The sequence below is a fragment of the Coprococcus hominis (ex Arizal et al. 2022) genome (genome assembly GCF_040094675.1).
Classification (GTDB): domain Bacteria; phylum Bacillota; class Clostridia; order Lachnospirales; family Lachnospiraceae; genus Coprococcus_C; species Coprococcus_C hominis.
Genome location: NZ_JBBNHG010000022.1, coordinates 1 through 53,900, shown reverse-complemented (window position 1 = coordinate 53,900; position 53,900 = coordinate 1). Strand labels below are relative to the sequence as shown.

The window sequence follows — 53,900 nt, the reverse complement described above, 5'->3', positions numbered from 1 at the left end:
CGGAGAAATCGTGATTATTATATGTAATGTATAATGATAATCACGAGTTCGAAGAACGGAGAAATCGTGATTATTATGAATAAGACGGAATCGTGTTCAATGATGCATCGGCATAAAAAAATTATATATGGAATATTGATCATCTGTATGGTGTTTTTCGGTATTTTCGGTTCGGGAAATCTTCTCCGGGATGGAGAACGTACTTCATCGGAACCGGGGGATACGGAAGAAACAGCTACGACACAAGTCCCTGTGACCACAGAGCAGACGGCAGGCGAAGAGACACACACGACTTCAGATGCACAAATGACGGTGCTTGATGTGCGGATACAGGACAAGATCCAGACGATGAGTCTGGAAGAAAAGGTCGGACAGATGTTCTTTGTAAAAAATGATGGACGCTTCGGACCGGATGAGCTAACGCAATATCCGGTTGGGGGCATTATTTTGTTTGCGGGAGATTTGGCTGGGGAGACGGCAGATTCCCTGACGGAGAAGATCCAGTCCTTTCAGGAGGCTTCTGATATTCCTTTGCTAATTGGAACGGACGAAGAAGGCGGTACGGTGACGCGTGTCAGCCGTTACAGTGCACTGGCAGATCACACCTTTGCATCACCGAGATCCATCTATGCGTCGGGCGGTATGGATGCAATCAGAAAGGATACGGAAGAAAAAACAAAGCTGCTTCTATCGTATGGCATCAATGTGAACTTCGCACCGGTCTGTGATCTGTCCGGAGATGCGAGTGATTTTATCTATCCCCGTGCGTTTGGAGATGATCCGCAGGAGACGGCAGAGTACGTCGATACCGTTGTCACGACGATGCGGAAGGCACAGATTGGAACGGTGTTGAAGCATTTCCCGGGGTACGGTAGTAATGGAGACACGCATGTGAACCAGATCGAGGATACGCGAACGTATGAGCAGTTTGTGACGCGGGATTATATACCGTTTGAGGCGGGCGTAAATGCTGGCGCGGACTGTATTTTAGTTAGCCACAATGTAGTTGCAGCAATCGATGATGAATATCCGGCATCGCTATCGGAGAAGGTGCACGAGGAGATACGGAACGTGCTGCAGTTTGATGGTGTGGTAATCACCGATGATCTGATGATGAGTGGCGTATCTGCGGGATATGATCTGGACGAGGCGGCGGTGCAGGCGGTCAAAGCCGGAAATGATATGCTGCTTTCCACGAATTATCAGGAGCAGATCAAAGCCGTCATACAGGCAGTCAAAGATGGAGAAATTGACGAGGCACAGATTGATGCGGCAGTTGCGCGCGTGCTGAAATGGAAGAATCAGTTAGGATTTGAGATATTTTAGGAAATGACAGAAAGGGGTAACGGATGAAGTTAATACATTGTGCGGATATTCATTTGAATTCCTCTCTGTCTACACATCTGGATGGAGATAAGCAGAAGCAGCGGAGAACCGAGATTCTGCATACGTTTCTGCGTATGGTGGACTACGCCGCAGAACAATCGGTCGATGGGATTCTCATCGTCGGAGATCTGTTTGATACGAAGAAGGTTGACCGGGCAACTGGAAACGCGGTGCTGTCTGCAATTACCGGACACCCGGAGATCTTGTTTTTCTATCTGCGTGGAAATCACGATGCAGATGGGTTCCTGCAGTCGTTGGATGAAATCCCGGATAATCTGAAGTTGTTTGGTGATACATGGCGTTACTATGCGTGGGAAGAAGATGGTGCGACAATCGTGATTACCGGTGCGGAAAGCTCTGCACGGAATGCACAGACGTTATATACATCATTAAGGCTTAATCCAAAGCATATTAACCTTGTGATGCTGCATGGGCAGGAGACGCCATACGCAAGTGGGGCAGGACAGGATGCGGAACAGATTCCACTTGCTTTATTACAAAATAAAGGAATCGATTATCTGGCACTCGGACACATCCATACATATAAGCGTGAGCAGCTCGATGCAAGGGGCATCTACGTGTATCCGGGTTGTTTGGAGGGCAGAGGCTTTGATGAATGTGGCATACATGGATTCTGCCTGCTCGAGGTTGATGTGGCACATCATAAGATTCAGGATACATTTGTGCCATTTGCAAGCCGCAGACTGTGGGAGGCATCTGTCGATGTAAGCGTGTGTGCATCCGGAGTGGATATTTTAGATGCTATTAAAGAGACATTACAGGAAATGCAGGTGCAGACTGCCGATCTGGTGAAGGTCTGTCTGACCGGCAGCCTGCCTGTGGGCGTGGAAGTAGATACAGACCTGCTTGCGATGCAGTTGTCACAAATCTATTTCTATGCGAAGGTCGTAGATCATACTGTGCCGGAGATCGACTATGCCGCATATACGTATGATGCGTCATTAAAGGGTGAATTCGTGCGTCTGGTTCAGGCACAGACTGACCTTTCGGATGAGAAGAAAGCGAAAATCATTCAAACGGGAATATTGGCGCTTGCCGGGGAGGCGTTCATATGAGACTACTGACATGTCATATTGAAAACTTTGGAAAGCTTTCGGATTTCTCCTATGATTTTGCAGATGGCTACAATGCTTTTGTGCTGCCGAATGGCGCAGGAAAAAGTACATTTGCAGCATTTATCCGCGTGATGTTCTATGGCTTTGCCGGGGAGACGAAGCGGACGGAACTGGAGAAGGAACGGAAGCGTTATCAGCCGTGGCAGGTCGGTACCTATGGCGGACAGCTTACTTTTACAGCGGATGGGAAATATTATCTGCTGTCGCGTGTCTTCGGGAAGACGGCAAAGGGAGATTCCTTCCGGTTACAGGATGCGAATACGCTGCTTGACAGTACAGATTTCACCGAACAGATCGGACAGGAGTTATTCGGAATCGATGCGGAGTCTTTTATGCGGACCATCTATATCGGACAGGCGGAATGTGCGGCATTTGCAGCGACAGACAGCGTGAGTGCGAAGCTCGGCGATCAGATGGAAGAGACCGAAGATATGGCAAGTTATGACGTGGCAAATAAAAAGCTTGCCGATGCGATCAACCAGATGTCGGATAAACGGAGCACCGGAAAACTTGCGAAGCTTGAACGGGAAGCACACGTGCTTGCACAGGAATTACGGGCAAAAACGGTAGTGCAGGAAGCGTTAGATACGGTTTCAAGCCAGTTGACGGCGGTCAAAGTGCGTTGGAATGCGTGCTTGGCGGGGAAGCTACCGGAGGAAACCGAAGAGAAAGAAGCTGCAAGCCCATCCGGGCAGGAACTGGCAGATACCTTGCAGCAAAGAAGAAATGAAAAAAACGAACAGCGGAAATATAAAGGAATCACAGGTATCGTCTTAGGATTGCTTGTGATTATATATGCGCTGCTTGCGGCAGGCAAAGGGTATCGTATGTTAATCCTTATCTGTGGTGGATTCAGTATGATTGCAGGCGCATGTATGCTGCTTGGGTATGCAATCGGCAGGAAGAAACGCCAGCCAGAGTCAAAACCTGTACAGCCAAAGCCGCTTTCGGAGGAACAGCAGAAACAGCGGGCATCGGAGATGGAGACGCTGTCGAGACAGATCCTGCAATACAGCCGGAGACTTGATGAGTTGGAGAGCGAGTCTGACACACTGACGGAAAAGGAAAGAAAATTGCAATCTCTTAATGAAGAATTGATTACGCTTCGGGAAAAATGTGATATAATACAAAAGACTAAGGCTTTTTTGACACAGGCAAAGGAAAATTACGGTGCACGTTATCAGAAACCGGTTATGGATGCATTCCGGAGGTATTACCGGATGTTATCAGGTGAAGACGGAACAGCGTATGGACTTACGGCGACGTTCGAGATGGAGAGGCAGGAGCAGGGAATGTACCGGGATATGGGATATTTCAGCCGGGGATATCAGGATATGACCGGTTTGTGTATGCGTCTTGCATTTGCGGATGCCATGTACCGGGAGGAAAAGCCGTTTCTGATTCTGGATGATCCGTTTGTGAATCTCGATGAGGAAAAAATAGAGCATGGAAAAGCATTTATAAGAGAAATCGCAAAGGAATATCAGGTGATTTATTTCACCTGTCACGAAAGCCGCGCGTGATAAAGGGGTATACTATGTACACATATAATAAAAAAGTTCTTTTTTCAGATGTTGATGCAACAAGAAGAATGTCGTTTGGGAGTCTGATGGATGCCATGCAGGATTGTGTCAACATCAATTCCGAGTCGGTAGGCAGAGGCATTGACTATATGCTTGAGCATAAGCGGACCTGGTTCGCAATCGGTTGGAATATTGAGATCCGCCGTATTCCGAAGATGTTCGAGGAGATAAGCGTGAAGACCTGGGCGTATGAATTTGCGACATCCATCGGCTATCGTAATGTCATTGTGACAGATGAGAATGGCGAGGATATTGTCTGTGCCGATTCGATGTGGACACTCATGGATATGGAGACGAAGCATCCGGTTCGGATTGAAGAAGAGGATGCAAAGGGATATGAGATCAGACCGCGGTATCCGATGGAAAGATGCGGTAGAAAGATCCGTCTGCCGAAGGAATTCGAGGTTGTTGACACAGTAGTTGTGCCAAAAGCCGACATCGATTACAACGGACATATGAGTAACGCAAAATATATCCTGCTTGCCAATGAATATCTCGAGGATATCACGCGTGTCAGCCGGATCCGCGTGGAATATAAGAGTCAGGCGAGGTACAGGGAGACGCTTGTGATCGAGCGGGCAATACAGGAGATCGAAGCGGAAGCCGGAACGGAAACACATGTGATCATCAAGATGAGCGGCAAAGAAGCGGGTGACGTGAAGGCGGTTGTTGATTACCGGCTGACAGAAGCGTAGGAGTGGCGTACCGCGAATCATAATTTACAAAATACAGGATAAGGCAGTATATGAAATTAGAAAAGAAAAAGATACAAAATCTGATCCGGATTGCAGCGGATGCACGGAAGTTTTCGTATGCACCGTATTCGCACTTTGCGGTCGGGGCGGCATTGCTTGGGGCAGATGCGAAGATATACACCGGATGCAATATTGAGAACGCAGCATTTACACCGGGAAACTGTGCAGAGCGGACAGCCATCTTCAAGGCTGTGAGTGAAGGCTGCAGGGAATTTTCGGCAATCGCGATCGTAGGCGGGAAACTTGACGAAGATGCGCTTGCGCAGACCGGATACACTGCACCATGCGGTGTGTGCAGACAGGTGCTGCGGGAGTTCGTTAATCCGTCCGCATTTGCCGTGATTTTAGCACGTACAATAGAGGCGTATAAGGTATATACATTGGAAGAACTGCTTCCGGAAAGCTTTGGACCGGAGAATTTGAAATAGATGATGGAGGATGAATCGTTTGAGTAAATTAGAGAATCTGACCGCATATACGGTAGTGGAAAAGAAGGAATTGAAGGAAGTTAATGGATACGGATATATCCTGTCCCACAATAAGACAAAGGCACGTGTGGCTGTGATTGAGAATGATGATACGAACAAAGTATTTACAATCGGTTTCCGGACACCGCCAGCCGACGATACAGGTGTGCCACATATCACAGAACATTCGGTGCTTTGCGGTTCCAGAAAATTTCCGGTCAAGGATCCGTTCGTGGAGCTTTGCAAAGGAAGTCTGAATACATTCTTAAATGCAATGACTTATTCGGACAAGACAGTATATCCGCTTGCAAGTCTGAATGAGAAGGATTTTCATAATCTGATGCATGTCTATATGGATGCCGTTTTTTATCCGAATATGTATGAGAAGAAAGAGATCATGATGCAGGAGGGCTGGCATTATGAGATCGATGAGGAGACCGGGGAGCTCACGTATAACGGTGTTGTATTTAACGAGATGAAGGGCGTGTATTCCTCATCGGAACAGCAGCTTTACCGAATTATTGAGAAATCACTGCTTCCACATACTGCATATGGTTTTGAATCGGGTGGAGATCCGGAGGCAATTCCGAACCTGACACAGGAGGATTTTATTGCGTTTCATAAGCGGTATTATCATCCGAGCAACAGTTATATCTATCTGTATGGCGATATGGATGCAGAGGCGGAACTTCGGTTTATCGACGAGGAGTATTTACAGAACTTTGATTATTTAGAGATTGATTCTGCATTGACCGATGAGCCAGCGTTTGAGAAGCCGGTAGAGGTACGGGAATATTATTCCATCGCAGAGAATGAATCCGAGCAGGACAACACTTATCTGACATACAACACAGTTGTTGGAACAAGTGCGGATAAAAAGTTATGTACTGCATTTTCGATTCTTGAATATGCCTTGCTGTCGGCACCGGGCGCACCGCTCAAAAAGGCATTGATTGATGCCGGGCTTGGCAAGGATATTCTGTCATCCTTTGATGACGGTATCAAACAGCCGAACTTCTCAATCATTGCAAAGAATGCGAATGCAGAAGATTTAGAACGATTTATACAGGTGCTTGAGGATACGCTTGCTTCCATTGTGGAGCAGGGTATGGATAAGAAATCGCTGCTTGCGGCAATCAATTATTTTGAATTTAAGCATAAGGAAGGAAACTTTGGACGATTCCCGAAGGGATTGATGCTCGGATTAAATGCATTTTCTACATGGCTTTATGATGATGCGGCAGCGCTTGATCTGTTCAGCCTGAACGATGTGTATGATGCGTTGAAGCAGGATGTGGAGACCGGATATTTTGAAGCTCTGATCAAGCAGTATATTTTACAGAATACGCACAAGTCATATTGTCTGCTGATGCCAAAGAAGGGGCTTAATAATGAGATTGCAGAGCGTGAGAAGGCACGGCTTGCGGCATATAAGGAGACACTTTCTGCAGCGGATATCGAGGAGATTCGTGCGAACATGATGCATCTGAAGGAGTACCAGAGCTCCGGTGATGCAGAGGAAGACTTGAAGAAGATTCCGATGCTTGCGATCGATGATATCGAGAAGCATGCCAAGAAAATAAATAACCGTATTCTGGAGATTGAACATGTCAAGGTACTAAGCCATGATATTTTTACAAACGGAATCACGTATCTCAGCCTGAACTTCTGTATGGATGATATCGACTATGATAAGTTTCCGGTAATTGCACTTTTGACGGAGATTTTTAAGTATGTGGATACAGAGCATTTCAGTTACAGTGAGTTATCGAACGAGATCAATCTGTATACTGGTGGCATTGGATTCAGTACAACGGTCACCAATAAGAAAGAATATGGCGGTTATGTTACACATTTTGTCGTCAGTGCAAAGATGTTGGATGCACAGCTCGATAAGGCAATGGAATTGATTGAGGAGATTTTGTTCACCTCGAAGCTTTCGGATAAGAAGCGATTGAAGGAGATTATTGCAGAGACGCGTGCGGCAATGAAAGACGATCTGCTTGCGAACGGACATACAACAGCGGCGGGACGCGCAACGGCATATATTTCTAAAATAGGTGTTGTGAAAGAACTGACAGAGGGTGTAGATTATTATATGTATCTGTCAGATCTGGATGATCATTTTGAAGAACGCTATGAGGGACTGGCTGCTGATCTTCAGGAGACGCTCGGTCAGCTTCTGCGCAGAGATTCCCTGCTCGTGAACTTTACTTCCGATAAGAAGCCGGAGGATACGCTGACTGAGAGTCTGACGAGATTTTCCTGCAAGCTTTCGACAAGACTGGCGTTTGAGAATGTGAAGGAAATTCCGGTAGTAAAAAAGAACGAGGGCTTTAAGACGGCAAGTCAGGTACAGTATGTAGCGACGGCCGGTAATTTCTGTGAACGTGGATATGAGTATACCGGCGCTTTGAATGTATTGCAGTGTATCTTCTCATACGATTATCTGTGGATCAATGTGCGTGTGAAGGGTGGTGCTTATGGCTGTATGTGCAGCTTCAATCGAAGCGGTAACGCATATTTTACATCCTACCGTGATCCAAATCTGTTGGAGACATACGAGATCTATAAGGAGGCACCGGACTATGTGAGAAGCTTTGAAGCAGACGAAAGAGACATGATGAAATATATCATCGGTGCGATCAGTAGGATGGATTCACCGCTTACACCATCCGCAGATGGCAATTTCAGTCTGATCTGTTATCTGATGGGAATCGACGATGCAGACTTGCAGCGGACAAGAGATGAAGTGCTTGGCGCAACCCCGGAAGTAATCCGTGGACTTGCCGGATATGTGGAAGCAGCTGTCGATGGAGATGTGATCTGTGCAATCGGTGATGAAGCGCGGATCGAAGATGCGAAGGATGCATTTACAGAAGTAAAGAGCGTATTTTAGGTAGAACATACAGGGAGAAACATATGGATAACTTATCGACATACAAATCCGGTTTTGTTGCAATCATCGGACGTCCGAATGTGGGAAAGTCCACATTGATGAATCATCTGATTGGACAGAAGATTGCGATTACAAGCAGCAAAGCGCAGACGACGAGGAACCGGATCCAGACAGTATATACGGATGACGAAGGACAGATTGTGTTCCTGGATACACCGGGTATCAACAAGGCGAAAAATAAGCTTGGCGAGTATATGATGAATGTTGCGTACTCCACATTGAATGAGGTGGATATCGTCATGTGGATCGTGGAGCCGACGACATTTATCGGCGCGGGCGAGCGTCATATCATTGATGTGCTAAGTAAGGTAAATACGCCGGTGGTGCTTGTTATCAATAAGACGGATACTGTGGATAAACAGGCAGTTGCAGATGCTATAAACACATACAAAGAGGTACATGATTTTGATGCGATTGTTCCTGTTTCTGCACTGCGCGGACACAATCAGGCGGAGCTTATTAAGACGTTAAAACGGCTGCTTCCGTTTGGACCACAGTTTTACGATGAGGATACGATTACCGATCAGCCGGAACGCCAGATTGTAGCGGAGATGATCCGTGAACAGGCACTCAGGCAGTTGGACAAGGAGATTCCGCATGGCATCGCCGTTGTAATTGACCGGATGAAGGAACGTCCGGATGGCAGCTGCATGGATATTGAGGCAACGATCATCTGTGAGCGGGATTCCCACAAGGGGATTATTATCGGAAAGCAGGGTGCAATGCTAAAAAAGATTGGTACGAAAGCACGGATCAGTATGGAAAATCTGCTGGATATGAAAGTAAATTTAAAGCTATGGGTAAAGGTAAAAAAGGACTGGAGAGACAGCGATACCTTACTTCGTAATTACGGTTATCGGGAGGAAAATTAAGATGAAGATCGGTTTTGACAACCAAAAGTACTTAGAGATGCAGTCACAGCATATACGTGACCGGATCGCACAGTTTGATAATAAATTATATCTGGAGTTTGGCGGCAAGCTGTTTGATGACTATCATGCGTCACGTGTGCTTCCGGGATTTCAGCCGGATTCGAAGCTGCAGATGTTATTACAGTTAAAAGACCAGGCTGAAATCGTGATCGTGATCAGTGCAGAGGATATCGAGAATAACAAGGTACGTGATGATTATGGAATTACATATGATATGGATGTGCTGCGCCTGATCGACGAATTCCAGGCAGTAGGACTGTATGTTGGCAGTGTGTGTCTGACAAAGTATGCCGGGCAGGCATCGGCAGAGCTTTTCCGCAAGAAGCTTGCAGAGCTTGGAATCAAGTCTTACCGTCACTATAAGATTGTTGGATACCCAAGTGATATTGCCCATATCGTGAGTGATGAGGGGTATGGAAAGAATGAATATATCGAGACAGAGCGCCCGCTTGTTGTCATCACGGCACCGGGACCGGGTAGTGGAAAGATGGCGACCTGCCTGTCTCAGCTTTACCATGAATATAAGCGTGGCGTGAAGGCCGGGTATGCAAAGTTTGAGACATTCCCGATCTGGAATCTGCCACTCAAGCATCCGGTCAATCTTGCTTATGAGGCAGCAACAGCGGACTTAAACGATGTCAATATGATCGATCCGTTTCATCTGGAAGCATATGGTGAGACAACCGTTAATTACAACCGCGATATCGAGATATTCCCGGTTGTTGCGACAATGTTTGAACTGATTGCCGGAAGCAGCCCATATAAGTCTCCAACGGATATGGGTGTCAATATGGCTGGAAATTGTATCATTGACGATCAGGTATGCCGCGATGCATCGGCACAGGAGATCATCCGCCGGTATTATCGGTGCCTGTGTGACAGAAAGCGTTACGGACAGTCGAAGGATGACAAGAATAAGTTAGAGCTTTTACTGCGGCAGGCGGGTGTCTCTATGGAGGACCGCCTGGTGGCAAAGAAAGCATTGGCAAGGGAAGAGGAGACCGGGCATCCGGCGATGGCAATCGAGCTTGCAGACGGCACGATCGTAACCGGAAAAACCGGAGATCTGCTCGGTGCATCGGCAGCTGCGATCTTGAATGCGCTTAAAGTACTTGCCGGAATTCCGCATGAAGTACAGTTAGTATCCAAGGAAGCCATCGAGCCGATCCAGCGACTCAAAATCCAATATCTTGGAAGCCACAATCCAAGATTGCATACCGATGAGATTCTGATTGCGCTTTCCACGACGGCGGCACAGGATGAAAAAGCAAAGCTTGCAATTGAGCAGCTCTCAAAATTGAAGAATTGTCAGGCACATTCGACGGTATTGCTTTCATCGGTGGATGAGCAGCTTCTGAAGAAAATAGGTGTCCAGCTTACGTGCTCCCCGAAGTATGAAGAGGAAGACAGAAAATATCACAGACGTTAAAAAATTGATTGTAAATAGAATATGAATCTGATAAAATATGCTTGTTTTTGTAAGAAAAAACAGGCATATTTTTATGCATTTTCGTAGAGAATACGAAAGAAAAATCTGGCCTGCATCCGCCAATGCCATGGATAAGGATGTCAGGAACACAAGGAGGATGAGAGTTTATTGGAAAACAACACTAGTTCAACAAACATTATTGAGCTAAAGCACATCACAAAAACATTTGAGGATGGGTTTGTCGCTGTAGAGGATTTTAACCTTACGGTAAAAAGGGGCGAATTCGTAACGTTTTTAGGGCCTTCGGGCTGTGGTAAAACCACAACACTCCGCATGATTGCGGGCTTTGAAATTCCTACAGAGGGAGAAATACTGCTAGATGGTAAAGAGATTGGAAATCTACCACCAAACAAACGCCCGATCAACACAGTATTTCAACGGTATGCATTGTTTCCACATTTAAACATTTTTGACAATATTGCCTTTGGATTAAAGCTTAAGAAGCTGTCGAAGGACGAGATTAAGCGGAAGGTAAAGAAAGTTCTGGAGATGGTAGACTTAGAAGGGTTTGAGACGCGGAAGGTAGCAACCTTGTCCGGTGGACAGCAGCAGCGAATCGCAATCGCGCGTGCACTGGTCAATGAGCCGCAGATCCTGCTTCTCGATGAGCCGCTCGGTGCGCTCGACTTAAAGATGCGCAAGGAGATGCAGCTTGAACTGAAAAGTATGCATGAAAGACTTGGAATTACCTTTATCTATGTAACACATGACCAGGAGGAGGCACTTACGATGTCGGACAAGATCGTTGTCATGTCCGAAGGACGTATGCAGCAGATCGGAACTCCTGAGGATATATATAATGAGCCGAAAAATGCATTCGTTGCAGACTTTATCGGCGAGAGTAATATTTTTACTGGCATCATGACAGACAAGCTCAAGGTGCGTTTCTGCGGGGCGGAATTTGCCTGTGTGGATGATGTCGAGCATGGACGGCTGGTGGAAGTCGTTGTGCGTCCGGAAGATGTGGAGATCACAACGCCTGAGAATGGTGCAATCACAGGAACGGTTACATCAGTTGTATTCAAGGGTGTCCACTATGAGATCACAGTGGAATCCGGCAAGAATGAGATCGTGATCCAGTCGACAAAGACCGCAGCGGTTGGAAGCCAGGTTGGACTGAATGTGGAACCGGATGGTATTCACATCATGATTCCGGAACACACACTGAATAAGATCGAGAGTGATGTAGACAAGAATTATGAGCTTACAATCTTTGATGGAAAGATCCAGTGTGATCTGACGAAGATCATACCGGGTTCTAAGTTTAACGACGCGCATGAGCTTTTAGATGCACATGGTGACGTGATTGATTATGAGAAACTGAAGGTCGTGCTTGCAATCAAGCCACGGCATATTTCCATGAGCGATAATGAGGAAGAGGGTATCGTCTGCGGACATATCATCAACCTGATCTACAAGGGTGATCATTACAGCTACGTGGTCCGTACGGATATGGATGAAGATTTCATCGTTAACGATGAATACCTGTGGAATATGGATGACTATGTAAGTCTGGTTATTCCGGAGGAGCATATCCAGTTTTCCATCAAGAAATAGAAAAGGAGTGATATTGTATGCGTTCTTCACGTTTTGCAAAGAGCGGACTGGGTATACCTTATGCACTTTTTCTATTGCTGTTTGTAGTAGCCCCATTGTTTGTTCTTTTATATTATGCGTTTACAAACGGACAAGGTCAGTTTACCGTGCAGAATCTGGCGGCATTTTTTACGAGCCCGAATACGATCGGTACACTTGCGTACAGCTTTGCGCTGGCGGTTGTGACGACCTGCGTCTGTGTACTGCTTGCATATCCGATTGCGTATATCTTAGCGCGCAGCAATATGCGGCATAAGAGTGTGATCTTAGTTGCATTTGTGATGCCGATGTGGATCAATTTCACATTGCGTATCACTGCATTAAAAGAGATACTTACGGTGTTAGAGGGAAATCTTGCCCTGCATCCGTTTTTAAATTCTGTCATCGGTATGACGTATGATTTTCTTCCATTCATGATTCTGCCGATGTACACGACGCTGATGAAGTTAGACACGAGTCTGATAGAGGCGGCAGGTGACCTTGGCGCGAATCCGGTACAGACATTTCTGAAGGTGACACTGCCACTTTCCGTGCCTGGCATTATCAGCGGAATCACGATGGTATTTCTGCCATCTATGACAAACTATGTTGTGCTGGATATGCTTTATAACAGCACGTATATTATGGGTAGTCTGATCGGAAGCTATTTTGCATCCTACGACTGGCACAATGGATCCATGATCGCACTGATCCTGCTTTTGATCATATTGATCTTCACCCTCTTTACGAACAAATACTCGGATGAGGACGAGGGAAGAGGAGGTGCACTGATCTGATGAGAAAGACGATTGGAAAACTATTTTTGATTCTTATGCTGCTCGTTATCTATGCACCGATTCTGATTCTGGCGGTATACAGCTTTACGGATTCCGGGAATATCGGTTCGATCCACGGATTTTCTATGCAGAATTATGTGACACTGTTCACAAAGGGCGAGCTTCGGGATATGATCGTCGGGACGGTTCTTCTGGCACTTGTTTCATCTCTGCTTGCTACAATCCTTGGAACGATGGGTGCGATTGGTGCGTTTTATTCGAAGAAACTTGCGAAGAACTTTATTAACACAGCCAACCAGATTCCGGTTGTCAATGCAGATGTTGTAACCGGTTTTTCCATCTGCGTGCTGCTGATCGTTGCATTTGGCATGAATAAGGAAAGCTATGTGCCGCTGCTGATCGGTCATGTAGTGTTATCTGCTCCATTTGTGTATCTGTCTGTGGTTCCGAAATTAAAGCAGATGGATGCAAGTCTGTATGAGGCGGCAATGGATCTTGGTGCGTCTCCGTCGATGGCACTCCGTAAGGTTGTGATCCCGCAGATCATGCCGGGTATCGTATCCGGATTTGCGCTGGCAATCACACTTTCGCTTGATGATTATTTCATCGCAAGCTATACAAAACCGGCAACGTTTAACACGATCAGTACGTATGTTGTCAATGCAACCAAGGGTTCACAGACAGAGATTAAAACTGCACTCTGGGCTCTTTCGACAGTGATCTTCCTGATCGTTATTCTGGCAGTGGTTGTCATGAATGTGGCTGGCAGAAAGACAACCTCTGAAAAAGGAGGTGTCCGCAATGAGAAATAAGATGTTAAAACGTGTGACAGCCGTTGCGGCGGCAACTATGATGACATTTCTGGCGATGGTGCCGGGAACAAAGATCACACACGCACAGGGAAATGACGACGTGATCAAGCTGCGTGTCTGCAACTGGGAGGAATATATCGATCTTGGTGACTGGGACGAAGAAGAACGCATGGAGCTTGAAAATGGTGCGGAGATCTTCGGTGAGAATTCGATGGTCGATGATTTCACCGAGTGGTATTACGAGACGTACGGCAAGCGCGTGGAGGTTGAGTATTCGTGCTTCGGTACGAACGAGGATCTGTATAACCAGCTGACACTCGGCGATGTGTATGACCTTGTCTGTCCGTCTGATTATATGATCATGAAGCTGATGGCAGAGAAGAAGCTGGTGCCGTTTTCAGAAGATTTTTATGATACGGACAATCCGGATAATTACTATGTGCGCGGGGTATCCGATTATATTAAGGATACGTTTGATGAAAATGAGATCGGCGGTGAGTCGTGGAGTAAATATGCGGCAGGCTATATGTGGGGCGTCACCGGTGTTCTCTACAATCCGGAGAAGATGACAGAAGAGGAAGCATCTACCTGGGATGTGTTTCTAAATGACAAGTTTAAGCGCCAGGTTACAATCAAGGATAATGTCCGGGATTCTTATTTTGCGGCACTTGGTTCTTACAGAAAAGACGAACTAATGGATGAATCGCTCCGCAATGCACCGGATTATCAGGAACGATTGATGCAGATCATGAATGATGTGGATTCCGATACGATTGAGAATGTGGAGGACATCCTGCAGGATATGCAGGGCAATGTTTATTCGTTTGAGACCGACAGCGGTAAAGCAGACATGATCAGCGGAAAGGTCGTTGCAAACTACCAGTGGTCCGGAGATGCTGTCTATGCGATGGATCAGGCAGAAGAGGATGATTTCTATCTGGATTTTGCGGTGCCGGAGGAGTCGACGAACTTGTGGTTTGACGGCTGGGTTATGCTGCAAAGCGGAATCGGACAGGATGCGGAAAAACAGCAGGCCGCTGAGGCATTTGTAAACTTTGTGTCTCGTCCGGATAATGCGGTGCGTAACATGTATTACATTGGTTATACATCGGTGATCAGTGGCGGTGACGATGATACAGTCTATGATTATCTGAAATGGAATTATGAGGCAGAGGATGATGAAGAGGATACAACAGAGTATCCGGTTGGTTTCTTCTTCTGTGGGGATGATTCCAATGAAGATTATATTATGACTGTGCCGGAAGAACAGACGCGCAGACAGTTGTTTGCACAGTATCCGACGCAGGAGGTACTGCAACGGAGTGCAGTCATGCAGTATTTTGATGATACGGCGAATAAGGAAATCAATCAGATGTGGATCAATGTCCGGTGTTATAATATTGAGGATGTGCCGGTACAGATATGGATTTTCGTTGGTGTGGCCATCGTACTTGTGATTTATATTACCATACGTATCCGGATGAGTCATTACCGGGAAAAGAAATAGAGAGATAACAAAAAATGCGTGAGGAAATACAGGTAACGGGTATAATTTTATATGCAACACTTGTGAAGGAGTACGATAAACGGTTGGTCATACTGACCAAGGAACGCGGAAAGATCACAGTGTTTGCAAATGGTGCCAGAAAGGCGGTAAGCCAGCTCCGGGCGGCGAGCCAGAGCTTCGTGATGGGTACTTTTACCGTATTTCCGGGAAGAGATTCCTATACGTTAGTCAAAGCGGAGGTCCGGGAATATTTTTCCGGACTTCCTTTGGATATGGAGAAGTTGTGCTATGCATCGTATGTGTGTGAATTTATGTCATATTATACGAGAGAGGGCTGCTATTGTGTGAATGAGCTCAATCTGCTCTATGTGACACTCAAGGCACTTGAACAGGGAACCGTGGACAATCAGCTGATCCGATATGCGTTCGAAGTACGGCTGATGGATATCGAAGGACAGGGGATTCATGCATATACATGCGTACGCTGCAATAAGAAGGAACTGAAATATTTCAATGCGAAGACAGGCGGGCTTCTGTGTGAGGCATGCGGAAAAGAGCTGAAGCTTACACGGACGGTATCCGAGACCCTTATTTATACTCTGCAATATATCCAGTCGGCAGATCTTACGAAGCTGTATGCGTTTCAGTTAAGTGAAGAGGCGATGGCAGAATTAAAGTACGTGGCAGACCGTTTTCGGGAAGCGTATGTTGACCGCGAATTCAAATCACTGGAAATACTATCATCCCTGTAAAAGCCCGACGCATAAAAATGCATGGTGTATGATGAATTTCAAAAATATGGTTGCAATCTGAACCATTAGCCTGTAAAATGTTGTATGTTTCATATGGTGAAGAAAGTCACACCGAAAAATAATAAGAATCCGCACACTCCGGTGCGAGAGGAAGGAAGGTTTACAAAATATGGAAAAGACTTTAGACAAAATCGTAGCACTTGCAAAGAACAGAGGATTTGTATATCCGGGTTCTGAAATCTATGGCGGACTTGCCAATACATGGGATTACGGAAACCTTGGAGTTGAGCTCAAAAACAATGTGAAGAAGGCATGGTGGAAGAAGTTCATTCAGGAGAATCCTTACAACGTAGGTGTGGATTGTGCCATTCTTATGAATCCACAGACATGGGTGGCATCCGGTCACCTGGGTGGATTTGCAGATCCTCTGATGGACTGTAAAGAGTGTCACGAGCGTTTTCGTGCAGATAAATTGATTGAAGATTATATGACTGACAACGGAATCGAGATCGAGGGTTCCATTGACGGCTGGACAAATGAGCAGATGGAACAGTATGTGGAAGAGAAGCATATCTGCTGTCCAAGCTGCGGCAAGCATAACTTTACCGGTATCCGTCAGTTTAACCTGATGTTCAAGACATTCCAGGGTGTAACCGAGGATGCAAAGAATACAGTTTACTTAAGACCGGAGACCGCACAGGGTATCTTTGTAAACTTCAAGAATGTACAGCGTACATCCCGTAAGAAGATTCCTTTTGGTATCGGTCAGATCGGAAAGTCCTTCCGTAACGAGATCACACCGGGTAACTTCACATTCCGTACAAGAGAGTTTGAGCAGATGGAGCTGGAGTTCTTCTGCGAGCCTGGTACAGATATGGAATGGTTCCGTTACTGGAGAGAATTCTGTATTAACTGGCTGAAGGATCTTGGCATCAAGGATGATGAGATGCGTGCACGTGACCATTCTCCGGAGGAGCTTTGCTTCTACAGCAAGGGTACAACGGATATTGAGTTCCTGTTCCCATTTGGCTGGGGCGAGCTGTGGGGAATTGCAGACCGTACCGATTACGATCTGAAACAGCATCAGAATACATCCGGTGAGCCAATGGAATATTTCGATGATGAGAAGAAGGAAAAGTATATTCCATATGTTGTTGAGCCATCATTAGGTGCAGACCGTGTGACACTTGCATTCCTCTGTGCCGCTTATGACGAGGAGAATATCGGAACCGAGGAGAAGCCGGATATGAGAACCGTACTTCATTTCCATCCGGCATTAGCACCGGTTAAGATCGGTGTGCTTCCGCTTTCTAAGAAGCTGAACGAAGGTGCAGAGAAGATCTATGCAGAGCTTGCAAAGACATATAACTGTGAGTTCGATGACAGAGGAAACATCGGTAAGCGTTACAGAAGACAGGATGAGATTGGTACTCCGTTCTGTGTGACTTATGATTTTGAGTCTGAGACAGACGGCGCTGTAACTGTCCGTGATCGTGATACGATGGAGCAGGAGCGTGTGAAGATCGAAGATCTGAAGGCTTACTTCGAGAAGAAATTTGAATACTAAAAGAAGATAAGAGACAGGGATGCTTGTCGGCATCCCTTTTCTTTTAATCAGATTACTTTAATACAGTAAAGCGTTACGCAATAACGCAATGGAGAAACGAAGGGATAAATCGAGCGGGATTTACAATCACCAGACAGAAGAAAAAGGAGAGAGAAAATGGCGATTAAAATTATCATGTTAGTAATATTTTTTGGAGTGATGATCGGTGTCGGCGTCTACTGCCGGAAGCATGCGACCGATGTCAATGGATTTGTATTAGGTGGAAGAAATGTTGGACCATGGCTGACTGCATTTGCATACGGAACTTCATACTTTTCGGCGGTTATCTTCATCGGATATGCTGGACAGTTCGGATGGAAGTTCGGTCTTGCTTCCACATGGATCGGTCTTGGAAATGCATTTATCGGTTCCCTGCTTGCATGGAATGTACTTGGCAGACGGACGAGAACAATGAGCCAGCATTTAGAGAGTAAGACAATGCCGGAATTCTTCGGTGTCCGGTTTGATTCGAAGATGCTTAAGATCTTAGCATCCTTGATTGTATTTGTATTCCTGATTCCGTATACAGCATCGCTTTATAACGGACTTTCAAGATTGTTTGGGATGGCGTTTCATCTGGATTATACGGTCTGCATCGTCGTGATGGCAGTGCTTACCGGAATCTATGTGATCGCAGGCGGTTACATGGCAACAGCCATCAATGATTTTATTCAGGGATGTATCATGATCATCGGAATCATCGCGGTCATTGCATCAGTATTAAAATCAAATGGTGGATTCATGCAGGCAATCGATGCATTGGCACGAGTAGAGGACGCGCAGGCAACATCCACACCGGGTGCATTTGCATCGTTCTTCGGACCGGATCCTTTTGGACTTCTGTGTGTTGTGATCCTGACATCACTTGGCACATGGGGACTTCCTCAGATGGTACAGAAGTTCTATGCGATCAAGGATGAGAAGTCAATCGGAAAAGGAACCTTAATATCCACAATCTTCGCAATCATTGTAGCTGGTGGCTGTTATTTCCTCGGTGGTTTCGGCAGACTGTATGATATCGACATCGCGGCACAGGGCTATGATGCGATTATCCCGGCGATGATCGAGAAGCTGTCTCCGTTTTTGATCGCGGTTGTTGTAATCCTGGTACTTTCTGCATCCATGTCGACATTATCGTCACTGGTGCTCGCATCTTCTTCGACACTGACGCTGGATATGATCCGTGGCACGATCGTGAAGGAGATGACAGAGAAGAAACAGGTATTTATCATGCGTATCTTCATCGTTGTATTTATCGCAATCTCCGCAGTGATCGCGGTTGTACAGTATAAGAGCGGCGTGACATTTATCGCACAGCTTATGGGTATTTCATGGGGCGCGCTTGCAGGCGCATTCCTTGCACCATTTATCTACAGCCTGTACTGGAAGGGCGTGACGAAGGCCGCCGTGCTTGTGAACTTCCTGTTCGGCAGTGGCATCATGGTAGCGAATATGCTTGCAAGAGCATCATTCCCAACCGTGTTGCAGTCGCCGATCAACTGTGGTGCATTTGCAATGCTTGCCGGACTTATCATCGTTCCGGTTGTGAGCCTTATCACACCAAAGCTTTCCGATGAGAAGAAACAGGCGGTATTTTCCTGCTATGAAAAATAAGTTCTAAACAGAGGATTTGCGCATAGGCTATATAGAAACCAAGTTGTACGAGAGGACGGCAACATGAGAACACGACAAACGGCGCTTCGCATGATCGTACTTTCATTTTTACTTGTGGGATGCATGTGTATCTTCGCGGCCTGTGCAAAATCAGAGAAGAAGGCTTCGGCTGCGGGGGTATACCATCTGTATTCCATGGAGTCGGACGGGGACAGCTATTCTCACGACGATATCGTGTCATATGGGCTGGATTCCATGGCACTTACGTTGTATGCGGATGGCACGGCAAGCCTTGGCTTCGGGGAGGAGACAGAGCAGTTTCAATGGAAGGAAGGCATGCTTTATTCGGATGATGAGGAAATTGCTTTTACCGTGGAAAATGGAATGCTCACCGTATCAATGGATACAGAAAGCATGGTTTTCGAGAGGGTGAAAGATGCACCGGAGAAGATGGAAGTCCAGAACCCGGAAGAAACAACCGGCACCCCGACAGACGATACGGAAGTGTCCGGAACAGATTTGCCGCAGCAGTAGATATGAGCAGCCCGGACTGAAAAGAAAATAAAAAAGGCAGTTGATTTCCGCGTAAAATACGTCCGGAAAACCAATTGCCTTTCTTTTTATGTTTTTTTATGGCGATTTTACTAAATATTTATAAAAATGCCTTTATCAATTGTGAAAATTATGTTATAATTTCTTGCAGTGTGATGGGGACGTGCCATAGTCTGCTATCGCAGAAATTTGATTACTTAGGAGGTATATGACAAATGGCAAACAAGTGGGTTTATATGTTTAGCGAAGGCGACATGACCATGCGTAATCTTCTTGGTGGTAAGGGTGCCAACCTTGCAGAGATGACAACAATTGGTCTTCCGGTACCACAGGGATTCACAATTACAACAGAAGCTTGTACACAGTACTATGAGGATGGTCGTAAGATTAATGATGAGATCATGGCTCAGGCTATGGAAGGTGTTAAGAAGATGGAGGAGATCAACGGCAAGAAGTTTGGCGATCTCAAGAATCCATTGCTTGTTTCTGTACGTTCAGGTGCCAGAGCTTCTATGCCTGGTATGATGGATACAATCTTGAACCTCGGTTTGAACGACGAGGTAGTTGCAGCTATGATCGCTGGTAACCCAGATCCAGCATTTGAGCGTTTCGTATATGATTCTTACAGACGTTTCATCCAGATGTTCTCAGACGTTGTTATGGAAGTTGGTAAGAAGTACTTCGAGCAGCTGATCGACAAGATGAAGGAAGAGAAGGGTGTTAAGTTCGACGTTGAGCTTACAGCAGCAGATCTTAAGACTCTTGCAGAGCAGTTCAAGGCTGAGTACAAGAATCAGCTTGGTACAGACTTCCCTTCAGATCCTGTAGAGCAGTTGAAGCTTGCTATCGAGGCAGTATTCCGTTCATGGGATAACCCTCGTGCAAACGTATACAGAAGAGATAACGATATCCCTTATTCATGGGGTACAGCCGTTAACGTAATGCCTATGGTATTCGGTAACCTGAACAACGAGTCTGGTACAGGTGTTGCATTTACTCGTGACCCTGCAACAGGTGAGAAGAAGCTTATGGGTGAGTTCCTTATCAACGCACAGGGCGAGGACGTAGTTGCCGGTGTTCGTACACCAATGCCAATCGCTCAGATGGAGCAGGAATTCCCAGAAGCATATGCAGAGTTCATTCAGGTATGTGAGACACTTGAGAATCACTACCATGATATGCAGGATATGGAGTTCACAGTTGAGAATAAGAAGCTTTACATGCTTCAGTGTAGAAATGGTAAGAGAACAGCTCAGGCAGCTCTTCAGATCGCTTGTGACCTTGTAGATGAGGGACATAAGACAGAGGAAGAAGCAGTTGCTATGATCGATCCTCGTAACCTTGATACACTTCTTCACCCACAGTTTGATGCAGCAGCTCTTAAGGCAGCTACACCTATGGGTAAGGGTCTTGGTGCTTCTCCTGGTGCTGCATGTGGTAAGGTTGTATTTACAGCTGACGATGCAGAGGCATGGGCAGCAAGAGGCGAGAAGGTAGTTCTTGTTCGTCTTGAGACATCTCCAGAAGATATCACAGGTATGAAGTCTGCTCAGGGTATCCTGACAGTTCGTGGTGGTATGACATCTCACGCAGCCGTAGTTGCTCGTGGTATGGGTACATGTTGTGTATCTGGTTGTGGCGACATCATCATGGATGAGGAAAACAAGCAGTTCACACTTGCAGGTAAGACATTTAAGGAAGGTGACTTCATTTCAATCGATGGTACAACAGGTAACATCTATGATGGAGTTATCAAGACAGTTGATGCTTCTATCGCTGGTACATTCGGTAGAGTTATGGCATGGGCTGATAAGTATAGAACATTGAAGGTTAGAACAAATGCTGATACACCGGCAGATGCTAAGAAGGCTCGTGAGCTTGGTGCAGAAGGTATCGGTCTTTGCCGTACAGAGCATATGTTCTTCGATCCAGAGAGAATCGCAGCATTCCGTGAGATGATCTGCTCTGATACAGTAGAAGAGAGAGAAGAAGCTCTGGACAAGATCCTTCCATATCAGCAGAATGACTTCAAGGCACTCTATGAGGCACTTGAAGGAAATCCTGTTACAATCAGATTCTTGGATCCACCTCTTCATGAGTTCGTTCCTACAGAGGATGCTGATATCGAGAAGCTTGCTAAGGCTAAGAATAAGACAGTTGATGAGATCAAGGCTCTTTGCAACTCACTTCATGAGTTCAACCCTATGATGGGTCACAGAGGATGCCGTCTTGCTGTTACTTATCCGGAAATCGCTAAGATGCAGACAAAGGCAGTTATCCGTGCAGCTATCGAAGTTCAGAAGGCACATCCGGATTGGAATGTTGAGCCAGAGATCATGATCCCACTTGTATGTGAGGTTAAGGAACTTAAGTATGTTAAGAAGACAGTTGTTGAGACTGCTGATGCTGAGATCGCTGCTGCAGGCGTAGACCTGAAGTACGAAGTTGGTACAATGATCGAGATTCCTAGAGCTGCTCTTACAGCTGATGACATCGCTAAGGAAGCTGACTTCTTCTGCTTCGGTACAAACGATCTGACTCAGATGACATTTGGTTTCTCAAGAGATGATGCTGGTAAGTTCCTCAATGCTTACTATGATGCTAAGATCTTCGAGAACGATCCATTTGCTAAGCTTGACCAGACAGGTGTTGGTAAGCTCATGGATATGGCAGTTAAGCTTGGTAAGCCAGTAAATCCAAAGCTTCATATCGGTATCTGTGGTGAGCACGGTGGAGATCCTTCATCTGTTGAGTTCTGCCACAAGATTGGTCTTGATTATGTATCATGTTCACCATTCCGTGTACCTATCGCTAGACTTGCTGCTGCTCAGGCTGCAATCGCTAATAAGTAGGATACACCACATATGGTAGATATTTTGATTTCGTAATCAAATAAAGGAATCCCCTATACTTCATAATGGAGTGTAGGGGATTTTTTTGCTTGACTCCATTTTGTGAATGACAAGTATATGTATTTTGTGTATACTTGATATGGTTACAAAAATTGAAATAAAGTAAAAGAACGAAAACAGGGGGGAGTATAATGCTGGAAGATGAACAGAAGAAAATAATCACATATCACAGAATCTGGTTTGTACGTCTGATTGCAATGATTGTGGCATGTCAGGCATTGAAACAGTTAATCGGTGCATCACCATTGTGGAGAGAAGAATATCCATTTGGGCTTGCTTTTTACACGAAGTATGCCAGACTTTGCAATCTGGATGATTTTGTTAAAGTGTATGGTGCAAATTTCTGGCTAGGACTGGACGTGTTATTTACCTGCGCATTGGTGTGCTATGTTCTGGCATGGATTATGCAGAAGGTAAATGAAAAAACTTCGGCGCGTCTGGATTTGTTCGCGGATGTGACAATAATTGTAGTTTTGATTGTCGATTTTATAAGCAATATGTATTGTTTTAAGGCACATGTTTATGCAGAACAAAGTACAGTTTTGTATTTTGTGCGAATAGCTGTGATGATAATTGTTTTGCTTATCCACATATACGAGTATCGGCGAAATAAGAATTTGTTTGATAAGGAGACCAAAGCGGTTCATATATCGTCTCTGGTTGTGGGAATTGCGTTCGTGTGTGTATCCGCATTTTTTGTTGGAAAGAATTTTGTTATTTACAATAATTACAAATCATTCTATGGTGCATATTCAAAAGAAGAACACGGTCCGGATGCAACATATGAGGATAAAGTAATGAATTACAACGAGCGTGCAGTGGCAAATGGGGATGAACTGTTTTTCTTTCATAAAACTGAGAATGCAATCTGCAAGGTTGGTGAAGAAGGCGACATGTCGACAATCATTACACTCGATGACATCAGGAAGGCATGGATGATGGATGACAGTGAGGAAACAGGACGCATTTACCGGTTAGATTACTACGACGGATATGTATATTTTACATATTATTTACAGGATGCTTATTTCTTAAGCCGGATAAATGTGGAAAATGGAAATGTAGATGAACCATATACAGATTCAGCTTTTTATTGCGCAATAAAAGATGGATATCTCTATTATGAGACTCCTGTAGACGATGATTATGAGTATTTTGATGTATATAGGGTAAAAATAGAGAGTCAGATAAATATAGATAAGAAGGAATTATATCTGGGAAAATTTATTGGCCAAGCTTATAGTCGTGCAAAGGATTTTTATGCTGAGATTATCTATGATGATGATAGTTATTATCTGGAAGCTGTCTATAATGAATATGGTGAAAAAAGTATCAGGAAAAATGGAAACAGATATCTGTTATGTATAGATGAGAATGGGATGTATACGTTAAAAAAGTGTGAGAAAACAGACCAGAAACAAGAGTCCAATGAAACACAGTATATAACAATATCGGAACATGTTCTGGAGTATAATTCCTATGGTGATAAACTGTTTTATCTGAAACAGGAAAATGGAAATACAGAATTGATACAGACGGATTTGAATGGCAATAATGAAAAAGTTCTAAAGCGATATGCGGATTGCTATGAATCGGTTGCATATACTGATCCGACCTACATCTTTTCAATTATGGTATGTGAGGACAAGCTTGTTGTCATGTATGAGGATCAGGAGAGCAATCCGAAGTATGATGTGGTTGGGTATTGAGAATTAAATATATATGATTATTTACGGCATAGCTGTGAAACTGGCTGATGGCCTTATGAAAGGCGTGTGGTATGCAAGGGTGAAAAGCCGGAAAACCAGATGGTTTACATGTACACATTTGTTGTCACAAACATGGATTCATTACCAGAGTATCTCATCAAATTTTACTACAAAAGAGGACTGATGGAAAACTTCATAGGAGTCCTTTGCCATTTTATGTTGCAGTGACAGGGGCTCCGTTTCATTTTGAAGAGTTAAGAGAAACGCCGACTATTAAGAGGAGGGAAAAGGATGTTGTATATAGGATCCAGAATACAGGAATATCGTAAGAAAGCCGAACTGAGTCAGGAAGAATTTGCTGATAAGATAGGTGTAAGCAGACAGGCAGTGTCCAAATGGGAGAGAGATAAGGCATATCCGGATCTTGACAGACTTGTGTGTATATGTGAGATACTTGATGTTCAGATGGATGAGCTTATATATGGAGAAGAAAGAAAAAAACAGGGTGAACTGACTCAGGAGAATTTAGCATCAAACAATATAGTGCACATGAAAAATCTTCGAGGCAGGAACCGGTTCATGAGGCTTAAAGTAATATTTGGAATTATGACAGTTATATGTATATTTTCCATTGTTATGATGGCAGTGTTGTTTGTCAGGAATGAGTGGAGCAACCATAAAGATAAAAACGATAATGTACGTGTTGAGAAGGTGTACCAGCAGTATACAAAGGCTGATCTGTGTTATTTTGATGATGATGGAAGAAAGATAATGAATACTGTATGGCTTGATGTGCCTGGAATACGGGATGGAGATTATATACAGTGTTACACAGGAAATGATAATTCAGGATTGTTTTTGAACTACAGCCTGTCGACGCTGATTTTTGTTGCGGTTTTTGTGATTGTAATGATTATCCTTCTGATACTTACAGGATCCGAGATGCAAAGAATAAAGAAAGAGGAAATACTTCAGATAATACTTGAGGATGAAAAAGCGGATGAAGAAATTTAAAAAGGTATTATATGTGATTATATCTGTCGTTATATTTGCAGGTGCAATAGCTGCTGCTTTGGATTTTATGGGCGTAATCAATCTGAAAAACCATGATCAGACAGAAGATGAGACGTTGTACTCTGAACTGTGGCATATCGTATTTAAGGGATATGCTTTTTCCGTAAAACCAGTAGGAATAGCTATTATACATGAAAGTGGCTGTCTCAACATAAGAAGTACCGACGAGTATCTGGTACAGATAGATGTTGAGGATGATTCTGCTGATGATTTCTGGAATGACAGAGACGGACGTGTACAACATATGAAGGAATCCGGCTATACGATGGAACAGTATCCCGAGAAGATTCGTGTGGATGACAGGGAGTATATAAGATATATAGTGAGCATGAAGGAGGAACGTGGCGCTGAATATGACAGTTCATATTTCTGTGTGCTCATTTCAGATGCAGGAGATGATAAACGGTTTCTCACAGTGGTAAGATTTGATGGAACAGATATAGCTGCCATGGATACTGCATCGAGAAATGATATGTATGAAAAGGCCATTGATGAGGCAGCTTGTGTTACTTCCAGTGCAGTTCCTACGGATGAGACAAATGATATGACAGGCTCATACTGGCAGGCAGATGGGTATTCAGGCACATTCAGTTCAGATGTCGTGAAAGAAGAATATACTGATGCAGAGCTTGTGGACAGCATTGCAAATGAAGATATATATGTATCCTATGAAATTCCAGAGAATTTCATACTTCTAAGAGATGATCAGACTGGGAAATCTTATTATTCTGAGGCTGATAAATCACAGGTGATAGTGTCTGTTATTCCGTATACATGGAAGAGTGCAGCTGATATGGCAGAAGACAGCAACTCTGCCGGGATTTCCAAGGTTACAGCCGAAGGACAGTATGAGGAAAAGGGAAAAATTTACTATTATTATGCCTATTCCATATTGCGTATACGGAACGGCACAAGGAAGACTTCGTATTACTTTAATGCGTATACAGATCTTGAAGATGGCAATATATACAGCATAAATGGATTTGCTGATGATTCTCCGGAGATAATGAACCCTAAGACATATACAAGGTTTATGAGCATTACTGAGGAGTGAGAAAATTAAAAAATATATATTGATTGATAAAAAGTGATAAAAATTGCAAAAATCAATCATTGCTACCACTGGTTGCATGGATGCTACTGATTTAACCTCGACAGATTTCGGGTGATAAGTGATAATAAATCCGAAAACATATTTTTATCAAGGAGGAACATACTATATGAAAAACAGAAGGATGCTGCAGCTGGGACTTGTCACAGTAGTACTTGGAATGTCTCTTGTTGGCTGTGGGACAGACGAGTCGGACAACAAAGCAGAGAAGACAGAGGCAACAGAACAGGTAACTGTAACGGAGAAAAATACTACAGGAGAAGATGCTGCTGATATATCGGCAGATGATACGGAGGATATTGCTGATACATATGATGAATCAACGGAGTTTACGCTTCCGGTATATGATGATTTCACATTGGAGCAGGGACTCAGCGAGAAATATGCAGATATGGACAACAGATCATTTGTGTACAATGGTACGAAGCTCATATTAGGAGAATCAACACTCAAGGATCTTATAGATGCAGGTATTCCATTTGATGAGAGTGACCTTAACAACAGTGGCAACAATGTAAATGTAAATTATGAAACTGAGAGGTATCAGGCATCTATCAACGATTATGTAACAATGCAGTTTAAATTTGGTAATTTCACTGACAGCGAGCAGAAGGCTGAGGACTGTGTGCTTTCATATGTGAGATATTCGCACCTCTATGTACCACAGCCGGATTATGATGCTTCCATGAATGCTGAAATCAGTGAATATATGATAGATGGAGCAAAAAAGGTACATTTTTCATTCCCTACTACCCTTACAAAGGATGAGCTGCTGGAAAATAGCAGTGAAAATGCTGAAGAGGATGGGAAAAATGTAAAGTATATGATAGAATCAGAAGTGTATATGGGTGACAGTGGATATGAGTTCGAGTTTAATGATGTAACCGGACAGCTGAAAGAGGTTCGTATAAGCTGGCTTCCATAAGTAATGATTTACTTGTGTATGTCATAAAAAAAATAAAGCAATCCCGTTTGGTATATTTTCCAAACGGGATTTTTATGTTATAGTAAAAGGCGAGAATGGGAAGAGGAAAATATATATGAAGAAAGATAAGTTGAAGATAGAGAAGAAGATATTACGATTATCTTTTCTTGGAAGCCTTTTATTTATTATAGCGGAAGGAGTTATGGCGTGGATCACGCATTCGCATTCGCTGCTTACGGACTGTTTGTTTGATGCGGCAGATCTTGTTATGATCGGACCGTTTCTTGTGTTGGTGCCGCTTCTGTATAAGCCGGTTACGGAGAAACACCCATATGGATACTCACAGGTAGAATCGCTATTCCTGCTCGTGAAGTACAGCGTCTTGCTGGCACTCACTTGTAATCTGCTTGTGGAGAACGTAAAGCTGCTCGTGCATGGCGGACATGAGGTAAATGCTGGGAAGATTGCAGTGTTTGAGTTCCTTGTCTGCATAGGATGTGCAGCGATGTATCTCGTACTGAATCATTACAGTAAGAAATACGAGTCAGAGACGATCAAAGCAGAGCTCTATATGTGGAAGCTGGATGTTGTGAGCAGCCTGGGTGTGGCGGTTGCATTTGTGGTACAGGTGTTGCTGCTTCATACGAAGCTTCATTTCCTGACACCATATATTGATCCGGCAGTAGCGGCAGTGATGGCGATTTTGCTGATCCGGGAGCCGGTCGTTGTGATCTTCCAGAGCATCAAGAATCTGGTTTTGTTTGCACCGGAGGAAGAGGTGTTGAACCAGATCCGTTCCATCGTAGATAAGCATATGAAGGATTATCCATACGAAGTGACATTCCTTGATGTGATCCAGACGGGACGGAAGATCTGGGTGGAAGTCTATATCGGCAACCAGACAGATGTGATACATATCAGCATCCTGCATCAGGTAAGGGATGAGATCAAGCAGGAATTAAAGCACAAATATGATCAGGTATATATCGAGATTATTCCGGATTAGAAGACATCCTTGTGGTTTCGTAAGAAACCATATCAATTCGATGAATTCCGGAAAAAAATAAGACGTATACAATTATGAAATGATTGTATACGTCCTTGTTGATGCATTAGTCGAAATACCCGATATAGTCAACCTTGTAGGATCCGTTTGGAAACAGGTAGTTGTACAGATCAATAAAATAATCATCGGTCATGCTTGCCATGAAATCAACGACAATTTCATTCGGATCCTGACTCAGGTAGTGCTCCATGTATTTATCAATATTAAAATAATGACTATATTGGTTGGCACTTCGGATATAATTAATATGATGTTTGTAAAGGATGGATGATTGGTCCATCCTTTTTGCCTGTGTGAGAAGTGCTTCATACATATCGTGGAACATCGGACGGATATTGTTGTTGTACATATCATTTAACTGCGGATTGTTATATATTGTCTGATAGTTTTCTGTTTTCGCCTTTGAAAAAGTTTCGTATACATCTTTATCCATACTGATATAAGGTTTTCCATAGCTGTGCTCTATGATGCTGACTGTCATATTATTGATAATCTGTGCATTGGTTGTGCCAAGCGTACCGGAAGTAAAGTGGTTATTATTTTCAATCAGACCAATCTTTAATGCGTCCTGCCGGTCCTTGCCAAGATATGCAATAATGTCACTGATCCGCATGATACAGCCCTCCAGTGTGCCGGGAATCTGTCGTTTGTTCGCAGAAGGATCGGTGTAGCAGTCTTCGAGATTGGTATCAAATTCTCCCCATGGATCCGTGGCAGAAAAGCGCTTTGGTTTATATTCCTGCTGCTCAAGCTCACCATTATGGCAGATGACACCGTCTAATACCTGCAGGCTTACATTCCGGAAAATCAGATGATCCAGGACACGTGCACTGTGAATATTATGATTGAACAATCGTCCGGTATGCCCGTTATAAAGTGCATTTAAGAAACGCTCCCCGGCATGTCCGAACGGAGTGTGACCGATATCATGTCCAAGGGAAATCGCTTCAATCAGATCCAGGTTTAAGCCAAGTGTCATGCCGATAGTACGTGCGATACGGGAGACGAGCTGCACATGTAACGCACGCCTGGAGATATCGTCATTTTTATAGCAGGAGATAACCTGCGTTTTATCCGAATATCGGTTATAATAATTGTTGTGCAGGATTTTCTCGACATCCATAACGAAAGCAGGACGCCAGAGATGTGGCTTGTCATGATCGTCAAAACGACGGATGATGGCAGAATCCGGGCAGGCATATGGATTGACCCAGTGATTCGCGCGATCCTGTTCGATACGTTCTGATAAATCTTTGGATAATGTATGGTAACCGTTATTTTTATTTACAGGCATGGGACATTCCTTTCTTATATATGTGTTTTTTAACTGGAAATATCTTAGCATTTTGAAGGGAAAAAGGCAACTGCGGGGCGTATGTATCATGACATAAAATTGTAGAAAAATGGAATTAAAAGATGAAAATAATCCGGTGACATGATATAATGAAGCACGCTGATATGCACAGGTCATCACGTCGGTGTGTGATGAAGTATGATACAATAAGCATTATGGATTAAGATGATATAGGGAGCTATCGTATGGAAACATGGTATTATGAAGTAGTAAGCATAGATGGAGATTATGCAAATCTCAAACGGACGGATATTGAGTCCGATGATCTGAAACTGGTTGCAAGAGCGTTGTTGCCGGAGAATATTGGGGAAGGCTCGAAATTAAAGTATGAATTTCTACAGTATGAGTTGATCGGATGAGAGCAGGAAAGGAATGACAGCATGGAAGAGCAAATAAAAGAAAAACGGGTTGCGGATTCTCTGACAGAACAGTTTCATGAGATTCGTCCGGAACATTTAAATGGCGCAGATGTGATGTTTGGTGGAATACTGATGGGCTGGATTGACGAGGTGGCAGGTCTTACGGCTATGCGGCATTCTGAGGGACATGTGCTCACAGCATCGGTAGATAATCTGACTTTTCTGCGTAGCCTTCGTCAGCATGATATTGTCGTATTGATCGGACGCGTAACCTATGTCGGAAATTCGTCGATGGAAATCCGCGTGGATTCCTATTTAGAGAAGATAGATGGGATGCGTTATCCGGTGAACCGTGCATATCTGACACTGGTTGCATTGGATGAGGATAATAAGCCGCGGCGGGTACCAAGATTGAAATTAGAGACAGTTGTGGAAGAAGCGGAATGGGAGACCGGAAAGAAACGCAGCGAGCTTCGGAAACAGCGAAAGAAGGAAGGCTTTTAGAATAGGAGTTTATCAATGTTAGAAAAAGTAGACGCAGTCAATAGTGTGATCAATAATTTTATCTGGGGCGTCCCGGCGATGATCTGTATTATCGGTGTTGGGTTATATTTGAGCTTTCGTACCCGGTTTTTACAGATACGGAAGTTTCCGTATGCCATGAAGGTGACATTCGGACGAATGTTCAAGAAGAAGGAAGCGGGCGACGGTGCGCTCACACCGTTTCAGGCAGTCTGTACGGCACTTGCGGCAACGGTTGGAACCGGAAATGTAGCCGGAGTAGCCGGAGCTATCGCCATCGGAGGTCCTGGTGCGATTTTCTGGATGTGGATATCTGCACTGCTCGGTATGTGTACGAAGTTTGCAGAGGTTACACTTGCGGTGCATTTTCGCGAGAAAAATAAAGATGGCGATTATGTCGGTGGACCGATGTATTATATTAAGAATGGATTGAAGAAGCACTGGCAATGGCTGGCATATCTGTTCTCTGCATTTGGCGTATTGACGGTATTTGGTACGGGAAATGCAACGCAGGTCAATACGATCACAACGGCGATTGACTCAGCATTGTTTAATTATAATGTAATTTCCGAGAATCAGGTTTCTACCCTGAATCTCATTATCGGAATTGTGCTTGCAATCCTGATTGCGCTCATTCTGCTCGGCGGAATTAAGCGGATCGGACAGGTAACAGAGAAACTGGTACCGTTTATGGCAGTAATGTATATTGTGCTTGCAATCGGAGTTGTGCTGCTGAATGTCAAGAACGTGCCAACGGTATTTGCATCCATCTTTGAAGGCGCATTTAACCCGGCATCTGTGACTGGTGGCGTCGTTGGAAGCTTCTTCATGAGTATGAAGAAAGGTGTTTCCCGTGGTATCTTCTCGAACGAGGCTGGTCTTGGTACCGGTTCAATCGCACATGCATGTGCAGATACAAGAAAACCGGTAAAGCAGGGATTCTTCGGAATCTTCGAAGTATTTGTTGATACGATAGTGATCTGTACATTGACCGCACTTGTAATCTTATGCAGTAAAGTTCCGATTGGATATGGAGAGGCGGCAGGCGCAGAGCTTACAATCAGTGGATTCACTGCGACTTATGGTGGCTGGGTATCCATCTTCACAGCGATTGCAATGTGTTGTTTTGCATTTTCAACAATCATCGGCTGGGGACTTTACGGTGTCCGATGTATTGAATTTCTGTTTGGTACACGGGTAAATAAACCGTTCATGCTTGTGTATTCCCTGGTTGCAATCGTTGGTGCAACGATGAATCTCGGGCTCCTCTGGAGCATCGCGGAGACATTTAATGGTTTGATGGTAATCCCGAACCTGATTGCGGTATTCCTGTTGTCGGGTGTCGTGGTGAAGATGGTAAAAGATTATTTTAATGGTATTGAAACATATTAGTGAAAGATGAGGAGTAAAGTGGATGCAGGATACGTTGAATTGGGCAGTGCTTGGTACCGGCGTGATCGCAAATGAGATGGCACAGGCATTGCAGAAGATGGGAAAATCGTTATATGCAGTTGGAAACCGGACGCATGAGAAGGCGGTTGCATTTGCTGAAAAATATGGTGTTTCCAAAGTATATGATACGATCGATGATATGTTTTTGGATGCGGATGTAGATATCATCTATATTACGAGTCCGCATAATACACATTATGCATTTATGAAGCAGGCGCTGATGTATGGAAAGCATCTGCTTGTTGAAAAATCAATTACGCTTAACAGCAGAGAATTGGATGATATGATCGCGCTTGCGAAAGAAAAAAAGCTTGTGCTTGCAGAAGCAATGACGATCTGGCATATGCCAATCTACAAGAAGCTGTGGGATATCGTGCAAAGTGGTGAGCTTGGAAAGGTGCAGATCATCACGATGAATTTCGGAAGCTTCAAGGAATATGATATGTCTAACCGGTTCTTCAATATGAATCTTGCCGGTGGCGCGATGCTTGATATCGGCGTATATGCATTGTCAATCGTCCGGAGTTTTCTGGACGAACAGCCGGATGAGATCGTGAGCCAGTGGAAGCCTTCTCCGACCGGTTCGGATGAGCAGGCAACAATTCTGCTCAAGAATGCCCAGGGGCAGATGGCAACGGTTGCACTCTCGATGCATTCAAAACAGCCAAAGCGTGCGATGATCAGTCTGGAAAAAGGATATATCGAGATCATGGAATATCCGCGCGCGGATAAGGCAGTCATCGTGGATGCCGAAAGTGGCGCGCAGACGGAGATTACAGCCGGAGATACTGCGGATGCGCTGTACTATGAGATGCAGGATATGGAACAGGCAGTAAAAAGCGGGGATGCATCCGCGATGCAGCTTGCGTATTCCAGGGATGTAATGGAAATCATGACGAAGCTTCGGAAAGACTGGGGCATGAAATATCCGGGTGAAGCGTGGTAGCGTGATTAAAAGGAAGCAGCAAAGGGTAACATAAATCAAAAGATAAGGAGTGAATGAAAATGGCAGAAGTAATTTTAAATAACGATAATTTTAAGGCAGAAGTACTCGATGCAAAGGGACTCGTGCTCGTAGATTTCTGGGCAACATGGTGTGGCCCGTGTAAGATGCTGGCACCAACGGTTTCTGAGATTGCGGACGAGTATGAAGGAAAGGTCAAGGTCTGCAAGCTCGATGTCGATCAGGCGATGGATATTGCGATGTCTTATGGCGTGGCAAGCATCCCGACTTTGATTCTGTTCAAAGATGGCGAGATCGTGAAGAAAAGTGTCGGTGTGGTATCCAAGACTGAGATCGAGGCAATGTGGAGCTAGAACAATCCAAATACAGATTTTAAATCTTATTTCCTGTCCTTTGATGATGGTACAAAATAGACAATATATGATCTGTTTTGTACCATTTTTGCTTAAATTGATAATATTTTATCTATAGAAAATCTCATTTTGCACATACTATCGGAAACAAAATCAGATAGGAGATGTGGAAGATGGAACGGACAGCAACACAGTGTATTACCTATGGATTATACATGTTATCGACGGTGTGGGAGAAAAAAGCAAATGGCTGTATCATTGATACATGTATGCAGATCAGCCACGAGCCGGTACAGATTGCAATTGCGGTTTCCAATCAGAGTTATACATGTGAGTTACTCAAAAAGAGTGGGATATTTGCAGTCAGTATCTTAGATGAGACATGCACCTTCGAGACAATCAAGCATTTTGGATATCAGTCTGGAAGAGATGTTGATAAAATGAAAACACTGGAGCTTCCGGTCAATGAACAGGGAATCCCGTATCTCGGATGGCAGAGCGTGGCGATGCTTGGAGCGACGGTGACAGAGAAGATATCTTGTGGTTCCCATACGTTATTTATCGGAACTGTGATTAAATCAAAGATACTGAGTGAGAAAGCACCGCTCACGTATGCAGAGTATCAGAGAAGAGTGAAGATGTACACATAACAAAGGGGAGTGGCTTTACAGCCATTCCCCTTTTGTCAGGTATTGATTTCGTTCCGCACCGACTGAGATAAATTGTATCTCGTGATCAAGCAGTTTTTCAATCGTTTCTATATATCGTTTTGCATTGTCCGGCAGTTCATCATAAGAACAGCAATGCGAGATATCCTGTTGCCAGCCAGGAACGATATCGATGACAGGCAGGAGATTATCCATATTATCTGTTGGGTCAAAATCCATAATATGTTTCGTGTGCTGTAGGTATTCTGTGATAATCGGAATTTCCTTCATGGAGCTTAATACATCCAGTTTTGTCAGGGCAATCCGGTCTGCGTTCTGACATTGGAGTCCGTAACGGCTGGCAACGGCATCGAAAGGACCAACACGTCTTGGACGTCCGGTTGCAGCACCGTATTCATTGCCGGCACGGCGAAGATCATCTTTCCATGATTCGGACATTGCTTTCTCTGCGGTAAATGGACCAGCACCGACACAGGTCGAGTATGCTTTCAGAACACCGACGACATGGGAGAGCGGAGCACCGGGGATTCCGGCACCGATCGGACCATAGGCTGATATCGTGGATGAGCTGGATGTATATGGGAATATGCCATAGTCAATATCACGCATGGCACCAAGCTGTGCCTCCAAAAGCACTTTTTTATGGTCTGCAAGGGCATTTCTTAAGAATGCGCCGGTATCGCAGATATATGCGGAGAATGCTGCCGCCTGTTTCTCACACCAGGAGAGCAGTGCCGGATAGGACATTGGCTCCTGATGATAACAGCCGGAAAGCTCCATGTTTTTGGCATCCAGCATCATGTGCAGCCGGTTGTGTATATAGCCCTCGTTCAGATGAAGCAGATCACCAAGCCGGAGCGTTTTCTTTCTATATTTGTCGCTGTAAGCATAGGCGATACCGCGACGTGTGGAACCGAAGGCGGAACCATCCTTTTCCAGCCGGGCTTCCTCTAGTTCATCCTGCACCCGGTGCCAAGGCATAGAGATCGTGGCACGCTTGGAAAGCTTTAGATTTTCTGGTGTGATAGGAATACCTTTTCCTCGCAGAGCCTCGATTTCCTTCGTGAGATGCTCTAAGTCAATGACCATTCCATCCCCTAAAACACATGTGACATCCGGATGCAGAATCCCGGATGGAAGCAGATTTAATACATATTTATCACGACCAACAACGACGGTGTGACCGGCGTTATTTCCGCCTTGATAGCGGACGACGATATCCGCCTGCTCTGCTAATAGATCGATGACACGACCTTTTCCTTCGTCACCCCAGTTGATACCTGTTACGGCTGTAAGCATTTGTTTGTCCTCCTTTGTTTGATAAGGTAATTTGTGTTATGTGCAGTACCGGAATGTGCGGTCAGTCAGAATTCTTGCAGAGATCAGACCGAGTGGAAGTGCAATGATGATCATAATTGCAGATGTAAACCACGAGACCGCTTCGGTAAGAGACATAATGCCAAAGTTATAAATTGCACGATATAAGTAAAGTCCCGGAACCATAATAACGATGGAAGGAACTGTAAGTGAAATCCTTGGATATCCATGATTCTGCTTTATAAAGGATGCAAGCAGTCCTGCTGTCAGTGCCCCAAGAAATGCAGCCACAGCGGCAGGAATTCCACAATGGTCTACGAGCTCCAGACGGAGTGTATTTGCGACAGCACCAATCATTGCAGCCGTGCATGCCATTGAAACAGAACTGTTGAACATCAGGGAAAATCCGAATACACCACAGAAGCTGGTAATTATCCGGAGTATAAAATGTACCCATACATTGATATGCATGTCTGCGAAAGACAGCGGCTGCAAATGTAACAGCAAAGCCATGATCCATGCAGACATGGTTGCAACCAAAACGATAATAATGGAATAAGTCAGTCGTTCCAGACCGGATCGTAGATCCAGCTTTGCAAGGTCAATGCCGCTTGTAATAAATGGAAATCCAGGGATGATAAACAGGATAGAGCATATATAACCTGCTTCGTGCACCGCGGCCACATGGAACAGCATTTCGGCAAGCTTCAGACAGATCGTGTAGATCAGACAGGCAGCCGAGATAGAAGCAGCAATGTTTAGAAATAAGGTAAAATGATGCTTGATCAGTTTTGTTCGTATGATATTACCAACACCTGCAGCAATGAATGCAAGAATCATTTCCACGGGACCGCCGCCAAGTAGAAATGTAAATGCACAGCAGGCGAGTGCTGCTGCAAGTCCTAATTTGACAGGAGAGTAAAGCGCATGGATTCTCTCGATTTCGTCGAGCCTTTTATGGATTTCTTCACCGGTCAGATGGGCTTCGATATTCGGAAAGCTGTCGACGAAACGCTCCATTCGGTAAAGCTTGGATGTGTTTACGCCTGTATTTGCAATACTTAAAGATTGGGACACACAATCATTTCCATCAAAACAGTTAAACTCAATGGACATCAGACCGACATCGACCGTGCATGTTACACCGAGTTCTTTGGAAAGCTTGTTCATGGATGTACGGACACGCCATGCTCCGGTTCCACAGGAAAGCAGGATCAGACCGACACGACCGATGACGGATGCTTTTTCAATCAATCCTGCATCGGAGATAAGCACGTTGCTGTCATCGCCAGTATAATCATGCCAGGGGATCTCCATATGATTTTTTTCCATAATATCAACATAGGAAGTTGATGTTGGATCAGCGTTCTTCTTCATATAATATCGCCTCTGCTTTTGTAATATGCCGTTTTAGATTATTCAAAAAAACGGAATTTGGCAGGAAGATTCCAAGCTCGTCAAAATGCTCATTGTGTTCGAGCAGAGTATCCTGTCCGTAAAATACAAATGCCATCGGGAGTTCCTTCTCCAGCTTTACCATCAGATCCCAGACTGCGGAATAGGCTTCAGCTTCGGTTTCTTTTTGCTTGATCGTGTCTGGAAGCTCGCGAATCAGGAGAACGCCGGTGCAGGATTCCAGATTTTTCTGCTTGATGTCCATAGAATCAGATGTATATGCGTGGCTGTACCGATAAGCCTGTGCTAAGAACATATTTTGTGTTGAACCGATTTCTTTGCATACGTTCTGAAAATGATGATATTCTTTCTCATGAACTGTTTTTTTATATTCGGATAACAGATTTCCTTCTGTATCTGTCATGATAATCGGGTTTTGCTTCCCATCTGCATTGAACCGGTATGGAATCAGATAAGAATTCCGCAGCAGATCAAACAGTGTATTCTGACAGATTACCATCAGAAATGCAGACAAATCCCGGTTGTGGTATGCATCAAACAGGACATTGGCAAATGTGGATGCAGAAGGGGAATTAGCTGTATCGTCATTCAGCGCGAGAGAATTACAAAAGGTCTCCTGCAGTTTTTCACATGCCCATGGATCATTTAATATTTTCTGGAACAAAACATCTGCATGTTCTTCTCTTGGAAACATCGTTGTATTTTTCATAATATGCACATCCCTTCTTGCTTTTTCTTTTCGGACAGATTATACTATGCATACAGAAATAAGTAAAAAGTATAATTGATATATCAAAGATATTACTTTGATATATCAGGATGAGGAGAGGCATGAACGTAAATTTTGAATATTACAAAATCTTTTATTATGTGGCAAAATATGAGAATTTTACAAAAGCGGCCCGTGTATTGGGAAACAGCCAGCCGAATATTACACGTGCGATGAATAGCTTAGAACAGCAGATTCATAGTACACTGTTTGTGAGAACGAACCGTGGTGTGCAGTTGACGCCGGAGGGACAGCGTCTGTATACGCATGTATCTGCGGCAATGCTGCAGTTATGGGCGGCAGAGGAGGAGCTGACCGACAGTACGGGACTGACACATGGAAGTATTGCAATCGGTGCGAGTGAAACCGCCTTGAATATCTATCTGCTGGATAAGCTGAAAGAGTTTCATATGAAATATCCGGGTATACGTCTGAAAATCTATAATCACTCAACTCCACAGGCAATCGAGGCAGTGAAAAGTGGAATGATTGATTTTGCGGTCGTGTCAACCCCAGCGGCGGTGGAAGCCCCGCTCAAGGAAATTGTATTGGAGTCTTTTCAGGAGGTATTAGTCGGAGGAAGAACGTTCATGGCGCTTGGAAGTCAGGAAATATCGCTGTGGGAATTAAAAAATTATCCGCTGATATGCCTTGGACGTGAGACGATGACATTTCAATTTTACAATCAATTGTTTTTATCATATGGACTGGAACTGTCCCCGGATACGGAGGTTGCAACGACCGATCAGATCCTGCCACTGGTACGGCATGAGCTAGGACTTGCCTTCGTTCCTAAATCGATGGCAAGAGAAGCTATAATGAAAAGAGAAATCGTGCAGATTCCGTTAAAAGAAGAAATTCCGAAACGGGATATCTGTATGGTGTTTGATAACCAACATCCACTCAGCGCTGCCGCAAGACAGCTTAAGAACATGATATTGCAGACAGTGGAGGAAGAGAAAGGGGAGTAAACGATGACACTACAACAGCTAAGATATGCAACGATGGTTGCACAGACCGGAACAATCACAGAAGCAGCGAAGAAGCTGTATATCACGCAGCCAAGCCTGACGAATGCGATTCATGATCTGGAAAAGGAAATGAATATTGTGATCTTCAACCGGACGAACAAAGGCATCACCTTATCCAAGGAGGGGGAGGATTTCCTTGGATATGCACGACAGGTGCTGGAGCAGGCAGATATTCTGGAGGATAAATATAAGAACGGCACAGGTGGAAAGAAGCAGTTTTGTATCTCCACGCAGCATTATTCCTTTGCGGTTAATGCATTTGTTGATCTGATCAAGGAATATGGACAGGATGAATATGATTTCAGCATCCGGGAGACACAGACGTATGAGATTATCGAGGATGTGGCGCGTATGCGGAGTGAGATCGGAATCCTGTTTTTCAATGATTTCAATGAGGTTGTGCTCACGAAGATCCTGAAGTCCTACGATCTGGAGTTTCATCAGCTCTTTGTGGCAAAACCGCATGTTTTTATCAGCCGGAAGCATCCGCTTGCGGAAAATAAAGTCATCACGAACGAAGAACTGCAAAGCTATCCGTATCTGTCATTTGAGCAGGGTGAGCATAATTCGTTTTATTTCTCTGAGGAGATCTTCTCTGAGACGGAACGGAAAAAGAATATCCGTGTGCGTGACCGGGCAACCTTGTTCAATCTTCTGATTGGCTTGAATGGTTACACTGTATGCAGCGGTGTGATCGATAAGAAATTAAATGGCAAAGATATCATTTCCGTGCCACTTGCGGATGAAGGTGATATGCGGATCGGCTATATCACGCACAAGAAAGAAATGCTGAGTCATCTGGCTCAGACGTATCTGACTGCAATAAAGAAATACTTATCCTAGAATAGTTGAAATAGCTTCAAACTATATCAAACACAAAAAAATAGATATTATACAAACCCATTTTGTCCGATTATAATGTGAGCAAATCACAGAACACGGAGGAAATAAAATGAGTATAGGAAAGACACCATTTCGTTATGATTATGTAGGAAGCTTTTTGAGACCGGAGGCGCTTAAGAAAGCAAGATGCCAGTTTGATGAAGGTAAGATTGGATATGAGGAGTTAAAGGTTGTTGAGGAAGCAGCAATCACAGAACTTGTTCAGAAGGTAAAGGCACTTGGATATCATGTAATTACAGATGGAGAGTTCCGTCGTGCAACATGGCATCTGGATTTTATGTGGGGCTTTGATGGCATCGGTCATACACCGACCAAAACAGGACTTCCATTCCATGGAGAGGCCGCAATGGTCGATGATACATATCTGGTAGGCAAGGTTGGATTGTCCGGCAGGCATCCGTTTGTTGAGCATTTCACATTTGTAAAGCAGTTTGAAGATGAAAATACCGTTGCAAAGCAGACAATGCCATCACCGGCACAGTTTCTGGCACAGTTTACAATGCCGTTTAACCGTGTGGAGACAGAGAAGTATTATGTAAATACAGAGGATCTTGTAACAGACATTGCAAATGCATACGGAAAGGTACTTCAGGATCTGTATGACGCAGGTTGCCGGAATGTACAGTTTGATGATTGTACATGGGGCATGATGGCAGATAAGATGGGACATCTGGCATATGGAACGACTGCAGAGGGACTGAAGGAGATTCAGAAAAACCACAAGGATATCAATAATCTGGTTATCGCAAATGCACCGAAGGATATGGTGATCAATACACATGTATGCCGTGGTAATTTCCATTCCACATATGCAAACAGTGGCGCGTATGATCCAGTGGCAGACATCCTGTTTGGAGAAGAGAATGTAAATGCTTACTATCTGGAGTTTGATGATGAGCGTTCTGGTGGATTTGCACCACTTGTGAAGGTAAGCGGCGATAAGAAGGTTGTACTTGGTTTGATCACAACAAAGTCTCCAGTGCTTGAGAATAAGGATCAGGTCATTGCCAGAATCCATGAGGCAGAAAAATACATTCCGCTAGATCGCCTGTATTTAAGCCCACAGTGCGGATTTGCATCCTGCGAGATCGGCAACAAACTGACAGAGGAGGAGCAGTGGGCAAAGCTGAAGCTTGTAAAAGAAGTGGCTGAGGAAGTCTGGGGAAAAGACGCTTAAGTTCATATAGATCATATAGATAGAAGAAAATGCCGGGCTGTCTGTCCCGGCATTTCGTGTTACTTTGTTTAGTTTTTGCTGCTTGTATCTGCGTTGCCTGCAGCAGATGTTTCATTCGGTAGATCCTTATCCTTTCTGTGATCTACCCAGAAGCCCCAGACTCCGGCGAGAATTGCAATTGCAGCCATAATACCAACAAGAATATTCATAAACATAGATTAAGTCCTCCATTTTTCAATTTTTAAGTATGCAAAGAAAACTATGTGCATCCATAGTCTCATGTTTAGTCGTGATTAAACTGAAAAATAGTTGGATTTTTGCCCGTCCTGTGCATGGATATAGCATAGGATCTTCTGTTGACTGATAATTGTTTTCGACAGAATTGGTTCTGAAAAAATAGCATACCGGGAGGAAGAAAGCTCTCGTGTATCTGGAAGTGCTGCAATAAAACGGACAGATGTTTCCGCCTGTGCAGGTCCCTGTTTTACTTCTTTTATATAGGAGGTTCTCGAAGCAAGGAGAAGCTCGCTTGTATTGATCTGTGTATTTGCAGAGATTGGAAGCTCGACACTGCTGACCGTCGACTGGGCGGCAGGTTTTGCCGCATCAAAAAAAGCATCTGCTTCCGTATGGTTAAAGTACAGACCAGAAAACAGAATTACGATGGAAATAATGAAATTAAGCAATCTGCGATATGATTTTTGACAGTTCATATAAGTCCCATCCATTCTTACAAATACATCCAATAATTCTGTAGTTCATCATAGCAGATATGTGATAAAATGTGAAGTATGTAATTGCAGTTGATAGAGGGAAAAATAAACATGGTGAATCATTTTAATAAAAGTAATAGTCAGAAAAAAATCGTCGTGGCGATGGATTCGTTCAAGGGAAGTCTTACGTCATTGGAGGCAGGAAATGCAGTCAGAGACGGAATCTTAGAGCGGTACCCGGACGTTGATGTGCAGATCTTTCCGGTTGCCGATGGCGGCGAAGGCACGGTGGAAGCACTTACCTTCGGAAAGGAGCATGTGCAGACACGGACAATCCCTGTGACCGGACCGGTCGGAACGGAAGTTTCGGCGAGATACACAATCTACGAGCAGGCAGGAGAAAAGACGGCAGTTTTGGAGATGGCGCAGGCAGCCGGGTTACCGCTTGTACCGGAAGAAAGAAGAAATCCGATGCATACAACGACCTATGGAGTTGGCGAGATGATACGTGATGCCATTACATGTGGCTGTCAGAAATTCATCCTTGGAATCGGCGGAAGTGCGACAAATGACGCAGGAATCGGAATGTTGCAGGCACTTGGATTTCATTTTATGGACGAAGCAGGAAGAGAAGTTGGCTATGGCGCGGAAGGGCTGGCGCAGGTGCGGTCGATTACAACAGAGAAAGTAATGCCGGAGCTTGCTTCGTGTACATTCCAGATTGCGTGCGATGTGACGAATCCGCTGGTCGGTGCACAGGGATGCAGTGCCGTCTTCGCGCCACAAAAGGGTGCGGATGCGAAGATGGTACAGGCGATGGATGTGGCGATGAACCGGTATGCCGATATTGTGGAAAATACGTACCGGAAAAATCCTGCTTTGATGGAAAATCAGCTGACCGGTTATGATGAAGCAGACAGGAATGTTGAAAAAAACGACAGGCAGAGTTACGACAAAAACCGCATGACACCCGGTGCCGGTGCGGCTGGAGGTCTAGGGTATGCGTGTCTGATGTTCTTACATGCAGCCTTAAAGCCGGGTATTGACATCGTATTAGATGAGATACAGATCGCGCAGGCAATTCAAACAGCAGACGCAGTTATCACCGGAGAGGGAAGATTCGATGCGCAGACGCTGATGGGGAAGACACCGATCGGCGTAGCGCGGATTGCGAAGTCGTATGAAGTGCCTGTCTATGCATTTGCCGGGTGCTTCGGTGCAGATGTACAAGTGTGTATCGACAGTGGTGTATTTGCCGGGTGCTATGCGGCAAGCGCTGCCAGCACGGAGGAAGAAAAGCGGCTTGCAATGGAGAAAAGACATGCGTATGCGAATTTGAAAGCATGTGTAAAGTCGCATTTTTGCACAGAAAATAATTAACAAAAGCTACACACTTTCTACGGTGCAGGCAGGTATGCCGGTAGAGTGGGTGATTGATGCACCGGAGGGAAGCCAGTTTGCGATTGACCAGATCGGCGAAAGCGGTGGTGGTTGCAATCCGATTCCGATTTCTTCCTCTGATTATACACAGACGGATGATGAAATCCAGATTCCGTATACATATCTGAGCAATTATGAGAGTGCGTTTTCTAATTGGAAATGAGTAAATACAAATAATTCCCCGTAAAAATCTGTAATAATACAAAAATATTGTATTTCGACAATTCATTGGGTATAATTAACATAATTTCTTGAGTGAATAAAAGGATGGGGAGGCAGATAAAATGGCAGATAAAAACACTGCGGATATTGGATTTGAAAAGCAGATTTGGAATGCGGCATGTGTATTAATGGGAAATCTGGACGCATCTGAATATAAAAGTGTAGTATTAGGTCTTATTTTCTTAAAATATATTTCCAATCGATTTGATGAAAAATATAAAGCATTGCTTGCAGAAGGGGATGGATTTGAAGAGGATATTGATGAGTATACATCTGAAGGTATCTTCTTCGTTCCTGCTGATGCAAGATGGAGTGAAATTGCGCGACAGGCACATACACCAGAAATTGGAACAGTGATTGATAATGCTATGCGTGCGATAGAAAAGGAAAATAAACGTCTGAAAGATATATTACCTAAGAATTTTGCACGCCCCAAGTTGGATAAACGTAGATTGGGGGATGTTGTTGACCTCTTCACAAATATCCAGATGATTGAGCATGGAGATGAAAAGGATATACTTGGACGTACATATGAATATTGTCTTTCTATGTTTGCGGAGCAGGAAGGTAAACGTGGTGGAGAATTCTTCACTCCATCCTGTGTTGTAAGGACGCTGGTTGAGGTACTGAAACCTTTTAAAGGACGTGTCTATGATGGCATCATCCTTGAAATGATGCAACCGTTATAAAAGGGCAATAAACAAATCGGAATTTGTGGAGAGATTTCTTGAACTTTCCTTATTTTACGGGCTTTCCAGCCCCTTAAATAGTGAAATGATATGTATTTTCCCTTATTTTTGACCTTATGCGGAATCAGCAAGGGAAATAAGGGAATTTTTTATTTAGTCGTTGCCTGCCACTTTATCAAGAAGTCTGGCGGAGTTCCGCTTTGCCTTTCTTGTAGAGTGGGCGTAGACATTCATTGTGGTACTGACATCAGAGTGCCCTAACAGTTCCTGCACATCTTTTGGGGCAGCTCCGTTTGAGAGGAGGTTGCTTGTGTAGGTGTGTCGCAACTGGTGGAAATGGAAATTCTCAAATCCGTCCAGCCTTTTTGCAACTGATCGGCAGGCAATGCTGAGTGTGCTTGGCAGTTCCAGACATCCGTCCGGTCTCAGGCAGACAAAGGAGATTTCCTTGTAATCTACCGGGATTTCTTCGGTTCCGTCCAGATGATAATATTCATAATACACTCTGTTTTTGTCCTGTGCTTCCTTGTAGAAATTGCGGTGGTAAAGTTCACCATACTGCATCCGGCTTTTAAGCTGTTTTTTTCTGGCGGTTTTCAGTATTTCAGTCAGAGTATCGCCAAAATCAACAATCCTTACTTTCTTTCGCTTGGTCGGTCCGATGATGTTTTTATGTTTTGTGCCATCATAGCGGATACTTCTTTTAATGGTCAGGCATTGTTCTTCAAGATTGATGTCCTGCCATGTCAATCCGCAAACTTCACCGATACGAAGTCCCGCATAGTATGCGATCTGGATTGGCAGGATTGCAGGTGGATTCTTTACTTTGAGGTATTCTATCAGTCTCTCATAATCTTCATGGGAAATAGGCTGTATGCCTTCTTCTACCTCATCATCTGAGAATAAATCCACATCCTCTGCCTGTTTTTTCAGCTTAATATACTGCATAGGATTAAAAGTAATCAACTGTTTTGGAAATACTGCAAACCGGAAAGCCTGTTGTAATACTGCTGAAAAGGAATGGATGTAATCTTTACTGTATCCTTTTCTCACTTTTCCATCTGGAAATTCCCCACCGAATGTAAGCAGATCGAGAAATGCCTGTAAATGTTCAGCAGTAACGGTTTTTAATTTGCGTTCTGCAATCGGATGTTTCTTGATACAACGGATTGCACCAAGATAATTTTCCACTGTACCATTGCTGAGTGTTCCGACTTTCAGTTCTTCTTCCGCCCACATATCAAGAAGTTCTCCTACAGTAAGATTATCTGTCTTTGCGACAAATTTCTTGCTTTCGTAATCATCCATTGCCTGACGGAGCAGTTTTTCCGTTTCACTTTTACTTTCTGTTCCAGCGTATTCTTTCTGAACCAGATTGCCGCTTGCATCTTCTACATAGAAGCGGTAGTACCATTTCTTTCCTTTTTTTCTTACAGATCCTTTTGCCATAATCGTGTGTCTCCTTTCGATATCAGACAATCGGAACTGATGAAATGCTTCTTGCGTGTAAGTATATCATAACTCCGGTTGTCGTTCTATACCGAATCGGAATCCTCATACAAAACTTCTGATAAAAGATTTTCAAGCCTTTGTTCTGCCATTTCCGGTTTCTTGGAATAAAGCCTTACGATATCTGCCATGTCGTTAAAGGCATTAACAGTGTGGGTGATCTCCCGGAGAAACATAATCTCGTTATATTCATCATTCGATTCAAACCCCATTACTTTTGCAATATCAGCTTCATTCGTGTTGCCCTTGTAATTCTTGCAGGCAAACTGGAATGATTCCAGAAACAGGTTATATTGCTTTAACATCAACAGCAGTAAATCTTTGGAAAAAGCATCTTCCTTTTTACTAAGGTCGAGAGGTAACTGTTTGAGAATATCGCCCATTGCATCACGAATCTGTAATTCTTTCTTATCCGTAATATCGGTTTCGTATTCATCGGTTTCCCCTCTGAGCCATTCAATAGATACATGAAGTGCTTCCGAAAGACCTTCCAGCACCATCTTTTTGGTATTGTCAATCGAACCATTCTCATAACGCAGGATTGTGGAAGCGGTAACTCCCATCTTCTCTGCAACATAAGGCTGTGTCAGATTTAATTCCAGACGACGCTGTTTTGCCCTGCTGCCAATCAGCTTGCGTAGTTCTTTATCTTTCATGCTGATTGCCTCCTTTTTCGGTATGTATGAATTATAGCATGTACCTCACATAATTGCAATATGCAATATAATAATTATTTTTAAAATTTCATAACGCTTGACAACACAATATAAAACCGCTATACTAACAGCACAACAAAAATTGCATAATGCAATTCATAAGGAGGTGACAAGATGACGGAAAGAAAGATTGCATTATCCATCGAGGAAGCAGCCGACTATACAGGAATTGGCAGAAACACTTTGAGAAAGCTGGTTGAATGGAAGAAACTTCCGGTATTAAAAGTCGGAAGAAAAGTCCTTATTAAAACTGACATTCTGGAAAAGTTCATGGAAGCCAACGAGGGGCGAGATCTGAGGGATAAAGGAAATGTAAAAACTGTCACAAGAAATGTGGCAACTTAAAAAGGCGGCTTCCTACGAAACCGCCAAAGGTTCTATCAGACCGAAGCCATGATATACCTACACGCAAGAGGATTATACCATGTGCTTCTCCTGATATGCAACCGGGAACTAATGTTTATCTTGTCGGAAAAACATCGACAAGATAATGCTCCGCAAGGATGCACCACGATTCTGATTGGAATTATGTCAACAGAGCTGACCAGAATCGTGTGCCAAATCTTAGCAGAGCAAGATTTGATTATAAGAGAAAGGATGAAGACGATATGGCGAAATCAACAAAGACTTATGAAGAAAGAATACGTGCATTAGAGAAAAAGGAACAGGAAAGCATCGAAGCTACCAAAAAGCTCATTGCACAGCGAAAGGAACTGGAAAAGAGAAAGAAAGCCGAGGAAAGTAAAAAACGAACCCACAGGCTCTGTCAGATTGGCGGTGCGGTGGAATCGGTTCTTGGCTGTCCGATTGAGGAGGAAGATTTACCAAAGTTGATAGGCTTCTTAAAAAGGCAGGAAACAAACGGAAAGTTTTTCTCAAAGGCGATGCAGAAAGAGCCACTTACAGATATGGAGGAAGTGTAATGGCGGAGGGAGTGGTTTTTCCATTCCCTTCATTGCCTTTGAATGAAGGGCGCACTTATGGACAACCAGAGGTCGTCCTTATAAGTTTGCCACAAGTGGCAACCGGTCTGCGCTTACGCTTGCCGGGCTCGTTCCGTCGGCGGGGCTTTCAGCCAGACCTGCTCATGCCGCAGGGGGCACTCTTGCGCAGAGGGCGTTCCGACAGCTTCACTTCTGCCAAACCAGAAGAAGATGCTGTCGGAAATCAATGCCGGATACGGCAGAAAGGGGGAATCGTATCATGGCGATATTTCACTTTACAGTAAAGATTGTCGGGCGCAGTAAAGGAAAATCTGTCATATCCGCATCGGCATATCTTAATGGAGATGTGATGAAGAATGAGGAAACAGGCAGAATCAGTTACTATACTTCCAAAAAGGAAGTCGTCTACACCAGTCTGATGATGTGCGAAAATGCACCTCCTGAATGGCTGCATGTACCGGAAGAAAATATAAAAAGGTTTCAACAGTCTATCCGTTATAAAAGAGCGGATGATAAAGATGCCGCACTGGAAAAGTTTAAAATCACATTTCAGAAACAGCGTCTATGGAATGAGGTATTGAAGATAGAAAAAAATGCAGATGCACAGCTTGGACGCTCATTTGAATTTTCCCTGCCGAAAGAATGGAGCAGACAGGAACAGATTGATTATACAACCGAATATATTCAAAAGACTTTCGTGGACGAGGGAATGTGTGCCGACTGGAGCATACACGATAAGGGCGACGGGAACCCACATGTGCATTTACTTGTAACCATGCGACCATTCAATCCAGACCACTCATGGGGCAGCAAGGAAGTCAAGGACTGGGATTTTGTCAGAGATACTGACGGAAATATCGTGGTTGATGAATCCCACCCGGACTGGTGGCAGGATAAGAAAAATCCAGACCGTCATGGAATCCGTATTCCGGTACTTGATGAAAACGGAGTACAGAAAGTCGGGGCAAGAAACAGAAAACAATGGAAAAGGGTTCTGACTGACGCTACCGGCTGGAACAATCCAAAGAATTGTGAGTTATGGCGAAGCGAATGGGCAAAGATGTGTAACCGGCATTTATCCATAGACAATCTGATTGACCACCGCTCTTATGAAAGACAGGGCAAATTGAAAGTCCCTACGATTCATGAGGGTGCAGATGCAAGGAAGATTGAGGAAAAATATCTCACCGGGCAGATAAGGAAAGGTTCATGGAAGGTCGAGGAAAACCAGATGATAAAAAAACAAAATGCACTGCTGCAAAAGGTAATTGCAACCTTTGGTAAGGTATCCGGTGCATTGTCGATGTGGAGGGAGTGGTTGAATGACATTAGAAGAAAGCAAAGAAGTAATTCCCATGATGGAAGCAATGATTACACAGATAGAGGAACAGCAGAATATCATGGCAGAGATGCTTCAGGAGATACAGGAAAAGGACGAGAAGCTGATGTGCTTTCAGGAGCAGGAAGAACGATTGCAGCAATTAGAGAAAGAATTGTCAGAGCTGCTACAAATCTTACCGGATACAGAAGAACTGTTGATGCTTCTGGAAGAAAAGACAGACCAGATACAGAAACTCACAGACGAAAATCAGCAATGGCAGGAATTGGCACAGAAATTAAACAGCGAGAACCGGCTATTGCAGAAACAGAACAGCGAATTACTGAACTTGAACAGCAATTAGAGAAAGGAAGGTTGATTGATGAACGAATTAAGAAACTCAAAGAGCGACGATCAACTGGAAGAGTTGCTTCTGCTGACAGAGCAGATGCAGGAAGAACTCGACCAGAAAGACCGGACTATCAGGGAACTGAAAGTGCAGCTCGACGAATCGCTGACCTTGAACGAGAAGTTAAACAGCGAGAACAAAACAGAGAACATTCAAGCCTTAAAGAACGACTTGAGGAAAACAAAAGAATTGTTGCAGAGCGAGAAAGAGAAAACACACACCGTCCAAGCCATGATAGAGGAATGTCGAGATAAGCAGAGACAGGCAGAACAGGAACGGGATTATGCACTCTCCCATCAGAAAAAAGTAGAGATACCGGTTGAAAAGCCGGTACTCTATCAAAAGTGCGGGAATTGTAAACAGACAGCTTATCTGAAAGCTAAGGAAAAGTATGATATGCAGAGGGAAAAACTGGCAGGCAGATATAAAACAAAAACAGCCATGTATGAAGCATTGATGTTTCTGCTGATATGGTATTCCGTATCAACTACTCTTTTTCAGATGATACGGTCAAAAATATTTATTTCTGATTGCGTGGTATTCTTTGATACAATCGCAACTTTCACACAGACCATTGCTGGCTGGGTTGTACTGGCAGGAAAGAACGTGGCACAGATTAGTGATGGAATATCCAATCCTGTCGTTGCTGGAATTATAAACTGGCTGATAAGAATATTGATTTGCGGTGGATGTCTGGTGGGTGTGGGAATACTTTTGGCATTCATCGAAATAAAGATTGCAGGGCTATATAAGAAATACTGTTGGGATATGATTACCATAATGGTGATACTTGTAAGTATGGCAATAGCTATCTACTTTGGGGATTGGATAAAGGAAGTATTGCCAATCAATCTGCTATTTCTCTTATTATTCGTGCAACTGGTATATGTTGGAATCAGGTGGTATGTAAAGGGATGGCGGGAAAACAGAGGTTATGTTTAAAAATAAAAAAATTGTCTGAGACGCAGCGAAGTAAATAAAATGAGTAGTATTATAAGAAGTCAGCAGTGCGTGAATAAACTGCTGGCTTCTTTTTTGATAGATACAGTCACTCTCAGAGAGTGTGCAGGATAGTAAAGTAATAATATCAACATGCCGATATAGAAAATGCAGGGAAGCATTGTATTTCAAAGAGTTTGAGATACAGAGCTTCTACTAAGGCAGTGGTCATCTTGTAAAAATATGGTCTTTGTGTGCGTAATATGGTCGTTTGATGATATGGGACTAGGAGAACAGGTTATTTTATCCGATAAAGAAAGCAAAGGAGGTTACTATGAGTAATACAATTAATGTGAACTATATGACACGGGCTTACAATCAGTACCAGCAGAAAAATGCGGCTAAAGATCAGGAGAAGGAAGATACAAGGTTTGCGGATAGTGTAAGAGAAAAGAGCGAAGCTAGTGGAAGTATAGTGGGCAATTCAAAAATAGGTTCTGTGTCTGCTAAAGATATGACGATGGTGGAATACAAGCAGTACATTTACAATTCAGATAAAATGATTGGAGGAACAGAAGTATGCACATTGGTTCTGGTCTAAATACGGTATCTTCAATGTACCGCCAACAAAAAGGCAATAATATGAAAACGCCTGCATCTGGGGAAAAGACATTTTATACGGCAGAAACACCGAAGGTATATCAGATATTCACAACAGATAATATGTTGTGGACAGGAGGTAATGGCACCGGTCTTTCTTATTGTCTTAAATATGCGGATGATTCAACGGATGAAAATCCGGTGGTGTTAGCGAAAGGTGTGGATGAAAATGGAAAAGAGTTTGAACAAAGAATATATATCAATGACGTTAATCCATCAAGTGCTACAGTAGTCGAAATGCGTGCATTGGAGGCACATTACAAAGTGGAGAAGCAGGGAGGTTTCACATCTTTGCCGCTTGAAGCTGGTAATATGGGACTTAACGACAGAAGAGATTTTATCTCAATGTTCAAAAAAAGCATAGAAGATTTAAACAAATTGGGAAGGTTTGACTTATCGTTGCTTTGGACGAAAAGTATGGATACATATCTTAATTTGCCAAATGCAAATAGTAAGTATAAATAAGGCTTAGTTATTTGGACATAGAAGGAAAAGAGAATTTAGAATAAACGAAGGAGATTGAGACAATGCAGTCAATATCAAGTTATATTAATCCTAATACAAGAGGACTTACATCTAATTACAAAAATACAGCTATTAAAGATAAGGAAACCTATAATGAGGCGATGTCGCAGCACTTACTAAATCCGGTAGAAGATTTGGTTCAAGTGTTAAAAACACCTATAAAATTGGCGAAGAGTTCGTCACTTAGCAGACAGAATAATTCTGTTAATATTGCGGAAGGGCAAAGAATCCGTGTTAATGGAGGTCATGTGCTTACGGTTACGGCGCATGGAGTAGAGGTTTCTGGTGGAGATAATCCGTATGATACACAATCATATGTAAAAGCACAGAGAATGGCAGATGCATTGGCATCCATGCTGCGAAATGCAGGTGGGACAATGACTACTGTAGCACATTCAAAGGAGGAATATGCCCGGTATACAGAGGGAATTACGGATGTTATGTCTTATCTGGGTGTAGACACTTCCAAAGATTTTACGGTCAATGGTATGAAATATAGCAAAAATAAAGATGGTTGGTATGAGTCAGAAGCGAACAGTGATGCGCAGGCGGCATATGAACAGTTAAAAGCGAATAACAGAACCTACCAGTTTGCAGATGAAAAGACCAAAAAGCAGATTGCATATATTAGTGATTATTACCTTCAGACAGTGCCGGAGAGTGTAAAGGCGGCGTGGCAGGAAACATTGGAAGAAACTGGTTTTAATCCATTTCAGACGGATGTAACCAGTACATTAACGCAGTTATCTGTAGAGCAGGATTTTCTGACAGGTGGTGATGACAATATTTTTGGTGAAACGAAAGAAAGTTGTTTAGCAGCTATCGACAAAGTATTGGAGAGAATAGAAAATCCGTTGGCAGCAGTTACAGAGGAAAGGGCAGCATATCTGCAGCAGGAAAAAGAATTTTATACCGTACTGGCATCTAAAATAAGAGAATAAAATGCCGGGAGGAATTTAAAAAATGATTGGAAGTATAGGAGCGGAGAGCCGTTATTCAACAGGTTATAACAACCTAAAACCAAATCGGAACCAGAATAAGTGGGCTGACACTTTGGCTCAGACGGTGGATAAGGAGGATATTAGCAGTAGAGCGGATATCAATCGTGCTAAGAAAAGTACAGTGATGGATTCTTATCTGGCACTGTCAGGAAAAACGATAAATACTTTGAAACAGGAATATTCAGAGTACGAATCCGAAAATTATAGAATCGTACCCGATAATGAAGCTGAATGTTTTGATATATACAATAAAGACGGGGAGCGTTTGGGGGCATTTTCCTATTCTGATATAAAAATAAGACAGGATGAAACAACAGGAAAGCAGTTTTTGATTTCTGAGCATGGAACGATGAGTTACGATGCCCTGGTATTAGATGATGAATTAAAAGATGCATTGCAGAATGTAATGGATAAAGATTCGCTGGATGTGGAGACTTTGCAGGGATTTACATTAAATACACATTCAGGTACCGGCATCCAGTATTTAGTAAAAGACGGTGAGGAAGGCAGAGGTGGCAAGGTTCTTCTGCAAAATGAAGCGGATCGGAAGAGGGATGAAGAATTAGCGGAGATGTATTTTGACAAATACCCTAATTTAATTGAGAGTCGGGAAGAAGGTTTTATCTGGGCTGATTTAGAGATTAGAGGAATGGCAAAACGGACAGATCAGGGAATTATATCCATAGGAGCTGATGGAATGTCATACAGTGACAATGAAAATTATAAAAACAATTGGAGTGTCCGGTTTTCTGGTTCTATGTATGAAAAGCTGTATGAATGGCTTCAGAATAACAAGGATAGCATGGAGGAAATCCATAAATTTTCTACATGGCAAAAGGTTTTTGACGAAATTGGTGGAACGTATGAAAGAGTCTGGTCGAAAGAAGAACTGGATCAGGGATATTTGAATAATTGAAAGAGGTGACAATATGAAAATATTTAATTACATGAATAATACGAATTCAATAATGGAAAAAAATACTGATAAAGTACAGAAAGGAAATAGTCAGACAAACGAAAAACATACAGTGGGGCAATCAGTGAAGCTTTCGATTTCTAATGAGGGATTGGAGTATTATCGTAATCGTATACAGCAGAGTGGACAGGAAAAATATGATGATGTGGTTCAAAGAAAGGAACTGTTAGCGAGTAAAAAAATCAGTGATATTGATTATAGTTATGAAATTCAAAAGAAGGCAGCACAGCAGAATCAAAATGTTGATACAGGAAAAAGTGCCTTAAATATTACTGACAAGGCAAATAATTATGTTAAAGCATACGCAGAATTATATGATGAAATTGTGAAGGGCTATGAAAATGGAACCAGAGAAATATATGTAGCTGATGAAAATGGACCTCGTAAGCTTACAAAGGATGAAGAGTTAAGCAATTTAGATGCTGCATATAAAAAAACAGTGGATGACTTTGTGACAATGGAGACAACCAATCAGCATGCCCGTGGAATTATTGGTGAAGAAATGAATAAAATTTCAAAAATTACCACAAGGTCAACTTTGGCATCGGCTTACATTGAGGAGCAAAAAACCAGGGGAAAGGACGAAATCCCAGAAAATTTAACTGAGAAAATGTATGGTGCAATTACCTCATTTAAGGAGAAATATACAATGATTCAGCCTAATAGAGAGCAGTTATTGATGAGTATTAAGATTTGATGATGTTAGTACTATGATTTACAAATAAAAATAGTAATTACATATCATATTGAGGCTGAGAGAAATTAAATATCCAAGTCGTTCAATATAATAGAAATTATTTTAAGTTTCAATAACAGGGAGGTAGGATTATGGCAA

Annotated in this window: 51 protein-coding genes and 2 pseudogenes; 45 read left to right on the top strand and 8 right to left on the bottom strand. The window is 43.6% G+C overall.

What is annotated here, in order from left to right; genetic code table 11:
* Positions 1 to 33 precede the first annotated feature (33 nt).
* The 23 genes and pseudogenes from AAAT93_RS02335 (at position 34) to AAAT93_RS02225 (ending at position 28,659) form a co-directional block, all read left to right on the top strand.
* On the top strand, positions 34 to 1,326 hold the full coding sequence (locus AAAT93_RS02335; RefSeq protein WP_117781027.1) for a glycoside hydrolase family 3 protein: 1,293 nt from the start codon (positions 34 to 36) through the stop codon (positions 1,324 to 1,326).
* Between the two features lie 23 nt (positions 1,327 to 1,349).
* A complete protein-coding gene (locus AAAT93_RS02330) occupies positions 1,350 to 2,462 on the top strand; it encodes a metallophosphoesterase family protein (protein WP_117781028.1) in 1,113 nt (370 codons plus the stop codon).
* A complete protein-coding gene (locus tag AAAT93_RS02325) occupies positions 2,459 to 4,045 on the top strand; it encodes an ATP-binding protein (RefSeq protein WP_227573505.1) in 1,587 nt (528 codons plus the stop codon). Before AAAT93_RS02330 ends, AAAT93_RS02325 begins: the two co-directional genes overlap by 4 nt.
* Before the next feature lie 14 nt (positions 4,046 to 4,059).
* On the top strand, positions 4,060 to 4,800 hold the full coding sequence (locus tag AAAT93_RS02320) for an acyl-[acyl-carrier-protein] thioesterase (protein WP_227573506.1): 741 nt from the start codon (positions 4,060 to 4,062) through the stop codon (positions 4,798 to 4,800).
* A 50-nt stretch (positions 4,801 to 4,850) separates the two neighbouring features.
* Entirely contained in the window at positions 4,851 to 5,288 is a 438-nt protein-coding gene (locus AAAT93_RS02315; protein ID WP_227573507.1) for a cytidine deaminase, read from the top strand.
* A 10-nt stretch (positions 5,289 to 5,298) separates the two neighbouring features.
* On the top strand, positions 5,299 to 8,226 hold the full coding sequence (locus AAAT93_RS02310) for an insulinase family protein (protein ID WP_117781031.1): 2,928 nt from the start codon (positions 5,299 to 5,301) through the stop codon (positions 8,224 to 8,226).
* Positions 8,227 to 8,249: 23 nt separating this feature from the next.
* Complete coding sequence (gene era, locus AAAT93_RS02305; protein ID WP_118544904.1) at positions 8,250 to 9,158, top strand: GTPase Era; 909 nt, start codon at positions 8,250 to 8,252, stop codon at positions 9,156 to 9,158.
* Between the two features lies 1 nt (position 9,159).
* A complete protein-coding gene (locus AAAT93_RS02300; protein ID WP_021985080.1) occupies positions 9,160 to 10,647 on the top strand; it encodes a DUF1846 domain-containing protein in 1,488 nt (495 codons plus the stop codon).
* A gap of 168 nt (positions 10,648 to 10,815) precedes the next feature.
* Entirely contained in the window at positions 10,816 to 12,264 is a 1,449-nt protein-coding gene (locus AAAT93_RS02295; RefSeq protein WP_117781032.1) for an ABC transporter ATP-binding protein, read from the top strand.
* 17 nt (positions 12,265 to 12,281) lie between these two features.
* On the top strand, positions 12,282 to 13,079 hold the full coding sequence (locus tag AAAT93_RS02290; protein WP_021985078.1) for an ABC transporter permease: 798 nt from the start codon (positions 12,282 to 12,284) through the stop codon (positions 13,077 to 13,079).
* Positions 13,079 to 13,891 (top strand): ABC transporter permease, encoded by an 813-nt coding sequence (locus AAAT93_RS02285; protein ID WP_118544905.1) that lies wholly within the window; start codon positions 13,079 to 13,081, stop codon positions 13,889 to 13,891. Before AAAT93_RS02290 ends, AAAT93_RS02285 begins: the two co-directional genes overlap by 1 nt.
* Positions 13,881 to 15,398 (top strand): extracellular solute-binding protein, encoded by a 1,518-nt coding sequence (locus tag AAAT93_RS02280; RefSeq protein WP_331682267.1) that lies wholly within the window; start codon positions 13,881 to 13,883, stop codon positions 15,396 to 15,398. The genes AAAT93_RS02285 and AAAT93_RS02280 overlap by 11 nt, the downstream gene beginning before the upstream one ends.
* A 14-nt stretch (positions 15,399 to 15,412) precedes the next feature.
* Entirely contained in the window at positions 15,413 to 16,150 is a 738-nt protein-coding gene (gene recO, locus AAAT93_RS02275; protein ID WP_227573508.1) for a DNA repair protein RecO, read from the top strand.
* Between the two features lie 169 nt (positions 16,151 to 16,319).
* Complete coding sequence (locus AAAT93_RS02270) at positions 16,320 to 17,717, top strand: glycine--tRNA ligase (protein ID WP_021985074.1); 1,398 nt, start codon at positions 16,320 to 16,322, stop codon at positions 17,715 to 17,717.
* A gap of 156 nt (positions 17,718 to 17,873) precedes the next feature.
* Positions 17,874 to 19,370, top strand: coding sequence for a sodium:solute symporter family protein (locus tag AAAT93_RS02265; protein WP_195540905.1), 1,497 nt, complete (start codon positions 17,874 to 17,876; stop codon positions 19,368 to 19,370).
* 63 nt (positions 19,371 to 19,433) lie between these two features.
* The gene (locus AAAT93_RS02260) at positions 19,434 to 19,904 is read left to right on the top strand and encodes a hypothetical protein (RefSeq protein ID WP_118373383.1); all 471 of its coding nucleotides are present in this window, start codon (positions 19,434 to 19,436) and stop codon (positions 19,902 to 19,904) included.
* A gap of 233 nt (positions 19,905 to 20,137) precedes the next feature.
* Positions 20,138 to 22,774 carry a pyruvate, phosphate dikinase gene (ppdK, locus tag AAAT93_RS02255; RefSeq protein WP_021985071.1) on the top strand — a complete coding sequence of 879 codons (2,637 nt, stop codon included), beginning with the start codon at positions 20,138 to 20,140 and terminating at the stop codon, positions 22,772 to 22,774.
* 191 nt (positions 22,775 to 22,965) lie between these two features.
* Positions 22,966 to 24,543 (top strand): DUF5050 domain-containing protein, encoded by a 1,578-nt coding sequence (locus AAAT93_RS02250; RefSeq protein ID WP_227573509.1) that lies wholly within the window; start codon positions 22,966 to 22,968, stop codon positions 24,541 to 24,543.
* A 48-nt stretch (positions 24,544 to 24,591) separates the two neighbouring features.
* Positions 24,592 to 24,741, top strand: a pseudogene (locus AAAT93_RS02245) (transposase); the annotation flags it as partial.
* Between the two features lie 93 nt (positions 24,742 to 24,834).
* Positions 24,835 to 25,557: a helix-turn-helix domain-containing protein gene (locus AAAT93_RS02240; RefSeq protein WP_021985069.1), complete on the top strand. Its 723-nt coding sequence runs from the start codon at positions 24,835 to 24,837 to the stop codon at positions 25,555 to 25,557.
* Entirely contained in the window at positions 25,544 to 26,671 is a 1,128-nt protein-coding gene (locus AAAT93_RS02235; protein WP_227573510.1) for a hypothetical protein, read from the top strand. Before AAAT93_RS02240 ends, AAAT93_RS02235 begins: the two co-directional genes overlap by 14 nt.
* Before the next feature lie 166 nt (positions 26,672 to 26,837).
* A complete protein-coding gene (locus tag AAAT93_RS02230; RefSeq protein ID WP_227573511.1) occupies positions 26,838 to 27,653 on the top strand; it encodes a hypothetical protein in 816 nt (271 codons plus the stop codon).
* Positions 27,654 to 27,768: 115 nt separating this feature from the next.
* Positions 27,769 to 28,659: a cation diffusion facilitator family transporter gene (locus AAAT93_RS02225; protein ID WP_021985066.1), complete on the top strand. Its 891-nt coding sequence runs from the start codon at positions 27,769 to 27,771 to the stop codon at positions 28,657 to 28,659.
* 106 nt (positions 28,660 to 28,765) lie between these two features.
* Here AAAT93_RS02225 and AAAT93_RS02220 read toward each other — a convergent pair whose 3' ends face one another.
* Complete coding sequence (locus tag AAAT93_RS02220) at positions 28,766 to 30,013, bottom strand: deoxyguanosinetriphosphate triphosphohydrolase family protein (RefSeq protein WP_021985065.1); 1,248 nt, start codon at positions 30,011 to 30,013, stop codon at positions 28,766 to 28,768.
* A 245-nt stretch (positions 30,014 to 30,258) separates the two neighbouring features.
* Here AAAT93_RS02220 and AAAT93_RS02215 point away from each other — a divergent pair, with 245 nt between their 5' ends.
* The 6 genes from AAAT93_RS02215 (at position 30,259) to AAAT93_RS02190 (ending at position 34,373) form a co-directional block, all read left to right on the top strand.
* Positions 30,259 to 30,432, top strand: a complete 174-nt coding sequence (locus AAAT93_RS02215) for a hypothetical protein (protein WP_021985064.1) — start codon at positions 30,259 to 30,261, stop codon at positions 30,430 to 30,432.
* A gap of 21 nt (positions 30,433 to 30,453) precedes the next feature.
* Positions 30,454 to 30,936 carry an acyl-CoA thioesterase gene (locus tag AAAT93_RS02210; RefSeq protein WP_227573512.1) on the top strand — a complete coding sequence of 161 codons (483 nt, stop codon included), beginning with the start codon at positions 30,454 to 30,456 and terminating at the stop codon, positions 30,934 to 30,936.
* 15 nt (positions 30,937 to 30,951) lie between these two features.
* Positions 30,952 to 32,346 carry an alanine/glycine:cation symporter family protein gene (locus tag AAAT93_RS02205; RefSeq protein ID WP_118373381.1) on the top strand — a complete coding sequence of 465 codons (1,395 nt, stop codon included), beginning with the start codon at positions 30,952 to 30,954 and terminating at the stop codon, positions 32,344 to 32,346.
* A 22-nt stretch (positions 32,347 to 32,368) separates the two neighbouring features.
* On the top strand, positions 32,369 to 33,352 hold the full coding sequence (locus AAAT93_RS02200) for a Gfo/Idh/MocA family protein (RefSeq protein WP_227573513.1): 984 nt from the start codon (positions 32,369 to 32,371) through the stop codon (positions 33,350 to 33,352).
* A 59-nt stretch (positions 33,353 to 33,411) separates the two neighbouring features.
* A complete protein-coding gene (trxA, locus tag AAAT93_RS02195) occupies positions 33,412 to 33,723 on the top strand; it encodes a thioredoxin (RefSeq protein WP_118373380.1) in 312 nt (103 codons plus the stop codon).
* 173 nt (positions 33,724 to 33,896) lie between these two features.
* Positions 33,897 to 34,373: a flavin reductase family protein gene (locus AAAT93_RS02190; RefSeq protein WP_021985056.1), complete on the top strand. Its 477-nt coding sequence runs from the start codon at positions 33,897 to 33,899 to the stop codon at positions 34,371 to 34,373.
* 15 nt (positions 34,374 to 34,388) lie between these two features.
* On the opposite strand, the gene AAAT93_RS02185 is transcribed toward AAAT93_RS02190, so the two are convergent.
* Genes AAAT93_RS02185 through AAAT93_RS02175 form a run of 3 tightly spaced genes read right to left on the bottom strand, consistent with a single transcriptional unit; the run spans position 34,389 to position 37,833 of the window.
* Entirely contained in the window at positions 34,389 to 35,690 is a 1,302-nt protein-coding gene (locus tag AAAT93_RS02185) for an adenylosuccinate synthase (protein WP_227573514.1), read from the bottom strand.
* A gap of 36 nt (positions 35,691 to 35,726) precedes the next feature.
* The gene (locus tag AAAT93_RS02180; RefSeq protein WP_227573515.1) at positions 35,727 to 37,085 is read right to left on the bottom strand and encodes a threonine/serine ThrE exporter family protein; all 1,359 of its coding nucleotides are present in this window, start codon (positions 37,083 to 37,085) and stop codon (positions 35,727 to 35,729) included.
* Complete coding sequence (locus tag AAAT93_RS02175; protein ID WP_227573516.1) at positions 37,069 to 37,833, bottom strand: DUF4866 domain-containing protein; 765 nt, start codon at positions 37,831 to 37,833, stop codon at positions 37,069 to 37,071. The genes AAAT93_RS02180 and AAAT93_RS02175 overlap by 17 nt, the downstream gene beginning before the upstream one ends.
* Before the next feature lie 122 nt (positions 37,834 to 37,955).
* On the opposite strand from AAAT93_RS02175, the gene AAAT93_RS02170 reads away from it, so the two are divergent.
* From AAAT93_RS02170 to AAAT93_RS02160, 3 genes are all read left to right on the top strand, one after another.
* A complete protein-coding gene (locus tag AAAT93_RS02170; RefSeq protein WP_227573517.1) occupies positions 37,956 to 38,864 on the top strand; it encodes a LysR family transcriptional regulator in 909 nt (302 codons plus the stop codon).
* 3 nt (positions 38,865 to 38,867) lie between these two features.
* The gene (locus AAAT93_RS02165) at positions 38,868 to 39,767 is read left to right on the top strand and encodes a LysR family transcriptional regulator (protein ID WP_227573518.1); all 900 of its coding nucleotides are present in this window, start codon (positions 38,868 to 38,870) and stop codon (positions 39,765 to 39,767) included.
* Between the two features lie 109 nt (positions 39,768 to 39,876).
* Positions 39,877 to 41,004, top strand: a complete 1,128-nt coding sequence (locus tag AAAT93_RS02160) for a 5-methyltetrahydropteroyltriglutamate--homocysteine S-methyltransferase (protein ID WP_227573519.1) — start codon at positions 39,877 to 39,879, stop codon at positions 41,002 to 41,004.
* Between the two features lie 68 nt (positions 41,005 to 41,072).
* Here the strand turns inward: AAAT93_RS02160 and AAAT93_RS02155 are convergent, their stop codons facing one another.
* Both AAAT93_RS02155 and AAAT93_RS02150 read right to left on the bottom strand, forming a co-directional pair.
* Positions 41,073 to 41,219, bottom strand: a complete 147-nt coding sequence (locus AAAT93_RS02155; RefSeq protein WP_227573520.1) for a hypothetical protein — start codon at positions 41,217 to 41,219, stop codon at positions 41,073 to 41,075.
* A gap of 78 nt (positions 41,220 to 41,297) precedes the next feature.
* Positions 41,298 to 41,717 carry a hypothetical protein gene (locus AAAT93_RS02150; protein ID WP_227573521.1) on the bottom strand — a complete coding sequence of 140 codons (420 nt, stop codon included), beginning with the start codon at positions 41,715 to 41,717 and terminating at the stop codon, positions 41,298 to 41,300.
* 111 nt (positions 41,718 to 41,828) lie between these two features.
* Between AAAT93_RS02150 and AAAT93_RS02145 the strand changes: the two genes are divergently transcribed.
* The 3 genes and pseudogenes from AAAT93_RS02145 to AAAT93_RS02135 all read left to right on the top strand — a co-directional run.
* The gene (locus tag AAAT93_RS02145; protein WP_227573522.1) at positions 41,829 to 43,097 is read left to right on the top strand and encodes a glycerate kinase family protein; all 1,269 of its coding nucleotides are present in this window, start codon (positions 41,829 to 41,831) and stop codon (positions 43,095 to 43,097) included.
* Between the two features lie 22 nt (positions 43,098 to 43,119).
* Positions 43,120 to 43,320: a Fe-S-containing protein gene (locus AAAT93_RS02140; RefSeq protein ID WP_177980693.1), complete on the top strand. Its 201-nt coding sequence runs from the start codon at positions 43,120 to 43,122 to the stop codon at positions 43,318 to 43,320.
* Between the two features lie 121 nt (positions 43,321 to 43,441).
* Positions 43,442 to 44,035 (top strand): annotated as a pseudogene (locus AAAT93_RS02135) (type I restriction-modification system subunit M N-terminal domain-containing protein); the annotation flags it as partial.
* Positions 44,036 to 44,221: 186 nt separating this feature from the next.
* Here the strand turns inward: AAAT93_RS02135 and AAAT93_RS02130 are convergent.
* Both AAAT93_RS02130 and AAAT93_RS02125 read right to left on the bottom strand, forming a co-directional pair.
* Positions 44,222 to 45,517, bottom strand: coding sequence for a tyrosine-type recombinase/integrase (locus tag AAAT93_RS02130; RefSeq protein ID WP_014080634.1), 1,296 nt, complete (start codon positions 45,515 to 45,517; stop codon positions 44,222 to 44,224).
* A gap of 86 nt (positions 45,518 to 45,603) precedes the next feature.
* Positions 45,604 to 46,233 carry a helix-turn-helix domain-containing protein gene (locus AAAT93_RS02125; RefSeq protein WP_003505395.1) on the bottom strand — a complete coding sequence of 210 codons (630 nt, stop codon included), beginning with the start codon at positions 46,231 to 46,233 and terminating at the stop codon, positions 45,604 to 45,606.
* A gap of 174 nt (positions 46,234 to 46,407) precedes the next feature.
* Here AAAT93_RS02125 and AAAT93_RS02120 point away from each other — a divergent pair, with 174 nt between their 5' ends.
* The 10 genes from AAAT93_RS02120 to AAAT93_RS02075 all read left to right on the top strand — a co-directional run bounded on the left by AAAT93_RS02120 (position 46,408) and on the right by AAAT93_RS02075 (position 53,762).
* Positions 46,408 to 46,638 carry a helix-turn-helix domain-containing protein gene (locus AAAT93_RS02120; RefSeq protein ID WP_008115699.1) on the top strand — a complete coding sequence of 77 codons (231 nt, stop codon included), beginning with the start codon at positions 46,408 to 46,410 and terminating at the stop codon, positions 46,636 to 46,638.
* Positions 46,639 to 46,901: 263 nt separating this feature from the next.
* Positions 46,902 to 47,216: a hypothetical protein gene (locus tag AAAT93_RS02115; RefSeq protein ID WP_014080633.1), complete on the top strand. Its 315-nt coding sequence runs from the start codon at positions 46,902 to 46,904 to the stop codon at positions 47,214 to 47,216.
* Positions 47,216 to 47,521, top strand: coding sequence for a hypothetical protein (locus tag AAAT93_RS02110; protein ID WP_005345966.1), 306 nt, complete (start codon positions 47,216 to 47,218; stop codon positions 47,519 to 47,521). Before AAAT93_RS02115 ends, AAAT93_RS02110 begins: the two co-directional genes overlap by 1 nt.
* Positions 47,497 to 49,218, top strand: coding sequence for a MobA/MobL family protein (locus tag AAAT93_RS02105; protein WP_008115703.1), 1,722 nt, complete (start codon positions 47,497 to 47,499; stop codon positions 49,216 to 49,218). The genes AAAT93_RS02110 and AAAT93_RS02105 overlap by 25 nt, the downstream gene beginning before the upstream one ends.
* Positions 49,196 to 49,906 carry a DUF6040 family protein gene (locus AAAT93_RS02100; RefSeq protein WP_014080632.1) on the top strand — a complete coding sequence of 237 codons (711 nt, stop codon included), beginning with the start codon at positions 49,196 to 49,198 and terminating at the stop codon, positions 49,904 to 49,906. Before AAAT93_RS02105 ends, AAAT93_RS02100 begins: the two co-directional genes overlap by 23 nt.
* A gap of 331 nt (positions 49,907 to 50,237) precedes the next feature.
* The gene (locus AAAT93_RS02095) at positions 50,238 to 50,504 is read left to right on the top strand and encodes a hypothetical protein (RefSeq protein WP_014080631.1); all 267 of its coding nucleotides are present in this window, start codon (positions 50,238 to 50,240) and stop codon (positions 50,502 to 50,504) included.
* Positions 50,483 to 51,028: a hypothetical protein gene (locus tag AAAT93_RS02090; RefSeq protein ID WP_014080630.1), complete on the top strand. Its 546-nt coding sequence runs from the start codon at positions 50,483 to 50,485 to the stop codon at positions 51,026 to 51,028. The genes AAAT93_RS02095 and AAAT93_RS02090 overlap by 22 nt, the downstream gene beginning before the upstream one ends.
* Positions 51,029 to 51,090: 62 nt before the next feature.
* Entirely contained in the window at positions 51,091 to 52,029 is a 939-nt protein-coding gene (locus AAAT93_RS02085) for a hypothetical protein (RefSeq protein ID WP_008115713.1), read from the top strand.
* Positions 52,030 to 52,051: 22 nt separating this feature from the next.
* A complete protein-coding gene (locus tag AAAT93_RS02080; RefSeq protein WP_118098479.1) occupies positions 52,052 to 53,005 on the top strand; it encodes a hypothetical protein in 954 nt (317 codons plus the stop codon).
* 13 nt (positions 53,006 to 53,018) lie between these two features.
* Positions 53,019 to 53,762, top strand: coding sequence for a hypothetical protein (locus tag AAAT93_RS02075; protein WP_012744369.1), 744 nt, complete (start codon positions 53,019 to 53,021; stop codon positions 53,760 to 53,762).
* The last annotated feature ends 138 nt before the right edge of the window (positions 53,763 to 53,900 follow it).

What these genes read in the sequence shown, in the direction of transcription:
- AAAT93_RS02300 (WP_021985080.1), top strand. Translation starts at nt 9,160, where the DNA reads ATGAAGATCGGTTTTGACAACCAAAAGTACTTAGAGATGCAGTCACAG.
- AAAT93_RS02205 (WP_118373381.1), top strand. Translation starts at nt 30,952, where the DNA reads ATGTTAGAAAAAGTAGACGCAGTCAATAGTGTGATCAATAATTTTATC.
- AAAT93_RS02190 (WP_021985056.1), top strand. Translation starts at nt 33,897, where the DNA reads ATGGAACGGACAGCAACACAGTGTATTACCTATGGATTATACATGTTA.
- AAAT93_RS02210 (WP_227573512.1), top strand. Translation starts at nt 30,454, where the DNA reads ATGGAAGAGCAAATAAAAGAAAAACGGGTTGCGGATTCTCTGACAGAA.
- AAAT93_RS02330 (WP_117781028.1), top strand. Translation starts at nt 1,350, where the DNA reads ATGAAGTTAATACATTGTGCGGATATTCATTTGAATTCCTCTCTGTCT.
- AAAT93_RS02315 (WP_227573507.1), top strand. Translation starts at nt 4,851, where the DNA reads ATGAAATTAGAAAAGAAAAAGATACAAAATCTGATCCGGATTGCAGCG.
- era (WP_118544904.1), top strand. Translation starts at nt 8,250, where the DNA reads ATGGATAACTTATCGACATACAAATCCGGTTTTGTTGCAATCATCGGA.
- AAAT93_RS02335 (WP_117781027.1), top strand. Translation starts at nt 34, where the DNA reads ATGATAATCACGAGTTCGAAGAACGGAGAAATCGTGATTATTATGAAT.
- AAAT93_RS02285 (WP_118544905.1), top strand. Translation starts at nt 13,079, where the DNA reads ATGAGAAAGACGATTGGAAAACTATTTTTGATTCTTATGCTGCTCGTT.
- AAAT93_RS02325 (WP_227573505.1), top strand. Translation starts at nt 2,459, where the DNA reads ATGAGACTACTGACATGTCATATTGAAAACTTTGGAAAGCTTTCGGAT.
- trxA (WP_118373380.1), top strand. Translation starts at nt 33,412, where the DNA reads ATGGCAGAAGTAATTTTAAATAACGATAATTTTAAGGCAGAAGTACTC.
- ppdK (WP_021985071.1), top strand. Translation starts at nt 20,138, where the DNA reads ATGGCAAACAAGTGGGTTTATATGTTTAGCGAAGGCGACATGACCATG.
- AAAT93_RS02100 (WP_014080632.1), top strand. Translation starts at nt 49,196, where the DNA reads ATGATAGAGGAATGTCGAGATAAGCAGAGACAGGCAGAACAGGAACGG.
- AAAT93_RS02280 (WP_331682267.1), top strand. Translation starts at nt 13,881, where the DNA reads ATGAGAAATAAGATGTTAAAACGTGTGACAGCCGTTGCGGCGGCAACT.
- AAAT93_RS02110 (WP_005345966.1), top strand. Translation starts at nt 47,216, where the DNA reads ATGGCGGAGGGAGTGGTTTTTCCATTCCCTTCATTGCCTTTGAATGAA.
- AAAT93_RS02150 (WP_227573521.1), bottom strand. Translation starts at nt 41,717, where the DNA reads ATGAACTGTCAAAAATCATATCGCAGATTGCTTAATTTCATTATTTCC.
- AAAT93_RS02105 (WP_008115703.1), top strand. Translation starts at nt 47,497, where the DNA reads ATGGCGATATTTCACTTTACAGTAAAGATTGTCGGGCGCAGTAAAGGA.
- AAAT93_RS02200 (WP_227573513.1), top strand. Translation starts at nt 32,369, where the DNA reads ATGCAGGATACGTTGAATTGGGCAGTGCTTGGTACCGGCGTGATCGCA.
- AAAT93_RS02240 (WP_021985069.1), top strand. Translation starts at nt 24,835, where the DNA reads ATGTTGTATATAGGATCCAGAATACAGGAATATCGTAAGAAAGCCGAA.
- AAAT93_RS02115 (WP_014080633.1), top strand. Translation starts at nt 46,902, where the DNA reads ATGGCGAAATCAACAAAGACTTATGAAGAAAGAATACGTGCATTAGAG.
- AAAT93_RS02270 (WP_021985074.1), top strand. Translation starts at nt 16,320, where the DNA reads ATGGAAAAGACTTTAGACAAAATCGTAGCACTTGCAAAGAACAGAGGA.
- AAAT93_RS02175 (WP_227573516.1), bottom strand. Translation starts at nt 37,833, where the DNA reads ATGAAAAATACAACGATGTTTCCAAGAGAAGAACATGCAGATGTTTTG.
- AAAT93_RS02225 (WP_021985066.1), top strand. Translation starts at nt 27,769, where the DNA reads ATGAAGAAAGATAAGTTGAAGATAGAGAAGAAGATATTACGATTATCT.
- AAAT93_RS02170 (WP_227573517.1), top strand. Translation starts at nt 37,956, where the DNA reads ATGAACGTAAATTTTGAATATTACAAAATCTTTTATTATGTGGCAAAA.
- AAAT93_RS02310 (WP_117781031.1), top strand. Translation starts at nt 5,299, where the DNA reads ATGAATCGTTTGAGTAAATTAGAGAATCTGACCGCATATACGGTAGTG.
- AAAT93_RS02160 (WP_227573519.1), top strand. Translation starts at nt 39,877, where the DNA reads ATGAGTATAGGAAAGACACCATTTCGTTATGATTATGTAGGAAGCTTT.
- AAAT93_RS02145 (WP_227573522.1), top strand. Translation starts at nt 41,829, where the DNA reads ATGGTGAATCATTTTAATAAAAGTAATAGTCAGAAAAAAATCGTCGTG.
- AAAT93_RS02215 (WP_021985064.1), top strand. Translation starts at nt 30,259, where the DNA reads ATGGAAACATGGTATTATGAAGTAGTAAGCATAGATGGAGATTATGCA.
- AAAT93_RS02165 (WP_227573518.1), top strand. Translation starts at nt 38,868, where the DNA reads ATGACACTACAACAGCTAAGATATGCAACGATGGTTGCACAGACCGGA.
- AAAT93_RS02265 (WP_195540905.1), top strand. Translation starts at nt 17,874, where the DNA reads ATGGCGATTAAAATTATCATGTTAGTAATATTTTTTGGAGTGATGATC.
- AAAT93_RS02125 (WP_003505395.1), bottom strand. Translation starts at nt 46,233, where the DNA reads ATGAAAGATAAAGAACTACGCAAGCTGATTGGCAGCAGGGCAAAACAG.
- AAAT93_RS02075 (WP_012744369.1), top strand. Translation starts at nt 53,019, where the DNA reads ATGAAAATATTTAATTACATGAATAATACGAATTCAATAATGGAAAAA.
- AAAT93_RS02180 (WP_227573515.1), bottom strand. Translation starts at nt 37,085, where the DNA reads ATGAAGAAGAACGCTGATCCAACATCAACTTCCTATGTTGATATTATG.
- AAAT93_RS02290 (WP_021985078.1), top strand. Translation starts at nt 12,282, where the DNA reads ATGCGTTCTTCACGTTTTGCAAAGAGCGGACTGGGTATACCTTATGCA.
- AAAT93_RS02120 (WP_008115699.1), top strand. Translation starts at nt 46,408, where the DNA reads ATGACGGAAAGAAAGATTGCATTATCCATCGAGGAAGCAGCCGACTAT.
- AAAT93_RS02090 (WP_014080630.1), top strand. Translation starts at nt 50,483, where the DNA reads ATGCACATTGGTTCTGGTCTAAATACGGTATCTTCAATGTACCGCCAA.
- AAAT93_RS02235 (WP_227573510.1), top strand. Translation starts at nt 25,544, where the DNA reads ATGAAGAAATTTAAAAAGGTATTATATGTGATTATATCTGTCGTTATA.
- AAAT93_RS02130 (WP_014080634.1), bottom strand. Translation starts at nt 45,517, where the DNA reads ATGGCAAAAGGATCTGTAAGAAAAAAAGGAAAGAAATGGTACTACCGC.
- AAAT93_RS02320 (WP_227573506.1), top strand. Translation starts at nt 4,060, where the DNA reads ATGTACACATATAATAAAAAAGTTCTTTTTTCAGATGTTGATGCAACA.
- AAAT93_RS02185 (WP_227573514.1), bottom strand. Translation starts at nt 35,690, where the DNA reads ATGCTTACAGCCGTAACAGGTATCAACTGGGGTGACGAAGGAAAAGGT.
- AAAT93_RS02155 (WP_227573520.1), bottom strand. Translation starts at nt 41,219, where the DNA reads ATGTTTATGAATATTCTTGTTGGTATTATGGCTGCAATTGCAATTCTC.
- AAAT93_RS02230 (WP_227573511.1), top strand. Translation starts at nt 26,838, where the DNA reads ATGAAAAACAGAAGGATGCTGCAGCTGGGACTTGTCACAGTAGTACTT.
- AAAT93_RS02220 (WP_021985065.1), bottom strand. Translation starts at nt 30,013, where the DNA reads ATGCCTGTAAATAAAAATAACGGTTACCATACATTATCCAAAGATTTA.
- AAAT93_RS02095 (WP_014080631.1), top strand. Translation starts at nt 50,238, where the DNA reads ATGAGTAATACAATTAATGTGAACTATATGACACGGGCTTACAATCAG.
- AAAT93_RS02085 (WP_008115713.1), top strand. Translation starts at nt 51,091, where the DNA reads ATGCAGTCAATATCAAGTTATATTAATCCTAATACAAGAGGACTTACA.
- recO (WP_227573508.1), top strand. Translation starts at nt 15,413, where the DNA reads ATGCGTGAGGAAATACAGGTAACGGGTATAATTTTATATGCAACACTT.
- AAAT93_RS02250 (WP_227573509.1), top strand. Translation starts at nt 22,966, where the DNA reads ATGCTGGAAGATGAACAGAAGAAAATAATCACATATCACAGAATCTGG.
- AAAT93_RS02080 (WP_118098479.1), top strand. Translation starts at nt 52,052, where the DNA reads ATGATTGGAAGTATAGGAGCGGAGAGCCGTTATTCAACAGGTTATAAC.
- AAAT93_RS02260 (WP_118373383.1), top strand. Translation starts at nt 19,434, where the DNA reads ATGAGAACACGACAAACGGCGCTTCGCATGATCGTACTTTCATTTTTA.